The sequence below is a fragment of the Peptococcaceae bacterium 1198_IL3148 genome, assembly GCA_036763105.1.
Taxonomy (GTDB): Bacteria; Bacillota; Desulfotomaculia; order Desulfotomaculales; family Desulfohalotomaculaceae; genus JBAIYS01.
The window spans coordinates 1-57,671 of the sequence record JBAIYS010000015.1 but is presented as its reverse complement, the minus strand read 5'-3'; the positions used below and the strand labels follow the sequence as shown (position 1 = coordinate 57,671).

The window sequence follows — 57,671 nt, the reverse complement described above, 5'->3', positions numbered from 1 at the left end:
TCGTGAGTTGACAGTCAAGGCGATGAATGGAACAAATACTGAGCCGGAGAAGGGAGTGCCAATTTCACTGTCCACTGCTGACACAATTATGATCCAAAATGAAATAGATGAGTTAAAAAAGGGCTTAAATGATTTAGTTAAGCATACCGAATTTAATCAAACTAAATTACTTACCAATGTCCAACCGGATGCGTATATTTATGAGGACAGATCTGTAGCCAAGACAATCCAACTATCACAGTATTCACATACAAATGATATAGAAATAACTGAGAACTTAAGAGATTACAAATTTTTATACCCAGACCCGGTAATAAGTAATCAGAATTTCACCAAGACACCATACATATACACTCATACTGTGTCACTTCAAACCTACACTGGTTCAACAGTTGTGGATTATAAACCACAGTGGTCAGAAGACGGGCAATCTATCGTGTTTAAATCAACTCGGGATGGGGGCACTTACGTCATTCCTGCTGATGGAAGTGCTGCTCCGGCTATCAATGAATCCGTTTCGCCGGTACCTACATTGGATATTTCCGGTAATGGGTTAATGAGACTTACAGTTTCAGACAATTATTTAAACCTAGAGGTAAGGACCAACACATCAAGTGATTGGATTGAGCTTAAAAGGTATAACTACAACGATAAGTATGGGGGATACAGTTTTTCTCCAAAGGTAGATGAGGCAGGAGATACGTCATTTGTATTTTCAGATGAACGAGGAAATTTAACAAAAGTTAATGTTAATATAAATTCTTTAAAAATAATTGGGGAGAAGGAATTAATTAATACTGACGATACCCTTAATATTCCACCTGTTAATAATACTATTATATTAGATTCAGCACCTAATTTATATCGAATGAATACATCCTCTGCATCATTACAAATTGAAAAGATTACCGATAGCGGAGCCCGTATACTAACCTATTGGGATGGAACAGGAACAGCTCCAACCGATGGTTATTATACAGTTTCAGGCAACGAAATTACTTTTCATGGGGAAGCAATTATTGGCCACGAAACCGAAACTGATGATGACGGGCAGGATTATTATAAGTTTTCCCTGGTGTCAGATGACACTCAAAATGGTATTTATACGGCAACAATACCCTCGGGAGCAGAAATTTATAATATGCATGGGGAAAGCGGCCCCCGTTCTTTGGATATCCGAGTGGGTGGTAAGACTGTATCCCGAGAACAGTTGCTTTCTTCTAGACCTGAAGATGTTGAGGGGACCACTGGCGTTTATGTGGATGAAGTAACCGGTAAAATTGAATTTTATGGTGATCTTCGACCTGCTCATAATGAGGATGTTTTTATTGATTATATCAGCGATACAGATGGCCGTAATGAAATCACCACTTATTATATTTCCACTAATATTGATACGTATAATCTCACAGATGCGGATCTTACAAAGAATCGGTCATTGCGTGTTTATGTCGGTGGGTTGGAGATTGCTTATGATGCTACAAAAACCAATGGTTATACATACAATCCCTTAAATGGCCGCATTAGCTTATATGGTGATGCACGACCTGATTTACCAGCAGGTCAAAAAATTGAAGTTAAATATGTTTTGGATGCATCAGGTACTGGCACTACTAAAGATGTATATGGTATTACTTTATCAAGAAAACCTGAAATCTATAATTTAGATAACGATACATCACCACAATCCATTCGTGTTTATAGAAACGAAACAGAAGAGATTAAGTACTCCGCATCAGATGGTTTTCAGTATAATGAATCAACCAACACAATTGAATTATATGGTGCAAGCCGCCCAGATGTTGGGGACACATATAAGGTTGAAATGGTGGTTGGCACCGGTGTTTCAGTAACTGATGGCATAGTGGAAATTTCCTTAGACAAACGTCCGGAAACCTATGGCATTGCTGACCCGGAGATTTCTTCTACATTTCGTGTACTTGTTAACGGAGTACAAGTGAATTATGACCCAAATAAGGTAAACGGTTATTTCTATAATAGCGACACTAATAGGATAGAGATTTATGGGGATGCTCGTCCTGAAGTTAGCAATAATTATAGCCCAGATGTGTCAGTATATTACGTATTTGAAAATTCGGTAGTTACTGTAGGTAATAGTGTTTATGATTTTCAGCTCCCATCCAGTACATTAGATTATGGTGTAGCAACTCGATCGGAGCCCAGGGCAATTCGCGTTTATCAAAATGGAACGGATATTCCGCATGATGCCAGCAATGGATTTACCTATGATGCTGCCACTAAACAATTATCATTACATGGTAACTACAGACCTGCTGCAAATGATTACCAAGGGAAATACAGTGTTTACTCTATTAATGCAGAGGACTTAATAGCCGATATCCCACAAGATCGTTATATCTATCGGGTAGAGCTTAATGGCCAAGAGATAGAGGAAGCACAGGATGCTACAGGTGATGGTTATTTTTATAATGGTCAGTATGTTGAAATCGTTGGCGATGCTCGACCAAACGTTACCAAAGATATGGGGCAAATCCATCTCAATGTGGTGTATTCAGATTCATTTAAAATTTCTTTAGATAATGATGCAGCGAGTTTTTTCTATAATAATTATTGTGATCATGAGAAAAATAATGCTTTGTTAGATGCTGAAATAGATCCCACCAGCCTGTCCGTTTTTTTGGACGGCAAAGAACTCTCTGCAGAGCAATATACCTTAAAGGGTAAAGAAATTATATTAAATAGGGGAAAAATATCCCTTAGTCTTGGTAGTCATAATTTGGCGGTAAATTACAAGGTAAGGCAACCGACTGGTCATCAACCAAATAAATTTACTTTTCAAGTAGGTGCCAATTCCGGACAGACATTAGATGTTGAAATTCAATCCTTTGATAACATGTTAAGGGGTACAAATATTATTTGCGTGCGCACCCATGAAGATGCCCAAAAGGGATTGCAAGTTATTGATAAAGCCTTTGAATTTGTTATGCATCAACGGGCAAATATTGGGGCGGTACAAAATAGGCTGGCAAGCATTGCTACCAACCTATCTGTGACTGGAGAAAACACACTCTCTAGCTTAAGTAGAATTGAAGATGCCGATATGGCAAAGGAAATAATGAACCAAACTAAGAATTCTATTCTTGCCCAAGCAACTCAAGCGTTAATGGTTCACACTAATCAACAGTCCCAAGGCGTGTTACAATTACTTAAATAACCAAGAAGGCTACCCGCAAAGGTAGTCTTTTTGCTATAGAGCATAAACTACTATATGGTTGAACAACTAACAAAATAAGTAAGCTTAAACTATTAAGTTTGGCCACTAAATGACGAGATACTTATTAGGTATGTAATCTTTAGCCTTTATTAAATAAAGGAGTGAAAACTTTGGTAACAAGAATTAGTGGTTTGGCATCAGGTTTAGATACAGAGGAACTAATAAAAAACTTAATGAAAATTGAAAATATGCGGGTGGACAGGTTAAAGCAAAATGTTCAGCGCATGGAATGGACGAGGGATAGTTATCGGGATATTAGCAATCTACTAAGGGGTTTTAAGGATGAATACTTTGATGTATTGAAGCCTGATAGTAATATGCGTTCCTTTTCTGCGTTTAGTGCTTTTGAAGCCTTTTACAACGGTTCAACCACTTCTAGTTATTTAACAGTGAAGGCTGGGGCAGATGCATCGGCAGGTAACTACTCAATTAAAGAAATTATTACTGCCACCACAGCAAAATTAACCGGTGGTACATTAGCTAGTGGCATAAAAGGTACTGATATTTCAAACTTTAATATCAGCGGTGCCCAGGATAATAATAAAGTTACTGTTACCTTTAATGGGACAAGCAAAGTAATTACAATAGATGATGATATTAGTGATATAGACGCATTAGTAGATAATTTGCAAACCAAAATCAATGCTGCCTTTGGTGAAAATAAAGTAACAGTTGGCAAAGATGGAAGTCAACTTACATTTGAAACCGATAATACAAATACTCTTTCCTTTAGCTATGTGTATAATACCGGGTGTGCAGATTTATTGGGAAAAGACCTAAGTGAAGGCATTAAGTTGGACAATGGCAATAATAAATTTAAGCTGACATTAGGCACAGATAAAGATCCTGTAGACATTGTGTTGGACCCAGGGGATTACGAGAATACCGACGCGATTGTAGATGCCATCCAAACTAAAATTGACGAACAACTTGGCGCTGATGCCGGCAAAGTGCGTGTTTATAATTCAGGTGGTAAAGTTGCATTAAAAGCGATAGATGCTGATGCTACCGTTGGCAGTACTGGAAGTATAATTGGTCAAACTATAACCGATAGTAATGAAATAACTCAAGATAATAATGAAATAACGGTTACAATTGGGGAGAACAGTAAAACCATTAATTTAGCAGAAAAAACTTATACGCAACAAGAGCTATTAACAGCAGTGCAAAGGCAATTAGATAAAGAGTTTGGCTCAAATAAGGTACTGGTAACCCTTGATGACAGTAAAAATCTAAGGTTTGACGCTATATCTGAAGAAAAGCTTTCCACTGCCGCCAAGGAAAACGGTGGTATGGAAGCGTTAGGTTTAGATAGTGCTAATAAATCAAATAAAATAGACTTAAAAGCCAGATTAGCAGATATTAAAGATAAGTTTAATACTAAGCTCATTTTTGGTGATTCAGATAGTATTAAATTTACCATAAACGGAGAAGAGTTTCAGTTTGAGTCCACAGACTCCTTAAGTAATATTATCAATCAGGTTAATAATAACGATAAAGCAAATGTAAAAATGAAGTATGATCAGTTAAATGACCGGTTTGTTATTGAATCCAAGCAAACCGGAGTTACTGCAAAAGTTGAAATAAGTGATCAGAGTTCTAATCTAATGGCGGTACTGGGTTTTAGTAGTAGCAATAACAGTGCTGCCGGAACTGATGCCAAAGTAGAAATAGATTTTAATGATGGTAATGGTTATCAAATTGTTGAACGGTCTACCAATAATTTTAGTATCAATGGTTTATCCTTTGATTTAAAACAAAATTTCAACATAACGGGTACTGAGAATGAACTTAAATTAAATATCAACGCAAATCCAGATAAAGCCGTTGAGACCATTACAAGCTTTGTAGAAAAGTATAATGAAGTGTTGGATAAAATTAATGAACAACTGTCACAGAAAAGGTATCGGGATTATCAACCTTTAACAGAAGAACAAAAGAAAGAAATGTCCGAGAAGGATATAGAGTTGTGGGAAGAGAAGGCAAAAAGTGGTTTACTTCGAAGCGACCCCTTATTAGACAGAATAGTTAACAACATGCGCTCTGCTTTGTATACTGAGGTGGAAGGTGTCGGTATTTCTTTATACGATATCGGCATTAAAACCGGCAGTTGGGAGCAAAGGGGTAAGCTAGTAATTGATGAAGAAAAGTTAAAGGCTGCTTTAACTGAAAACCCAAATCAGGTTGCCCAACTTTTTAGCCAAAAATCCGATGTTTCTTATACCGAAGCAATGGACGATTCCAGCAAGGCTAAGACCAGATATGCTCAATCTGGATTGGCAGAGCGGTTGTATGACATTATTCAAGATAACATTAGAACTACCAGAAGTAGCAGTGGACAAAAAGGTTTATTGTTAGAAAAAGCCGGTATCAAGAATGATGGTACAGAATTTGATAATCTAATTAATGACCAAATTGAAAGAGAAAATGATAGAATTGGTCGTTTGTTGGACCAATTGAATAATAAAGAAAACTACTATTACAATATGTTTGCCCAGATGGAAAAGGCCATTCAACAAATGAACTCCCAAAGTATGTGGTTGCTTCAACAATTTGGTGGCGGTGCATAAAGTATGTAAATAAGCCGAAAGGGTGAATATAAATCATGCAAGCAGCAGCGAATCCATATGCCCAGTATCAACAAAATGCAGTTACCAGTGCCGAACCGGGACAGTTGACATTAATGTTATACAACGGTGCGTTAAAGTTCATTAAACAGTCAATAAGTCAACTGGAAGCCAATAATATAGAACAATGCAATTACTACAACCAACGGGTGCAAGACATCATCACCGAATTGATGGTGACGTTAAACCAGGACTTCGAGATCTCTAAAAACCTGTATAATTTGTACGACTACATCAAGCGTCGACTGATTGAAGCCAACATCAAAAAAGATAAAGAAATTTTGTTAGAAGTGCAAGGTTTGATTGAGGAATTAAGGGACACCTGGTCCCTGGCATTAAAAAAGGCTAAGAGCGGTGCCTAAATGAACGACAGCGTGGTTAAAAAACTAATTGAGTATTATCAACAAAAGCTGAAATTAATGCAGGAAATATTGCAGTTGAGCAGGCGCATGACGGTGTCCTCTGAATTTGACCAACTGGAAAAGCACCTAATGGCGCGCCAGGAGTATATGAATAAAGTAGACCAGTGGGATCAGCAAATTCAGCTATTAAAGGATAAGTTGGTGGCTGAAACCGGTGCGGCCCATTGGGCAGATTTTAAAAAGCAACAACCAGAGGTATTGCAGCAATTGGAGCCGATAATCGCTGCCATCGGTGCAGCTGCCAAAGAGGCTAAGGAACTAGCGGATCAAAGTCGGGCCGAGGCTGAACAAAGGCTAAAGGAATTACAGTTGGAAATGAGAAAAATGCAATCGTCAAAGGTAGGAATGAAAGCCTATCACAACAAACCTAAACAACACAGTGGTTATTTTTTAGATAAGAAAAAATAGCGGGTGGTGATTATATGGTTGTTTCCCAATTAGACCCCGCGGTGCGTACCCAGCAAATACAGCAACGTGAACAAAAAACTGTAACTGTTGGTAAAAGAACAGCAACTGGTGAAGAACAACCAGCACAGGATTTTACCGAGTTAGAGACAGCAGCAACATTGGAACAGCTGACCAAGGCCGTGGAGCAAGCCAACAAAACTATGGAAAACTTTCAAACGAATCTGCATTTTGAATTGCACGAAGAGAGCGGCGAGTATTTAGTGAAGGTAGTGAATTCTGAAAATAAAGAAATAGTTAGGGAAATACCACCAGAATGGGTGCTGGACATGGTGGCCTATTTTAGGGAAATAGTGGGCATTATGGTGGATGAAATTGTATAAAAAAGCGGTTATCTTAGAGGGTTGCTCTAAGATAACCGCTTTTTATTATGTCAACTGGCTACCCCTCGGCATTTTTCATCTCGGCCCGAATATCTTGCCAACGGTCCCGGGCCCGGTTGACGATGCCGATAAACACTTGTTTTTGCGGATGGGTAACCACGCGGTTAAACCAATTAATGGCCATTTTGGGGTCACCAATGCGGGCGTAGAGTTCGCCCACCAAGTAAAGAAGCATGATTTCCTGCTTAGGATTAAAATTCTCCCGGGAAAAGGCTATTTCATAATGTTTTATTGCTTGTTCAATAAATTTGTATTCATTAACAGTGTCGCCTTCATAGCGGTGCAACCACGCCAGGCGCAAGTAGAGTTTAGCAATTAAAGATTGCTTACTGCCTGCAGCGGTCTGGCTTTTTATTGCTAAAACAAAGGTTTCTTTGGCTTGGCTGGCATTACGAATTTTGCAGTAATCCTTTTTGGGCAATGAGTCTACTACCCTTTTCACCCCGGTGGCAGCGTTGGCGCCCAATGGCTCGCGAGTTTCATCGGTAAAGGCAAAACTGCACTGGGGACATACCGCCACGTCATAGTAGATGGGGTTGAGGCCTTTATAATAGTTGCAAAAGTCGTCATCACTTTTTTCAATGGTGATATGTTTAGTTAGTACTCTAGGGGTGGTAAATTTTGTTCCGCAATGGGGACACTCCAGTTTACGATCGTAAAACATCTCATTGATATCGGTCGGCAAAGCAGTTGTTTCATCAGTCAGTGCCAGGTCAAGGTCAGTTATTGGCAGGGCAGAATTTGCATCCTGCCTGGCCAGTTGATCATAGGTGGCGTCTAGCCGGGCACTGACATTTTTTAACAGGTTAATGGCCAACGTGCCATTTTGTTGCAGCAAGACCATCAAGACTTCGCCGGGAATGCCGAACAGCAATGATTTTGCCTCTGCCTTGGCAGTAACCGTTCTTTTGCCGGTTTCATTTAAAAGGGCAATTTCACCAAAGTAGTCGCCGGTTTGATGTTTGTACACCGGTACTTCTTTGCTGGTGGCGGTATTTTTATATAAGGTTACACTGCCGGAGCCAATGATGTACAGTAAATCACCGTTATCCCCCTCATTAAACAAAATGGTGTCCTGGGGGAAGGTAATTATTTTGGTGTTTTCAGCGATATTCCTGATGGTATAATCAGGCAGGTTTTTAAATAAAGATGAGCGTTTTAAAATTTCTGTTTGTACGTTTATATCCATTGTCACACCTCAAATATATTAGTTAAGCCATATTATACCAAAGATTATGACAAAAAAGATAAAAGATTATTGTTATTCAAAACAACTAGAGATTATTCTTGAAATCGACTATAAATAATGATAAAATTATTTAGCGTGTAGGGAATATTTAGGCAATTCTATGTTTATATATTCAATTAATTAAATAGATTGCCTTTTATGTTACGAAAACAATATTATAAAAGGAGGAGGAAGGTATTTAGTTATGAGGAGAAAACTGTTATTATTTTTAGTAATGTCCTTATCTGTAATGTTATTGTTGACAGGTTGCGGGTCTGGTAGCGATGCAGAAAAAACCGAGGCGCCGGCGGCAAGCGAAGATAACACCTTTAAAGTGGGTCTAGAATGTGGCTATGCACCTTTCAACTGGACACAAATGGATGATTCCAATGGGGCGGTTAAAATCGACGGCAATGCTGAATATGCCGGCGGTTATGATGTGGAAATCGCCAAAAGAATTGCTGAAGGTTTGGGAAAAGAATTGGTAATTGTTAAAGTTGAGTGGGATGGTCTGGTGCCGGCATTGACATCGGGCAAAATCGATGCTATTATCGCTGGTATGTCACCAACGGCGGAACGCAAAAAGACCATTGACTTTTCAGACAACTATTATAAATCAGATTTAGTGATGGTAGTTAAAAAGGGTGGCGATTATGAAGGAGCCACTTCTATCCAAGATTTCAGTGGTGCCAAAGTAACTGCTCAGTTAAATACCTTCCACTATTCAGTTATTGATCAAATTGAAGGGGTACAAAAACAACCGGCCATGGATAACTTCCCGGCCATGAGGGTTGCGCTGGAATCGGGAGTAATTGATGGTTACGTTTCGGAGCGCCCGGAAGGGGTCAGTGCTTCTGCGGCCAATAAAAACTTCGCCATGGTTGAATTCACCGATGGATTTGTTACCTCTGACGATGACACAGCCATCGCTGTTGGTTTGGCAAAGGGTAGCGAATTACTGGAACCAATTAACGAAATTTTAGCAGGTATCCCATTGGAAGAGCAAACAAAAATTATGGATGCCGCTATTTTGAATCAACCAGCAGCTGAATAACGATAATGAGAAACCGGGTACACTAATGCACCCGGTTTTATACTGTTGTAAAGGAGTAGAACAATGAGTTTTGAGTGGATAGTCAATATTGTTACAAACTACTGGCCCATGTTCCTGCGGGGAGCGGGCATGACATTGCTAATTTCTATTATTGGCACAATTATAGGTTCTATCATCGGTTTAATTATTGGGGTTATCCGTACTATGCCCATGCCGGAGCGAGGACCCAAAAGAATGGTGCAAAAGGTTGTTAATTTTATTCTCACTGCCTACATCGAATTTTTCCGTGGCACCCCGATGATTGTACAAGCAATGGTAATTTTTTATGGTTCTGCTTTGGCCTTTGGCGTAAATATGGATCGCACATATGCCGCAATTTTTATTGTGTCTATTAACACCGGCGCCTACATGTCGGAAATTGTGCGTGGAGGTATCATCTCCATTGATAAAGGCCAATTTGAAGCCGCCCATGCCATTGGCATGAACCACATTCAAACCATGACTAATATTGTATTACCCCAAGTGATTCGCAATATTTTACCGGCCACTGGCAATGAATTTGTCATTAATATTAAAGATACTTCGGTGCTAAACGTAATCTCGGTAACGGAGCTGTTCTTTCAAACCAAATCCATTGCCGGCAACAACTTCCGGTACTTTGAAGCATTCTCAGTGGCCTGTATCATTTACTTTATCATGACCTTTACTGTCACCAGAATTTTACGTTACATTGAAAGAAGACTGGATGGCCCGGACGACTACATCATGGTTAACCAAATGCAAGTGGAAAGACCGGAAGATGCCGTGCGCAAAAAGAACAGGGATGGCAATAGATATTAGAAGAAGGAGGTTGAAATATGGAAAAAATCATTGATATCCAACATTTAAGCAAATCCTTTGGCACCCATGAGGTGTTAAAAGACATTAATTTTTCAGTAAAAAAAGGAGAAGTTGTCTGTATCATTGGTTCATCCGGATCTGGTAAATCAACACTCCTTCGCTGTGTCAATTTACTGGAGAAGCCCAGTGGTGGCCAAATTATTTACAAAGGTGAAAATATTTTAGACGATAAGCACGATATTTACGCCTACCGGACAAAATTAGGTATGGTGTTCCAACAATTCAACTTGTTTAATAACCACAATGTTTTAAACAACTGTGTGGTGGGACAAATTAAAGTGCTCAAGCGCTCCCGGGAAGAGGCCGAAAAGGTGGCGATGAAATATTTGCAAGTGGTGGGCATGGATCAGTATATTAATGCCAAACCCAGACAGTTATCCGGTGGTCAAAAACAACGGGTGGCCATTGCCCGTGCCCTTTCTATGGAGCCGGATGTAATGTTGTTTGATGAACCAACCTCAGCTCTCGATCCGGAAATGGTGGGAGAAGTGCTACGGGTTATGAAGGAACTGGCAGAATTGGGTCTAACCATGTTAATAGTCACCCATGAAATGGGCTTTGCCAAAGAAGTATCGGATCGGGTGGTATTTATGGACAAGGGTGTGATTGCCGAAGAAGGCCCACCGGAGCAAATTTTTAACAATCCGACCCAGGAACGCACCAGAGAATTTTTAAAACGTACCCTCAAACAGATGTAATTTGGATAAAAGAGGTTGTTTTGCAACAGCCTCTTTTTTTGTTTGCAAGTTTTAATGTTGTTTTTGAGATATTCTGTTAGAATAAGTAGAGATATGTAAAATAGGGAGGGTTATCATGCCGAGTAAATTGTTTACTGATGAAGATAAAAATGCTCTATTATCGGTTTTGCAAAGTGAAAAGCTACACCTGGGTGAGCAGGTGAACAAATTTGAGCAAGCCTTTGCAGACTATGTGGGCGTAAAACATGCAGTGGCGGTATCCAGTGCCGCGGCTGGTTTACATATCTCTTTGCTGGCAGCGGCGGTGGGACCGAGCGAAGAAGTAATTGTGTCCCCCATTGCACCGGTAGCCGGACCCAATGCGGTTTTTTATCAAAAGGGTGTCAATACTTTTGCTGATGTTGATCCCTCTACCGGGAATGTTGATGCTAAAGATGTGGTGGCCAGAATAAATGACAAAACTAAAGCGGTGTTGGTACATCACTACGCCGGTAACCCCTGTGACTTACAGCCCGTCCTAGATGGCGTAAAGGATCGAGATATTGCGGTGATTGTTGACGCCAGTCACGGTTTAGGGGCCCAGTATCGCGGGCGGTCGGTGGCCAGTTGGGGTGACATGGTGGTGTTTAGCTTTGGACCGGGAAACCATATTTACACCGGTGATGGTGGGATGATTGCCACCAATTCGGCGGATTTAGCCCAATGGTTGCGCATGTTTCGGGATGAGGGGCTGGTTAAAGACCCACATCTGTTAACTAAAGATATTGGCCTGTGGCACTACGAAATGCAAGATTTGGGCTACGCTTATCGGATGACAGAATTACAGGCGGCTTTGGGTTTAAGCCAACTGGAGCGTATTGATCAAATTATTCAAAGGCGTACCGCCATTGCTTACCAGTATAATGACGCCTTCGGAGCGCTGCCCCAATTACAAATTCCCCAGTGGCAACCAGATACCATACCGGCATGGGGCATGTATCCCTTGCAGTTAAAGAGTGCAGAATTGGTGACTGCCAAAAGAAAAATCTTTGCAGAATTAAAGGCCAGTGGCATTGATGTTGATGTTCAGTACTATCCAGTATTTTCACATCCTTATTATTTATGGGCAGGGCATCCGGACATTTGCACTTTAGAGGGAAGTAGGGCCCCCAAGGCCGAGGAGTTCTATCAGCGGGTGTTGTTACTACCCATTAATCACAGCCTTGCTGACCGAGAAATAAAACCCATTATTGACACAACTTATCAAGTGATTAACAAAATTTTTAATAAGCAAAACAGGCCATAAATCTGGGAAAATAGTCCTAAAAAAGTGAGAGCTTATTGATTTTTTCGACTTGTTCTGTAAAACTTGTAAAGTGGGGTTGTTATATTAGCATTAATCGGGCAACTTTTATGAATATTTACAATTTTTTGCAGGGAAAAGGTTGTTAATGTGGAATATATTTGAAGTACATATCCAAATATGTCGTTAAAGTTGGGAGGTTAACATGCAACTATTTAATAGTCCTACGGTTTTAGCGCTGAAAAAAGACCTAGGTGTGGAAACGCTGAGGCAGCGGGTTATTGCAGACAATGTGGCCAACTTAAATACGCCGGGCTTTAAAAAGTCCTTTGTATCCTTTGAAGAACAACTGCAAACCGCCATGGATAAGAATAGTCTGCCGTTGCGCACCACTCACAGCATGCATATTGGCGGTATTAAGCATCTGGCGGTGGTACAACCAGAGGTGGTACAGGTTACCAACACCAGTTTAAGGCCCGACGGTAACAATGTTAATATGGAGGAAGAAATGGTTAACTTGGCTGCCGCCCTAGTAAAATACAATACATCTGTACAGGCCCTAAGCGGCTATTACTCAACCATTAGTCAAGTAATATCAGGTTCCGGGAGGTAAGTAAATGGGTTTGTTTAATTCCTTTGCCATTAGTGCTTCTGGCATGTCCGCCGAAAGACTGCGTTTGGACATTATTTCCAATAACGTTGCTAACATGAATACGGCGGGAAAGGTGGATGATCCCTTATTAGCACCCTATCGCAGGCAGGTGCCGGTTTTTGCCCAACAACTGCGTCAAGCTATTAAAGGCGATAATGCCACCGCCTTTAGTGGTGCCGGAGTAAAGGTGACTGGTATCGCCCAAGACCCCAATCCCCCGCGGTTGGTCTATGATCCAGCACACCCCTACGCTAACGAAGACGGGTATGTTGCTTATCCCAATGTGAATGTGTTAAATGAAATGACAGACATGATTACTGCAACCAGAGCCTATGAGTCCAATGTGACTGCTTTGAATGCAGCCAAATCAATGGCCATGAAGGCCTTAGAAATTGGCAGGGGTTAGGAGGATGCAAATGCAAATAAACGCTGTGCTGCAACCAATGTTATTAACTGGTCAAACACAACAAATTAATGGTCAGCAACGGGACAACACTGGCTTTGGCGACATTCTAGGCGATGCCCTAGCAAAAGTGAATCAAGCCCAGTTAAATGCTAACCAAATGAAGCTTAAATTTGTCACTGGTGAAGTGGAAGATGTGCACCAAGTGACCATTGCCGCTGAAGAGGCCAAAATTGCCATTAGTTTGGCGGTGGAAGTACGCAATAAAATGGTGGAAGCGTACCAGGAAATTTCACGCATGGCATTATAATATAACTTGCTAGTGGGGAGTGGTTTTTTTTGAACCTACGGGACCTGCCGGCAAGGGGAAAGGAACGGTGGCAGAGTTTTTCGCAAAGACAAAAGATAGCGACGGTGTTAACTACGGTTGCTATTGCTGTCAGTCTGTTTTACATATCAGCTTATTTTTTGCAGACTAAATATGCCCCTCTTCTCTCAGATTTACAAGTAGATGAAGCCGGTGAAATTGCAGAAAAATTAAAATCGTTAAATGTGAAATATAAAATTACCGATCAGGGTAAAACCATTGTGGTGCCTGAGGATCAGGTTTACGAACTGCGCATGCAGCTAGCCAGTGAAGGGGTGCTGCCGGGCAGTGGCCAGGGTTTTGAATTGTTCGATCAAACTAAATTGGCCCAGACCGACTTTGAACAACAGGTGGTTTATCAACGGGCGTTACAGGCGGAGTTAAAGCGCAGTATTGAAGCCATTGATGCGGTGGAACAGGCCCGGGTACATTTAGTTTTGCCAGAAAAAAGTGTGTTTATCGAAGAGGAGGGTGAAGCCTCTGCTTCGGTGGTGGTAAAATTAAAGCCGTTGGCTAAAATGGAGTCTGCCCAGGTTAAAGGGATAAATGACCTGTTGATTGGCAGTGTTGAGGGATTAACGGCAGAAAATATACATATTATCGATACCAATGGTAACACCCTCAATGATTTCCTAAAAACATTGTCTGATCCCACCATGGCAACCAATGGCCAGATTCAACAACAATTGGAAATGCGGGATCAGTATCAACAAAATCTTGAAAAAAGGTTAAAGCAATTTTTAACCCCGGTATTCGGGCCCGGAAAAGCGGTGGCCATGGTATCGGTGGATCTGGATTTTAGCCAAGCCCAAACCACCAGAAAAGAAATTATTCCTGGTGAAGTGGTTAGTGAACAGACCGATAGTGCCAGCGGTAGCGGTGGTAATGTTGCGGGCGGGCCGGCAGGAACCACATCACAAATGCCCGGTACTGACTATCCGGCCGCCAGCGGTGGTGGCTCAGGGGATTATAACAGTGAGAGTACAACCACCAACTATCAGCACGGGGAAGAGATTACTGTAGTTGATCAACCGCCGGGAATGGTTAAGCGCATTTCCACCTCGGTGATTGTCGATAGCAATGTGGAAACTGTTGACCAGCAGGCCATTCAGCAGTTGGTTGCCGCCGCCATTGGCTATGTGCCGGAACGCGGCGATGAAATTACTGTACAAACGATGCCCTTTGACACCAGCGCTGAAATTGATTTTGATGAAGATGCTGAAACACAACCACAAAATCAAATTTACACTTATATCGGCATTGGTTTAGCAACCTTAATAATATTAATGGCAATATTTTTGTTTTTACGCAGAAGACGCAGAAAAAGAGAACTGTTGCAGGCTCAGGAAGCTTTGCCAATGTCAGTGGATCAATTGGTTGGTGAGCCTGAGATTAATTCAGAATTGCCATTGTTAAAAGAGTTACAAGACAAGAAAGATCCTGCTCAGGATTTGAAAGATGTGGCCAAGAAAAAACCCGAAGAGGTGGCCCAAATTATTAAGCTTTGGCTGAAGGAGTAAGTGCAATGTCCGTCCAGTTAACCGGTGAACAAAAAGCAGCAGTGCTGTTAATGAGTTTAGGTGCCGATCTGTCCTCAAAGGTGCTGAAATATGGGTTTAATGACAATGAAATTGAACGTCTCACCGGCGCCATTTCTGACATCGATCGGGTGAAGAGTGATGCGACGGATGCGGTTATCAAGGAATGCTTCGAACTGCTGCGGGCTCGAGAATATGTATTAAGCGGTGGCGTTGATTATGCCAGGGATCTGCTGGAAAAGACGGTGGGTCCAGTTAAAGCGGTGGAGATTTTAGAAAAGGTAAGCCAGAGCATGCGACAAGTGCCGTTCCAAAATCTGCGCAAGGCTGACCCCCGGCAGTTGATTGGCTTTATCCGGGATGAGCATCCCCAGACCATTGCCTTTATTGTGGCGCACCTAAAGACGGATCAAGCGGCTTTAGTGCTGTCAGAATTATCACCAGACATGCAAGCTGATGTGGCGCGGCGGGTGGCAGTTTTAGATCGCACATCTCCAGAGGTGGCCAAAGAAATAGAAAAGGTGTTAGAACGTAAACTGGCCACCGTGGCCTCCACCGAGGAAACAGTGGCGGGTGGCGTTAAGAGCTTGGTGGCTATTCTAAACAAAGTGGATCGAGCCACTGAAAAGGCTATCTTTGAGCACTTAGAAACCACTGATCCAGAATTGGCCGAAGAAATTCGTCGCTTGATGTTTATCTTTGAAGATATTGTTAAACTGCATGACGTCTCTATTCAAAAGGTACTGCGGGAAGTGGACACCAAAGATTTGGCTCTGGCCATGCGTGGTGCCAATAAAGATGTTAATGAGCGCATCTACAAGAATATGTCCAAACGGGCCGGAGAAATGTTGCGAGAGGAAATTGAGTACATGGGTCCGGTGCGTTTGCGGGATGTTGAAGAAGCCCAGCAAAAAATTGTTAATGTCATCCGTAAACTCGAGGAAAGTGGCGAGATTGTCATTTCTCGGGGTGGGGAGGATGCAATAATTGTCTAGAATCATTAAAGGTGCTGCAGTGGATGGTGATCCACTGGAATTAAAGTTCCGTGAGACCTTGGTGACCAAACAAGAAATTGTGGTAGAGCAACCATCGCCGGAAGAACAGGCTAAGACAATGCTTAGCGAAGCCCAGCGGCAGGCTGCCACGATTGTTGCCGACGCCCAGCAAAAGGCAGACCAGTTGACTAAAGCAGCCCGGGCAGAGGCCGAAGAGTTAAAAATACAGGCCCAGGAACAGGGTTACCGAGATGGTTTACAGCAGGCCGAGACCGAGGCAGCGCAAATTCGTTTGCAAGCCCAGCAAGTATTGGAACAAGCAGAAACCGTCAGAAAAGAGACCTTTGCTGCCATGGAGCAAGAGATTGTTAGCTTGGCAGTGGAAATTGCTGAAAAGTTTTTAACCACCCAGTTGCAACTAGACCCCGATCTGGTGGTGGAGGCAGCCAAGGAAGCCTTGCAACAGGTTAAGGATCGAGAACAGGTTACAATTTATGTTAACCCAGAAGATATCGGTGCCTATATCGGGAGAAAGCCTGAATTGACACAAATGCTATCAGACCGGGCTAGGTTAAGTATTATTGCCGATGCCAAGGTTAAACTAGGTGGTTGCTTGGTACAAACCGAGCAGGGCGTTGTGGATGCCACCGCAGATGCGCGCTGGCAAGAGATACTAAAGGCGCTTTTTCCAGCATAATGGGGGGATTTAATGGCACTCACTATAGATCTAAATCCAATCAGACAACGGCTTCAACATGTCCAGCCCATTAAATTACAAGGTCAAGTCACCCAAGTGGTGGGACTGACGGTGGAGGTGCAGGGCATTAACGCTTGCATCGGTGAAGTTTGCAGCATTATTGTGCCGGGCGAACAGCAACCGATCTTTGCTGAAGTGGTGGGCTTTAAAGGGCGCAATTCATTGCTAATGCCGTTGGGCGAGTTGCGGGGTGTTTACCCCGGTTGCTCGGTGTTGCCCACCGGACAAGCCCTAAAGGTAAAGGTGGGTGAACACCTACTGGGCCAAGTGCTGGATGGCCTGGGCCGTCCGATAGAAGATGAGTTGGGCGATGATATTGGCATATCCTTTGCGGTGGATAATCAACCACCCAACCCCCTCAAGCGCAAGCGCATTTCCAGCGTGTTGCCCACCGGAGTGCGGGCGATAGATGCACTGTTGACCTGCGGTTGCGGCCAACGGATCGGCATTTTTGCCGGCAGTGGCGTTGGCAAAAGTACGCTGCTGGGCATGATTGCCAAGCACTGTAGTGCCGACGTCAACGTCATTGGCCTGATCGGTGAACGGGGCCGCGAGGTGCTGGACTTTATTGAGTCCGACCTGGGGCCAGAGGGGTTGGCCAAGTCCATTGTTGTTGCTGCCACCTCTGATCAACCGGCGTTGGTGCGCCTTAAGGGTGCTTATGTGGCCACCGCCATTGCTGAGTACTTTCGGGACCAAGGTAAAGATGTAATGCTGTTGATGGACTCGGTGACCAGATTTGCCATGGCCCAGCGGGAAGTGGGCTTAGCCATCGGTGAACCGCCGGCCACTAGGGGTTATACGCCCTCGGTATTTGCGCTGTTGCCCAAACTGTTAGAGCGTTCCGGCATGGGACAAACCGGCTCCATTACCGCCTTTTATACCGTGCTGGTGGATGGCGATGACATGAATGAGCCGATAGCCGATGCAGTGCGGGGGATTTTAGACGGTCACATTGTTTTGTCCCGCAAACTGGCCGCCAGCAACCATTATCCGGCCATTGATGTGCTAAGCAGTGTCAGTCGGGTGATGCCCGACATTGTGGAAAACCAGCATATCAGCAGTGCTGGTAAAACCAGGGGCCTAATGGCCACCTATAGCGAATCCGAAGATTTGATAAACATTGGCGCCTATGTATCTGGTTCCAATCCCAAGATAGATTTGGCTATCCGCAAGCATGATCAAATCACAGAGTTTTTAACCCAAAGGCCAGAGGAGTACAGTGAATATAGCGAAACTTTGGAAAACCTATACCGAATTACGGAGGGTAGTTGATGAAAAAGTTTCAGTTTTCTTTGGAACCGGTGCTGGAGCAACGCTCTAAAAAGGAACAAGAGGCCTTGCTGTCCCAGAGCCGGGCCGAACAAATTTACCGCGAAAGACTGCAGTTGTTGCAAAGAACCCAAGCCTCACTGGAAAGCTGCATGGAGATGGCTGGCAAAAGCCCACTGGGAGAAATGCACAGACTGATGTACCAGGAAGTGTTGAAATCCCAAATGTTGCAACAGTCCAACCAAACCCAAATGGCCAAGCACAAATTTGATCAAGCTTGTCAAAGAACGACTCGGGCCCGTCAAGATCGATTGATCATTGAAAAATTAAAGGAAAAACAATTGGCCCAGTACCACCAACAAATACGCATGTTGGAAGCCAAGGTAATAGATGAATTGGCCACCACCATGCACGCTAGAAAAATGAGTAAGGGCTAAATCAACTATACTTCTATATACGTTGAAAGGAGGTGATTTTAAGGTGGTAACAGTGAATGGAAATATTTTCCAAGGGGTTAATGGCAAATCGATCAACCAGTCCAAAGGGGTTGTTAAAGAAGGTGATGGGGCTAACGGTGATTTTTTAATGGCACTGTTGGCAGCGGCCACTGGTCAACAAACTGTCGGCACCGATGTTACCGTTCCGCTGTTAAACGGTAACTCTGACCAGCAACAGCCTAGTACCGACACAGAGCAACCAAGCCAGATGGGACAACAGCAATTGATCACTGATATCCAAACACTATTGACAGCACTGCTGGCACAACTGAAGCAACCACAATTGTATGAACCACAACCAGTAGGAACGGTACCGAAACAGGTTGATGCGGCGCTGCTGGATAAATTGGAGAGTTTGCTATCCAGACCGCAGCCACAGCTAACAGTTGAGCTGAAGGATGCGCTGAAGCAACTCCAGATACAGTTACAAAATGCCAGTCCAGAGTCCAAATCACAACCAGCACTGGCGCTTGGGCAAACTGATGGCAATGCTAAACAACCGTCACAGCCTTTGCTAAGACCAATTGAGGGAGAACTACTGGGCAACTTGGAAAAATTGCAGTCCAGCCTGCAAGTACAACCATCGATAGCCACGCCAAAAAGCCAATTAAATCAGCCGTTAGTAGATGGGGACTTTAAACAACAAACAGCAGAACGGGCTGTCAAGGTCGAGCAGATAGCTCCGGAATTGCCCAAAGCAGTTTTAGTACCCCAGCACAAGGGTTCTACCTCGGTGCAAGCTGGGGAACAACAACCGGCTACCAATCAGCCACCGGCAGCAATCAGTCAGTTTGTTAAACCGGCAACGGAACGGCCCGTTGAACAATTAGCGCAACCAGTGGTAAAGGGCAACGAAGAGGCTGTGCAGAGTGCAAACCAACAAACCACCAGTAATCAAAGTACACTGGTAAACAGTAAAGACCAAGTACAGCCAGAGCAAATGGCAGGCAGATTGCTGAATATGGTTAAAGAAATGGCCACTAAACAGCAGCCCAACCAAACCACCATTCATTTAAGATTAAACCCCGAGCATTTGGGGGAAGTAACCATTCGTTTGACCTACAACCGTGGTGAATTAAATGCCCAATTCTATGCCGCCACTGCTCATGGTAAAGAGGCTTTGGAAGCGGTATTGCCGCAAATGCGGGAGGCGCTTTATCAACAGCAGGTAAAATTAAATGATGCCACAGTCTATTTAAATAATGGTAGCAATCAATGGTTAGGGGGGCGTCAGGACAACCAGGGAGATAGCCGCGGTAGAAATGCTGCTGGTTACAACAACAAGAACAGTTACCAACCCCAGGTTAGTGCAGTGTCCACCGATCATAACAGCGTGGTGGTTGATGACGGTTTGAATATTTTGGTTTAATGAAAGGAGGGGGAGTAGTGGAAGTAAAGGCAACCAACAATGACTATTACTTGCCAGATACCAAAACCAAAGAGTTTAAGCAACAACTGGATAAGGATGCCTTTTTGCGGATTATGGTGGAGCAATTAAAAAACCAAGATCCCACATCGCCAATGGACACCAGCCAGTTCATTAGCCAATTGGCCGAGTTTACTACGCTAGAACAGCTGACCAACTTAAATAGTCAGATGACTGATTTGTTGCATAGTCAACAGATTAACCAGGGGGCGGCCTTGATTGGTAATACCGTGACGCTGATTGATGAAGGTAGCATTGTTACCGGCGTGGTGGATAAAGTTAGTGTCACTAGCGATGGAGTAAAGGTTATGGTTAATAACAAAGCCTATGATATCACTAATATCACCATGGTGGAAGGTAAAGCTGTGGTTGAGCAGCAGCCCACACCAGATACTGAGGAGCCTGTGGCCGATGTGGAGGAGGTAGCCACCGGTGGGGGTGATGAAGAAAATGGTCAATAAAATCAACTATATTCCCCAACCACAACCTATTAATCAGCAACTGATTAAAGCCAATAATACCGACAAAAATATGCAAGTGCCCAGTTTTGCTGATTTATTATACAACGAAACCCAAAGGCAACAGCCGGTGAAACTTTCAGCCCATGCCCAAAAAAGACTGCAGCAGCGCAGCATAGTGCTGGGGCCGGAAGTTATGAGTAAGATTAATCACGCAGTGCAGCGGGCCGAGGCCAAAGGGGCCCAGGAATCGCTATTGATCTATGGCGATCTGGCATTAATAGCCAATGTAAGAAATAAAACGGTGGTCACCGCCATAGATGGTCAAAGCCTAAAGGATCACGTTTTTACCAATATTGATAGTGCAGTAATAATCAAATAAGCAGCCGGCCCGTAAGGAGGCTGTCCGTGCCGCTGACCGACTGACGCGGCTCATAATATAAGGAGGGGCAAAAAATGATTCGTTCTTTATATTCAGGTGTATCTGGCATGAAAAACCACCAAATTCGCATGGATGTTACTGGTAACAACATTGCCAACGTAAATACCACCGGTTTTAAAAAGGGCAGAGCCAACTTCCAGGATACTTTGTATCAAACTATAAGCTCAGGTGGTAACAGTAAAAACCCCGCCCAAGTGGGTGCCGGTATGTCTGTGGGTAGTATTAATAACGATTTTGGCCAAGGAGCAACCCAAAATACCGGTAGAACGCTAGATATGGCGATTCAAGGGGATGGCTTCTTTGCCGTTTCCAATGCTAAGAGTGATTTGATTACTGCTGGTAATGTTACTCCCAAAACTGACCCGGCGGATTTAAAGGCAAACTACACTAGAGAAGGTGTATTCTTTGTAGATAAAGATGGTTATATTGTCAACTCCGGTGGTATGAATTTAATTGGCCAAACTGCCGGTGTTAACACACCTAATGATAAAAGCGATGATGCCTATGGTGCCATTAGAGTATTGTTGGAAGATGATACTAGTACACCAGCAGTTCCATTATCTATTGAGGCATTAACCATTTCACCTGACGGTAAAATTACTGGTACCTATACAAATGGAAATCCTGTAAAATTTGATTATGGAAGTGGTAGTTATAATGATTCTACTTCCTTAACAGAAGCCCGCATTGCCATCGTAACCTTTGCCAATAATGAAGGCTTAATCAAAGAAGGGCAAAATGTTTACAAAGAAAATGTTGACACCTCTGGTGCTGCCGTTTTTGGGGTGCCCAACGGTGAATCACAGCAAATCAACTCCGGTTACTTGGAAATGTCCAACGTAGATTTAACCGAGGAATTCACCACCATGATCACCACTCAACGTGGTTACCAAGCCAACGCCAGGGTAATTACCACCTCTGACAGCATGCTGGAGGAATTGATTAACCTAAAGCGTTAATGTATAGTAATTAATATTAAAAAACAAAGGTGAGGGGTAAATGGCTAAAGAATTATCCGCTGAACAAAAGGAAAAAAAGTCACGTTTTTCTGCTAAAACTGTAATTGTGATCCTGTTACTGCTAAACATGCTGGTTGCCGGAGGCATAGCTGGCTATTTCTTCTTGCTAAACCCGGCTGACAGTGCACCCAAACCACCGGAAATGGCCACCAGCGAATTGGGAGAAATGTTGATTAATTTAGCCGATCCCGGTGGCATTCACTACCTGCGGTTCACTGCCGTTATGGAATATCCCAAGGAAGAAAAGGAGTTGGTTGATGAACTGCAACAGAAAAACCATGTCATTAAAGATACTGTGATTAGACTGTTGCGTTCTAAAAAATTAGCCGAAGTACAGCCACCAGAAAGCATTGACAATGTTCAGCGTGAGATGACTGAGGCTATCAATGAAAAATTGGAACACGGTAAACTGAGCAGAATCTACTTTACCGAATACCTCACCCAGTAGGTGATAACGATGATGTCTGAAGAAGAAATTCAATCCTTTATGGCAAAAATGCAGGATCTAAAAAGGGAAGAGGAGAGTGAAGCCGCCGTTAAACCGGTGCGCTTCCCTCCCATTACTTCTTCTCAGCCAGGGCCGTCAATCAAAGCCAGCCTGATGCATTTGGAAGACGTGACCATGGAGATTTATGTTGAGCTGGGCCAAGCAAGAATTAAGATCAAAGACCTACTGAATCTAGAGACTGATTCAGTGCTGGAACTCAACAAGTCCGCCGGCGAGTCTGCAGATATTTACATTAATAGCAAACCCTTTGCCCGGGGCGAAATTTTGGTGATTAATGACCACTTTGCCGTCAGGTTAAACAAAATTACTCGTCATGACAAGTTGGCTGCTTGCAGCCAGCCTAAAGAACAGATAGAAGGTTAATAATAACACCATGAATAATACAGAAATTTTATTTGCCTTTATCAGAGTAATCATTGCGCTGCCGTTGGTGTTGGCACTGGCCTATGTGGCCATTAAATACGGCCTCGCCCGCCGGGGCTTAGTTAAGGGACAACAGGGTGGTCGGCGCATGCGAGTGGTGGAGCAAATGCCCCTGGGACCAAAAGGCCTTTTGAGCCTGGTGGAAGTTGGCGACAAATATTTTCTGTTGGCCCATGCTGAAACTGGGATTACGGTGGTCAAGGAGTACGATACTTTGCCGGAGCCGTTGGCAGATAATACTGTTGCCGAGGGTTTACCTGATTTTCGTCAATTGCTTAAATTTAAGCTTAAGCAGCAACAGCATGTTAGCCATCAAGACACAGCAGAAGGAGAAAATGGCCGTGAAAAATAAACCAATTATCTTTATCGCCCTTACTGCCATTTTTATTTTATTTGGCCCCCCGTTGGCTGGTGCGGCACCGCTACCGGCGGTGGATTTAACTATTCAACCAACTGATGAGCCAGAACGAGTGGTGGATTCAGTAAAATTACTGTTGCTGTTGACGGTACTTTCGCTAGTGCCAGCATTTTTAATGATGCTCACTTCCTTTACCCGCATCGTGGTGGTACTATCATTCTTGCGGTCGGGTTTAGGTACCCAGTCAACCCCGCCTAATCAAATTTTGATTGGTTTGGCTTTGTTTTTAACCATTTTCATCATGAAGCCTGTTTATACCGAAATTAATGAAAATGCGGTGCAACCCTATCTGAATAACGAAATTAGCCAGCAGCAAGCCACTGAATTGGCCACCCAACCGTTAAGGGAATTCATGTCCAAACAAACCAGGGAAAAGGATTTGGCGCTATTTGTTAATCTGGCTGATATGGACAAGCCCCAAAATATTGATGCGGTACCGCTAACGGTGTTGACACCAGCCTTTATTATCAGCGAGCTAAAAACAGCCTTTTTAATTGGTTTTTTAATTTATGTGCCCTTTTTAGTGATCGATATGGTGATAGCCAGCGTTTTGATGTCCATGGGGATGTTTATGTTGCCGCCGATGATGATTGCGTTGCCCTTTAAGGTGCTACTGTTTGTCATGGTGGATGGCTGGTACTTGGTGGTAAAATCCCTGGTAGAAAGTTTTAGGTGATCACAATGAGTCAAACTGAGATTATTCATATTTGCCGAGAGGCTTTAATGATGGTGGTCATTTTATCGGCACCGGGATTGCTAATGGCCATGTTGGTGGGGCTAATCATTGGGATTTTTCAAGCCACCACCCAAATTCAAGAACAAACTTTGGCCTTTGTGCCCAAGATTTTGGCGGTGTTTATCACGGTAATTGTACTTTCTGGTTGGTTAGTTAATGTTATTGTTGGGTTTACCCAACGGTTATATGAGCAGATTCCCAATATTGTTCGTTAAGCATAGCTAGTGGGGTGAACAGGTTGTTGCCGGATTTTTCGATATTGCCAATTTTTATGCTGGTATTTGTGCGTTGCTCCACCTTTTTGTGGGCCAGTCCAATTTTTGCTATTCCCGGCATACCTGGTCAAGTAAAGGCTGGTTTTGCCTTTGTTCTCACCATTATCATTTATCCCATCATCGCCGCCAGTGGCCCTGAGATATTTGACGGAGGCTTAGGGTATATCATGATGCTGGTCAGCGAGGCGGCAGTTGGTTTGGCCATGGGCTTTGTCTGTACTATGGTGTTCAATGCGTTGCGCATGGCAGGTCAATTAATAGATTTAAGCATTGGTTATGCCATGGCCCAAATAATGGACCCGGTGACCAGTTCGATGAACACCCCTTTGGGCAGATTCCTTTATTACGTAACTTTGGCCACTTTTCTCTGTGTGGATGGCCATCATGGACTGATTTGGGGGTTGGTGAAGAGTTATCAAATATTGCCATTAAATGCAGCGGAAATGACTGGCACGGCTGCGATTTTCTTAATCAGGGCCTTTGCCGATACCTTTACACTGGCTCTGAAGGTTGCGGTACCAATAGTGGCGGTTTTATTAATGACGGATATTGCTTTGGGAGTAATGGGAAGAACTGCACCCCAGATGAATATTTTCATGCTGGGTTTTCCCTTTAAAATTATGTTGGGATTGCTGTCGTTAGCAGTGTTGTTGCCGCTAATGGGCAGTATTTTTGCATCAATATTTGATCAGATGCAGAAGGACTTATTATTACTAGTGAAAGGGCTGTCTTAATGGCTAATTCCGGTGGTCAAGAAAAAACAGAACAGGCGACGCCCAAAAAACTGCAGGATGCGCGCAAAAAAGGTCAGGTGCCTAAGAGTGCCGATTTTAATGCCGCCCTGTGTTTGCTGGCCGGGGTGCTGTATTTTTATATGGCCAAGGGAACATTTACTCAGCAGGTGTATGAAGAACTGAGTCATTATTTCCATAATTATATCATTGCCCCACCGGACACCAATCGGTTAGTGGATATATTAATTAGAACACTGATTGGCAGCTTTGGTTTGTTGGCCCCTTTGTTTATCGTACTGGTAATTGTGGCGCTGACAACCAACATTGGTCAATTTGGTTTTTTGTTGGCGCCGGAAGCCATTAAACCAAAGTTGTCAAAACTTAATCCCATTGAAGGTTTTAAAAAGATGTTCAGCAGTCGCACGCTTTTTGAACTGCTAAAGTCCATCCTCAAGATCACTTTAATGGGTGTGTTGGTTTACACCGTGGCCAAAGGACAATACAGCCAAATGCTTAAGTTGTTTTACGGCCCACCGGTATACTTGTTTCATAAAGTGCTGGAAGCAATGCTGGCTATTTTATTATGGGGAGCGTTAACCTACCTGGCCATTGGTTTATTGGACTTGGTATACCAACGCTATGCTTTCAACAAGCAGATGCGCATGTCCAAGCAGGAAGTTAAAGATGAATATAAACAAACCGAAGGAGATCCCCAGATTAAATCCTGGTTAAAACGCCGCCAGCGGGAGATATTGATGAACTTGGTCAGTCAGGAAGTACCTAAGTCCACCGTGGTGGTCACCAACCCAACCCACTTTGCAGTGGCACTGAAATATGATGCCGATGTCAAACCCGCCCCGGTGGTGGTGGCCAAAGGGGCAGACTTCATGGCTCAAAAGATCAAGGAAATCGCGGCCCAACACAATGTGCCCATCCAAGAAAATAAACCAGTGGCCAGGTTTTTATACAACAATGTAGAAATAGGTCAGGAAATTCCACCGGAGCTATACCAAGCGGTGGCGGAGATACTGGCAACGGTTTATCGATTGAACCAAAAACGGTAAATGGAACAGAACAGAATTATGAATTAGGAATTTATAGGTTAGTCTAGCGGGCTCAATGAATTGAGCCCCTACAAAAAGCAGGTTGCATAAAATAAATCAGTCATAAACAGCTAAAATTAAGGAAGGTTAATGCAAAAATGCCCTTACCAAATCTTTACCAAGCTAAAGCAAACTTAAAAGGTAATTCCGATGTTATTATTGCTGCCTTTGTTATAGGCATTATATTAATGATTATTATTCCCCTAAGCCCCAATGTGTTGGACTTTTTGTTGGTGATAAGTATAACTTTGGGTTTGGTGATTTTGCTAATTACCATGTTTACCACGGACCCCTGCAGTTTTCGGTGTTTCCCAGTTTGCTATTGGTAACTACCCTTTACCGATTGGCATTGAACATATCATCAACCCGGTTGATTTTAAGCGAAGCCTCTGCCGGTCAAGTTATTGCAGCCTTTGGAAATTTTGTCACCGGAGGTAGCTATGTGGTTGGTGCGGTGGTGTTTATCATCATCACCATTATTCAATTCATAGTGATCACCAACGGTGCCGGCCGGGTGGCCGAGGTGGCGGCTCGCTTTACGTTGGATGCCATGCCCGGTAAACAAATGAGCATTGATGCTGACCTGAACTCTGGCTTGATCAATGAAGATGAAGCCAGACATCGGCGGGAACAGATTCAACGGGAGGCCGATTTCTTTGGGGCGATGGACGGTGCCAGTAAGTTTGTAAAGGGAGATGCCATTGCCGGGATTATCATTATCTTTATTAACGTTTTGGGTGGTTTTATCATTGGCATTGCCCAGCACGGCATGTCGCTGGCCGATGCGTTGATCACCTATACAACTTTGACCATTGGCGATGGTTTGGTCAGCCAGATTCCGGCACTGCTGATATCCACCGCCACCGGTATTTTAGTTACCCGGTCGGCTTCCGAAAACAGTTTTGGTAAAGATCTTTCCCAACAGTTTTTAAACTTTCCCAAAGTATTGGGTTTGGCTGCAGGGATTCTATTTGTCATCGGCCTAGTGCCGGCGATGCCCAATTTCTTGTTTTTAGCCCTTTCCGGCGCCCTGGCTTATACTGCTTATTTGTTAAATAAAGAAAAAGAACACGAGGTTGTAAAACAGCAAGAATTGGAAGCCACCAAGGCGCAGGAAACTCGACGTCAACCGGAGAATGTATTAAATTATTTCCAAGTTGATACATTAGAAGTGGAAATTGGTTATAATTTGATCTCATTGACGGACGAAAGCCAAGGCGGAGACTTACTGCAGCGGATGGCGGCCATTAGACGTCAGTGTGCGTTAGAACTGGGGATATTAGTTAGGCCCATTCGCATTCGCGACAACATGCAGGTGCACCACAATAATTATGTAATTAAGATCAGAGGGGTGGAGGTGGCCGAGGGCGAACTTATGCCGGGACATTATTTGGCCATGGACCCCTTGGGACAGCAACTGGACATTAAGGGTATTGCCACCACAGAGCCCACCTTTAAACTGCCCGCTTGGTGGATTGATGAAACTGAGCGCGAAAAGGCGGAACTTAACGGTTTAACGGTGGTGGATTGCAGTACTGTGATGGTAACCCATTTGACAGAGATCATCAAGAGCCATGCCGATGAACTGTTGGGCCGTCAAGAAGTGAAGGAATTGCTGGATGTGGTTAGGGAAAGAACTCCGGCAGTGGTGGAGGATTTAGTACCGGACCTGATGTCTTTGGGCGAAATACAAAAGGTGTTACAGAATTTATTGCGGGAACGAGTACCCATCAGGGATTTGGTGACCATTTTAGAAGGGCTGTCTGATGGCGCCCGTTTAAATAAAGACCCAGATTTTCTCACCGAACATGTGCGCCAGTCGTTGGCAAGAACCATTTGCCAGTTGTACGCCACACCGGATGAAGCCGGTTCACGGAAGAAAATTTCGGTAATTACCTTACATCCGAAAGTGGACCAAGCAGTGGCTGATTCGGTGCAGTCAACCCAATTGGGTCAGTATCCGGTAATGGAACCCAACCAAGCCAATGCGCTGTTGGATAAATTGCAACAGCAGGTGGAACGGCTAACTATGCGGGGAATCAGCCCGGTATTGCTGTGTTCACCTCGGGTGAGATTGCCGCTCAGGCGGATGTTGGAGCGTTACTTGCCCAATCTGCCAGCCATATCTATAAATGAAATAATTACCGGTATTGAAGTAGAAGCAGTGGGGACGGTGAATCCTGATTAATGATTATCAAAAAATTTGTGGTGGATGAAATGCCACAGGCGGTACAGCAGATTAAAGCTGAACTAGGTCCGGAAGCGATCATTGTCAGCAGTAAAAAGGTCAGGGGCCAAGGGATTAAAGGCCTTTTTAAAACCAGAATAGAAGTAACGGCAGTATTAGATGAAGTAAAAGAACTGCAGGCACCACCCCAGTACCAACAACTGGAAAAACCAAAGGAACCGGTGGATCAAGCAGTGGCTGCGGTGCATCCCCAGCGAACGGTGTCAAAGGTGGAAAACCTAACGATCTATCAAGCCGCAGACTTAGTACGCACTACGCCGACACCAACCGTCAAGGGGCCGAAACCAGTTATGACTAGTGCTAATAAGTTGCAGTCCACTGAGTTTAAGCCGATATTAGAAGAAACGGTAATGAAATCTTTGGAACCACAGGAAAAGGGGAGGTTGTTGGCGATGTTGGAACAACAAGCAGGACAAAAAGACCTAGCATTAGACAAAGATTTTAACTGTCGCTGGTTGGAAATTCTTACTGATATGGATATAGACCAGGGGATTGCTAAGAAGTTGTTGCATGGCTTAGAACAAGCAATTAAAGATAGTAGTGGTGACAAAAATGATCTGGCTAAAGTGCACATAATCAACAAGGTGACAGATTTGTTGAAACCGGCCTATGAAAACATTGAACCGGCTAAGTTTATGTTTTTTGTGGGGCAACCTGGAGTGGGTAAAACCACCACGCTGGCTAAATTGGCCACTCGGTTTAAGTTGCTGGACAACAAACAGGTGGCATTAATTACTGTCTATACCTATCGTTATGGCGCGGCCGACCAGTTAAAAATTTACGGAGATACCATTGATGTGCCGGTGGAGGTGGTGATGACTCCGGCGGAATTAAAACAGGCAGTGGAGCGACATGCAGAGAAAGACTATATTTTAATTGATACTGTGGGACGTTCATCTAAAAATACCGGTCAGGTGCTGGAGTTAAAAGGGTTTATTGAAGCAGTCAGTGGTAGTAAGCAGATATATTTAGTCAGCAGTGCCAGTACCAAAGACCGCGATTTATTCCGCACCATCAGGGATTTTAAAATAGCCCATTACAACGGTTATATCTTTACTAAGGTGGATGAAACCGAAACTTTGGGTTCCATGCTAAATGTGGTTTTAAAAACTGGAATACCAATACAATATTATTGTGATGGCCAATCCATTCCTGATGATATTGAAGAGGTACAACCGCGTAAATTAGCTCAACTTTTGTTCAGGAGTGTTGACCAGTATGTTGAAGGGTACAATAATCAAGGCAGGTACTAAAAGGACACCGGCTAAAGGTCCCCGGGTAATCGCCATTACCAGCGGCAAAGGTGGCGTAGGCAAAAGCAATGTTACGCTAAATTTAGCCTTGGCTCTGGCGGATAGAGGCCAGCGAGTGGTGGTATTTGACGCCGACCTGGGTCTGGCCAATGTAGAAGTATTACTGGGTAAAAAGCCTCAGTATAATCTTTATGATTTTTTATATCATGGAAAAAGTATAGATGACATTGTCATGGTTGGCCCCAAGGGTATTCGCATTATCTCCGGTGGGTCTGGGGTGATGGAACTGGCTAACTTAAGTGTTGAGGCCCTAAAGCGCTTGCAGGGGGCAATGCAGGTTTTTGATGCTGGTGTCGATCAGGTGCTGGTGGATACCGGCGCCGGCTTAAGTAAAAATACTTTGGCCTTTTTGGCAGCCGCTCATGAGCTGGTGGTGGTGGTCACCCCGGAACCAACATCCATTACTGATGCCTATGGTTTGATCAAGGTGTTATCTAGGTACAACGTGCACCAACAAGTGCAAATAATTGTCAATAAAGCTGTTAACAACCATGAGGCACAGCAGACCATACAAAAATTGCAATTGACAGCGGAGCACTTTTTACCCAATATTAGGATTGAATATTTGGGTAACGTGGCTGAAGATATAAATGTTGTGCAGGCGGTGAAGGAGCAAAAACCCTTTGTGCTATATAATCCTAATTGTTCCGCCAGCAGATCCATCAAGAAGGTGGCCAATCAACTTATTGGTTTGGAACATCAGGAGACTGGGGGATTATCTGGTTTTTTCAGTCGACTGAGCCGATTATTCAGCTAGGGGGATATAACATATGGCGGTAGAAAAATATAAATTGGGACAAAAAATTACAGTAACTAGAGTAAATGACCACAAAGACGAGCACTTTTATTCCACCATTCAGAATGTTACAAATGGTGAAATTTATATAGACATACCATACCAAGGAGATACTCCATTGGTACTAACGCATCACGAGCAGATTAATGTTAAATATGTGTCGCAAAATGGTGCCTTTACCTTTACAGCCAGTTTCTTAGGTGTACATAAAGAAACGGAAGTCCTAAATTTTTATCGCATCGGTGCCCCGGCAGAACAGGACATAAAAAAGATTCAATTGCGGGAGTTTGTGCGGGTACCAATGATGTTGGATGTGGAGTACTACTTACAGGGTGATGAAACAAAATATAAAGGCACCACGGTAGATTTAAGTGCCGGCGGAATGCGGTTAGCGAGCAAAAACGAGTTGCAGAAAAATCAAGTTTTAGATTTATATTTTACCATTAATAAGAAAAACCGAGTAACGGATATATCTTTAAAGGGCCAAGTGGTTCGGTGTGAGTTAATTGATCAACAGATGAATCTTTACCATGCTGGTCTAAAGTTTTTAAACATCACCCGGTGGCTGGAGGAAACATTAGTATCCTTTGTCTTTGAAAAGCAAATTGACCAATTGCGCAAACGCTAATGGATGTGAAAACATGGATAATGATAGCCTTTGGCAAGCATACGTCACCCAGCCCAGTGCTGAGTTGCGGGAAAAGTTAATATTAAACTATTTACCGTTAGTAAGAACCATTGCCGGCCGGCTAGCTGTCAAGATGCCCTATTTTATGCAACAGGCTGACTTGGAAAGTTGTGGCACCATGGGCTTGATAGAGGCGGTGGATAAGTTTGATTTGTCAATGGGGGTGGCCTTTGAAACCTTTGCTTACCACCGCATTCGGGGAGCAATGTTTGATGAATTGCGACGACAAAATTGGGTGCCCCGGACCATTTGGCAACGCCAACAGGCGGTTAAAGCAGCAAAGGAAAAATTGGCCCAAAGTGGTGAGCCGGTGACTGAATTGGCAGTGGCCAACGGAGCAGGCCTCACGTTGGAGGAACTGCGCCAGGTCACCGGGCAATGGAACGCTAGCCAAATGTATTCATTGGATGAGGAAATACACAACGGTGAAGGTGATGCTGTACGCCGGACCGACCTGCTGGCCGATGACGATAGTCCCGATCCGTTGACCATTATAGATGAACTGGAAGATAAAAGAATATTGGCCGATGCCATTGCCACACTAAAGGAACGGGATCGGCTGGTGTTGGCATTATATTACCAAGAAGAGTTAACTCTAAAGGAAATAGGCAGTGTGTTGGAAGTTTCTGAATCTCGAGTGTGTCAATTGCACAGTCGGGCAGTCAAAAACTTAAGAAAAATATTACAACAGATGATGAAGTAAATTTGCCTAAAGGCGGTGAGAGTTTGTTTAGAGGTATATACACCACCCTCAGTGGTATGGGGGTGCAACAGTCTAGGTTGGATTTGATTACCAGTAACTTGGCCAATGTTGAAAGCAAAGGTTATAAAAGTGATCAGATTAGGACCGAAACCTTTGGTGAAGTTTTAATTCACCATCAAAGCCCTAACCAAAAAGGGTTAACCCCGGTGGGGCCATCCAACATGGGCAGCGCGGTGGCTGAGGTTTATATTGACATGACCCAGGGGGATTTGTCCACCAGTGGGGAATATACTGATCTGGCTTTGGATGGCAAAGGCTTTTACGTGTTACAGGCGCAAACTGAACAGGGCCAGCAGGAGTTTTACAGCCGAGACAGTTCCTTTTATGTTGATAAGGATGGTTATTTGGTTAATACCCGCGGCGACAAACTGTTAAGTGAATCTGGACCCATTAAAGTGGGGGACAAAAAGTTTGAAGTTGACCAGAAGGGTCGCTTGACCATTGATGGTGAAACCCGGCCGCGGTATACACTGCGTGTGGTTGAGTTTGCAGACACCAGGGCGTTGAAAAAGGAAGGAGAAAAATACTTCTCCCCCACCGAAGAGGCAGAAATATTGCCCAGCACCGAAACCAAGGTGCTGCAGGGTGTGATAGAATCTTCCAACGTTGACACCACGGTGGAAATGACTAATATGATTCAAGTAATGCGCACTTATCAAGCCGGCCAAAGATTAATGCAAGCCCATGATGAACTGCTAAATAAAGCAGCCAATCAGCTGGGTTCATTAAGATAAAGCGATAATTGGTGAGGTGATTAAATGCTTAAAACTGTACAATCCGGTGCTGCGGCTTTAAAAATACAAGAATTGCAAATGGCCACTGTGGGTAACAATGTGGCCAATATTAACACCGTTGGTTATAAAGCAGACAAGCCCATGACCGATTTTTCTGAAGCAGTGCGTCAAGCCCTTAGCGACAGTGGTACCACCACCAAAGCGGATGCCAAGATTACCCCCGCTGTGGGCAGTGGTATGCGGGTGATTATGATGACTAAAAAGGACTTTGGCCAAGGGACACTGCAAGAAACCGGTAGATCCTTGGATTTAGCCATAGATGGCCACGGTTTTTTCGTTTTGGCCGATCCCTATGATGGCAGTACAGTGTATTCCCGGGCGGGGGATTTTGAGGTGGATAAAGACGGCAAACTAGTGAACCCAGCGGGCTTTTCTATGCCGGATATCACTGTGCCACCGGGCACCCAAGAACTAAAAATAGAAAGGGATGGCAGGGTGATTGCAGTGCCATACCAAGGTGAGAAACAAGAAATTGGCCAAATAAAGTTACAGTATTTTGAAAACCCCAGTTACCTAACACCGCTGGGCAAAAATGTTTATGCAGCCAATGAAAACGTAACGGTTTTGAAAAACCCAGAAGTGCCTGGTATCATCCGGCAGGGCTTTTTGGAGCAATCAAACGTCGACTTTGTAGATGAAATGGCCAGGATGATAACTGCTCAGAAGGCCCACTCCTTTGGTTCACGGTCCATTACCACCGCCGACGAGATGTGGGAAATGTCTAACAATTTAACTAAGTAAAAATTGTGAAGGGAGCCATGAATGGAGCCAGCAAAAGTATTAAAAGAAATCCAAGTTGGCATTGCGGACTATAAAACGGCAGCGGCGCCCAATAAAATTATCACCCTTGGTCTGGGGTCCTGTGTTGGGTTGACACTTTATGATCCTAAATTAAAGATCGGTGGGCTACTGCATATTATGTTACCGGACAGCAGACAGTTTAGTAATGTCAATAAGCCGGCAAAATTTGCTGATTTAGGCATTCCACTAATGTTAAAAGAACTGCAAAGGACTGGAGCTGCGATCAGTAGAATCCAGGCCAAGTTAGCCGGTGGTGCACAAATGTTTTCCGGATTAGATGAAAAATTTGTGTTGAATATTGGTCAAAGGAATGCCGATATGACTCGCAGCATCCTCAAACAACTGGGCATCAGAATTCATGCTGAAGAGGTGGGGGGAAACCGAGGACGGACGATGATTCTGGACTTAGATACCGGTTTGGTAACTATACGTACCATTGGTACGCCGTTGAAGGTGATCTAACGATGGAATTTGCTGAATTTAGAAATCAAGTGCAAAGGTACTTTGGCTTGGACCTTAACAGTTATAAAGAAAATCAACTTAGGCGCCGATTGGATAGTCTGCTTGCCCGCAGAAAAATTGCTAACTATGGTGATTTTTTCAAATTAATGTCCAGCAGTAGGGACGAATATATAAGTTTTTTAGATTATTTGACCATTAACGTGTCAGAATTTTTTCGGGATCCTAAAATGTTTCAGACATTGGAAACCAAGGTGTTGCCTGAGCTGTTGGTTAAAAATGCTAAACTAAATATATGGAGTGCTGCTTGCTCCATTGGGGCAGAACCCTATTCGGTGGCGATAATTTTGGAGGAAATATCCACCAATAAACAACACCGCATCGATGCCACTGATTTAGATCAAAGCATTATTCAAAAGGCTAAAATGGGTGTATATAACGCTGACATAGTAAAAAACGTCAGTCCTCAACGGCTAAACAAATATTTTACCAAGGATAATGATAAATACTTAATTAACCAACAGATTAAAAATAAAGTAACCTACAAACAACACGACCTGTTGAGTAGCCCATATCCTAAAGGTTACGATTTAATACTTTGTCGCAATGTAACGATCTACTTTACCAGAGAGGCCCAAGAAAAACTAAACCGTCAATTTTCTCAGTCCCTTAAACCCGGTGGCTATTTGTTCATTGGCGGTAGCGAAACAATATTTAATTATGCTGAGCTTGGTTTAACGAAAACCGCCCCGTGCTTTTATAAGAAAATGGGTTAATGAAGGAGTTGATGCAATGGGGAACTCCGTTGACAATAATAAATTAACAGATATGCACATGGATGTGTTAAAGGAAATTGGTAATATCGGTTTAGGAAACGCGGCCACTTCATTGGCACAAATGGTCAATAAAAAAATTGATATGGAAGTGCCGCAAACAAAATTTGTGTCGCTGGATGATGCCATGAATCTTGTGGGTGGCCTGGAAGAAATTGTTGCCTGTGCTACGTTGCATGTGGATGGCGATGTGCCTTCACAAATATTATTTGTATTCAACCAAGCCAGTACCCTTTACCTAGTGGACATGCTGATGGGTTTAGAAAAGGGCACTACCCAACAGTTGGATGAAATGGGCGAGTCGGTGGTAAAGGAAATTGCCAACGTGCTTACCGGATCATTTCTAAGTGCCATTGGCAGCATGACCGGATTGAAAATGGTGCCCACCGTACCGATGTTTGCCTACGATATGTTGGGAGCAACCTTAAGTGCATCGCTGGTGGCTGGTGGCTATATCGAAGACCATATATTAATGATTGAAACAGTTTTATTTGAAGAACATCAAGATATTAAAGGACACTTTTTTATGATTACTGAAGATGAGTCTCTGAATAAATTATTTAGTGCCCTTGGACTATCAATCAATTAACTAGGAGGAAAGCTAGTGAGTAAGAAAATTTTAATTGTAGATGACGCTGCATTTATGAGAATGATGATTAAAAATATTGTGGTTAAGGCCGGCTTTGAAGTGGTGGGAGAAGCAGAAAATGGTGCTGTGGCGTTAGAACTGTATAAAGAACATAACCCGGACTTGGTAACCATGGATATAACCATGCCAGATATGGACGGCATTCAGGCGGTGAAGGCAATTCGCGCTGTCAACCCTAATGCCAACATCATTATGTGTAGCGCCATGGGCCAGCAGGCCATGGTAATGGAGGCCATTCAAGCCGGAGCCAAGGACTTTATTGTTAAGCCATTCCAGCAGGACCGCATTTTACAAGCCATTGAGAGGGTATTAAATAGATAGGTGCTATTAGTGCCGTAGGGAAAGGGGGAAGCTCTGTGAAAGATGTGCTATCCCAAGCAGAAATTGATTCATTATTAGATAGTTTATCGTCCGGTAAGGTGACCGCAGAAGAAATTGAAAAGGATGTAGCGCAACAGAAGCTTAAAACCTACGACTTTCGGCGGCCCAACAAGTTTTCTAAGGAACATCTGCGCACATTGCATGTTTTACATGACAGTTATGCTAGGTTATTAACTAACTTTTTATCTGGTTTTCTACACTCTAACATTAATATTGCAGTGGCTTCGGTGGGTCAATTTACCTATGAAGAATTCACTCGCTCAATGGTTAGCCCCACGCTGCTGACAGTTTTTAACTATACTTCCCATAAGGGTAACGCAGTGATGGAGACCAACCCTTATTTCTTGATGCCGTTAATAGACTTACAGTTAGGCGGCGTGGGAGAGGTGCCGGATAAGCTGCGGGAGTTAACGGATATTGAACTTTCTGTGGCTAGAAAACTCTTGGAAAAGATTTTGGACCAGTTAAGCGTAATTTGGAAGGATATTATTAAAGGGAACGCCAATATTGTGTCTTTGGAAAGCAACCCCCACCTGCATCAAATGTTGTCACCCAATGAGATTGTTTTGGTGATTACCTTTGCCACCAACGTGTGTGATGAAAACAGGGGCTTATTAAACCTGTGTTTTCCCTATTCATTCTTAGAACCGGTGTTATCAAAGTTTTCGGTTAACCAGTTTAGTCAAATCTATCAAGAGCGGGAGCCGGAGGATTTGGATGCATTGGAAAATTGGCTTAATTGTTCAGATGTGGATTTAAGTGTGGAAGTGGGTAAAGGCAGTATTAACGTTAAGGAGTTTTTAGAACTGCAGTCGGGGGATGTGTTGATTCTTGACCGCCCGCAGAATCAAGACTTTGACTTGTATGTACAAGATCATTTGAAGTTTAAGGTACAGGCTGGAACCATTGGCAAAAAGCTGGCGGTACAGGTGGTATCATTAACGGAGGAGGCATGTTGTTTTGACAAGTGATAAACTGCTAAACCAAGAAGAAATTGATTTGTTAATGGGCAATCAAATGGCTGGTGGTGCCTCCGCAGAACAAGTGACACAACCCAATGATGTGCTTTCAGATGATGAAAAGGACGCTTTGGGCGAAATTGGTAATATATCCATGGGATCTGCCTCCACCACACTATCAGAATTACTGAGCCAAAAGGTTAACATTACCAGTCCCCGGGTGTGGATATCTAACAAGAAGGATTTGCTGGCCAGTTTTAATATACCATATCTGGTGATCAAGGTTGAGTTTGTGGAAGGGCTCAGTGGTTTTAACGTCTTGGTAATGAAGGTAAGGGATGCACTGGTTATTGCCAACTTAATGATGGGGGGAGACGGCAATCCCCAGCAAACGGAACTGTCCGAAATGGAAATTAGTGCAGCTTCCGAAGCAATGAACATGATGATTGGCACCGCCTCAACTTCATTGGCCCAGATGTTTCAAAAGCCAGTGAACATTTCACCGCCGGTATCGGCGTTATTAAATGACTTAGCTGATACTGAACAAAATGATGTGTTATCCAACCATGCAGATGATGATAACCTGGTGATTGTTTCTTTCCATATGACCATTGGCGATTTGGTGGATACAGAAATCATGCAGGTGCTGAGTGTGGACACCGCCAAAGAAGAGGCCGACTTGTTGCTGTCCAGCTTAAATGACACGGAGTATGAAGAGCCTGCTCCGGCGGAAACCATCAGTGAAGATGTAATGTCCGACGATGAGATTAGCCAACTGATTAATTCATTGGCTGAGAGCGATAATCAACCGGCACCAATGAAGGAGACGGCGCCGGTAAAACCGCCGCCGACACAACCAGTGAAAACAGCACAGAATAGTCAAATGTCTGCATCACCACCACCCCGCAACCTGGACTTGATACTGGACATTCCGTTACAGGTATCGGTGGTGCTGGGCAGAACCAAGCAACCAATTAGAGATGTTTTGGCTATAGGCCCAGGTTCAGTGGTGGAATTACAGTCCTTAGCCGATGAACCGGTGGAGATTTTGGTCAACGGCACTTTGGTTGCCGAAGGTGAAGTGGTGGTAGTAAATGAAAACTTTGGGGTCAAGATAACTAATATCATTAGCCCCGAAGAAAGAATAAAGCGCCTAGCCAAGTAGATAGCTAATTATGAATTAGGAATTTTGAATTTTAAAAGGGCTTTTTGCAAAAGCCCTTTTAAAATTATAGAGCATTAAATTCAGAATCAAAATTGCTTTATAGTTTCTTTAGCAAATCTGCCGGCAACGGAGGGTAGAAATAGGTGCTTTTTGGTGGCATCAGTTCTCCACCGATGGCTACCGCGGTAAATTCGTCGAATACCACTGGGTTGAGGAGAAATGCCAGTTGACATTGCCCACTGTCCACTTTCCTTAGGGCCTCGATTTCTTTTCTGGTGTAGACAACGCTGGCCCTTTTGATATTGGTATCGGCTTTCTGATGTTTTTGTTCTGCGGTTTCGGCTTGGTTTTGCCTGCCAATGCCCAACAGTCGTTGCAAAACGGTGTAGTGGAGTACAAATACATCTATTCCTTGTAACGCCAGCGAGTAGCCTTCTTTGGGCATTAATTGATCCATGGTGGTTTCACTTTCCAAGGTCACCAGATACCCTTGGCCATTGCCGGTGTATAGGCCAAAGGTGCGGCAGTGTTCAATTCCTAAGCCGTAATCAAATCCGCCCCGATGATAAAGTGCTTGCATAAATTCCTCAATGTTTTCTCCGCTTTGATTAACATTAAAGGGTTCAACCACATAATCTTCCCTAAGTTGCTGCATAAATTTATCCACGTCAAGGTCAGGCACGTCTTTAATCAACCGATGTACCGGTAAAATAATTAAATTGGGGTCATACAGGTTCATTAGTGCCATTGTTATGTAGTTGGCCTGGGGATTTTCTTGGGCATAGCGCAAAGCGGCATCATAACTGTGGTGGCCATTGGCAATAAAAATCCGTTGCCGCTCCATTTGTTGTTGCACTTGTTGGATGACTGCGTCGTCATTAATTGCTGTTAAGCTGTGGATTGCGCCATCTGCATCTGTGAACTGCACGTCTACATTGGCGCCAGCAGCCTGTTGAATTAGCTGGTCAATGCTGCCGGCAAAGTCGTTATAAAGTCCCAGCACTGGGCCGATGTTGTCCCCAGAATTTTTTAACAGCGCCAACCGTTCATCACTTATATTTGGCAATATCTCTTGGTGGGGTAGAATAATCCCTTTATCGTAGTGTTCCAGCTTAACTCCACAGATAAATCCGGTGCGACTTTTTCTTTCGCCTTTATAATCAAATTGTTGTTGGTAATAGTAAAACACTGGCTTTCCGCTCAGTTGCTTACCTTTGATGCCAATGATTTTGGCCATTATAAACATCCTTTCATTCTTAGGTATCTTGTTTTTTTGTCCACCGGTTGCTGTCCCGCCGGTAATACTTGTCCATAGTGCCTTTAAAGGCCTCTTCCAGGTCTATGTTGAGAGAATTGGCCAGGCAGGCCACAATAAACATAATATCTCCCAATTCCAACGCTAAGTTGCCTTCCCCTTCGGTGGGCTTTTTCGGTTTTTCCCCGAATTGGTGGTTAATCTCCCGGGCTAACTCTCCCACTTCTTCGGTCATCCGGGCCAACATAGAAAGGGGATGCCAATAGCCTTCCTCAAACTGACTAATCCATTTATCCACATCCGCCTGCATATCCTTAAGTTCCAAACTAAACCCTCCAACTCATAATTCAAAATTCCTAATCCATAATTTAGGGGCTTTGCTTTGTTACCCTATTTTACCACAAAAATAATGGCCACCACTAAAACATTGGGTTTAGCTATGGCGGCACCACTAATGCAAAAAAATTCTATTTGTTTAGTGTTAACCAGCTAAAACTGTCATAAACAGTTTAGGGCATTAGTAATATTTAACTAAAATGTAAACAGGGGGAGTGTAAATGAAGTTTCCGCAGCTAAATTTTTCAATGCCCACCGTAAACAAAAAAATGTTTATGATAATAGCCGCCATATTGGTAATTGCTGTTGCACTGTGGGCGGCAATAAGTTATCACAGTAAACCAGCCGTAGATCCGGATTTATTATTACAACAAAGTTTAAGTAAAACAATGGCCAGTCAAAATTACAGGTTTCATATTGAGTGTAAATTGGGGAATAAACAGGAACCAATTAGCGATGTCACAGGGGAAAGGGCCGGCAGTGATCAAATACATATAGTAGGCAAATTAATTAATTCGCCTGTGGAATTTATTCAATATAAAGATAACACCTATATGAAAGATCCCTTTGCTGGCAAGTGGCTAACTTTGCAAGGTAATCAACTGGCCCAGGCGGAATCCTTTGTTATTGAATTTAATCCGCTGGCCAACTTTAACTTTAAAGACGTGCCCCGGTTGGAATATCTAGGCAGTGAAGAACTGGATGGGCGGGAAACCGAAGTTTTAGAACTGGTGCCCAATATAGATATGCCTTTTTTAGAAAATCAATTCAATGTCTTTAAATATAAGCTGTGGATAGACTCCAGCGATCAACGTATCTATAAAGCAACAATCAACGCCAGCCACTCTGCCAACGCCAACTCGTTAATGGAGATCAACATAAAGCTGTGGGATTACGATCAAGAAATAAATATTCAACCACCGGTATAAAAGGTGCGCGTAGGCGCACCTTTTCGATTTTTTGCGTAAGGGAAGTAGTCATTTAACCACAAACACAGGTGACTTTTGCCACTGCTTCTCAATTAAAGGTTAGTTATAAACCCGGTTCCTGCTGTATAGCGAAACTATCTCAAAAGTGAGCGGGCAGCAGGAACCGGGTCTTACTGAAGCTAACATCTTAACAGACAAACAAATATCAGACCACAGCAAAAGCCACCGGCATTATAAACGGCAAACTTATCTTTGACAAATTTCTGCATAGTTTGGTATAATAAACCGTATTGTCAAGCAATATAGTTATTACAACTGCGGGAGGTCTTATAATGCACCCCGATGTGTTAAAAATCAGCTTAACCGAAGAAGAAATTAAAGCACGGGTTAAAGAATTGGGTCAGCAAATCTCTAAAGATTATGAGGGCGAAAGTGTTCTAACCATTGGAATTTTAAAGGGTGCTATGATTTTCTTAGCCGATTTAGTGCGCAACATTACAGTGCCCACGTCCTTTGACTTTATGGCGGTATCCAGTTACGGTTCTTCCACCCAATCCTCCGGTGCAGTGAGGATTCTTAAGGACTTGGACAAGAGTATTGAAGGCAAGCATGTCATTATAGTCGAAGACATTGTAGATACTGGACTGACCCTCAACTACTTGGTGGATAACCTACGGGCCCGGGGACCCAAGAGTATTAAGATTTGTACTCTGTTAAGTAAGCCCGATCGCCGTACAGTGGGCGTAGATATTGACTACAATGGTTTCACCATTCCGGATGAATTTGTAGTGGGATACGGTTTAGATTATGACGAGCGTTATCGTAATTTACCATATATCGCGGTATTAAAGCCAGAAATTTATCAAGCATAAAAGGAACTACTGGTTGGCCAGAATAATACTGGTCAACTTTGTATTTGGAGGGATTAAAGCATGTCTGTGGGACAAGAAATGGTGGTTGTGCTGGACTTTGGCGGTCAATATACCCAATTGATTGCCCGGCGCATCAGGGAGTGTCAGGTGTTTTGCGAAATTCTGCCTTACAACACTTCCATAGAAGAAATTAAGCAAAAGCAACCCAAGGGTATTGTGTTTTCTGGTGGTCCATCCAGTGTTTATGCAGAAAATGCCCCCGCTGTCAACCCGGCAATTTATGAGCTGGGTATCCCCATTATGGGCATTTGTTATGGTATGCAAATGATGGCTCACCAATTGGGCGGTAAAGTGGGTCGTGGCACCCAACGGGAGTATGGCAAAATAATGTTGGAAGTGCTGGAAAACAGCGGCCTGTTAGCAGGGCTGGAAACCACTGAACAGTGCTGGATGAGCCATTTTGATCGGGTGGAGAATGCACCAGCAGGGTTTGTGGTTAATTCCCGCAGTCCCCATGCTCCAGTGGCCAGCATGTATTGCCCCGACAGAAAGCTTTATGCAGTACAGTTCCATCCCGAGGTGGTGCATACCCCTAAAGGAAAACAAGTACTGCAGAATTTTTTGTATAACATTTGTGGTTGCACCGGCAGTTGGACAATGGGTTCCTTTTTGGAGGATACCATTGCCGAAGTGCGGGCTAAAGTTGGCAATAAGCAGGTGCTATGCGGGTTAAGTGGCGGCGTAGATTCCTCGGTGGCCGCACTACTGGTACACAAAGCAGTGGGTGACAACCTGACCTGTGTTTTTGTGGACCATGGTTTGTTGCGCAAAGGTGAAGCGGAGCAAGTGGTTAGTACCTTCCGGGAAAAGTTTAAAATGAAGCTGGTTCATGTTGATGCCAGTGAGCGGTTTTTAACCAAACTGGCCGGAGTAACTGATCCAGAACGTAAGCGCAAAATTATTGGTGAAGAGTTTATCAGAGTTTTTGAAGCGGAAGCGGCAAAGTTAGGACAAATTGATTTCTTGGTTCAAGGCACCCTTTATCCCGATGTGGTGGAGAGTGGTACTGCCACCGCGGCGGTAATTAAATCGCACCACAACGTCGGCGGATTGCCGGAAGATATGCAGTTTGAACTGATTGAACCACTTAAGTGGTTGTTTAAGGATGAAGTGCGTCAGTTGGGCGAGGAAATGGACATGCCGGCAGAGGTGGTATGGCGGCAACCATTCCCTGGCCCTGGATTAGCGGTGCGCATTTTGGGTGAGATCACCAAGGACAAGCTGGCGATATTGCGAGAAGCTGACGCCATTGTCACCGACGAGATTAAAAAGGCTGGCCTGGACAGAGAAATCTGGCAATACTTTGCGGTGCTGCCCAACCTAAAGAGCGTTGGTGTCATGGGTGACGAGCGCACTTATGCTCACACCATTGGGGTGCGGGCCATTCACAGTAACGACGGCATGACCGCCGACTGGGCGCGCTTACCCTACGAAGTGCTGGAAACCATCTCTTTACGGATTTGCAATGAGATGGATCAGGTGAACAGAGTGGTATATGATATTACCTCTAAGCCACCCAGCACCATTGAGTGGGAGTAGTATGAAGGCAATTATGAATTATGAATTCTTAATGCAAGTGTTTTTGTAGGGGTTCGATTTATCGATCCCGTAAACGTAGCATTTGCTCATGGTGATAAAGTTGTTTCTAAAGGCAAAGGTTGCTTTACTGGGCGCGATAAATCGGCCCCTACATGTTCGTGTATAACAATCATTACATTTAAATTTTCATCCTACTTTGTGAACTATGCTAGTACCTGGCTCTACTAAGCAACAGTTGCAAGAACACAAAAAACCGTTGACAGGCTGGGGGCAACCTGTTAATATGAAGGTGTCGAAAAAAGCATATGGCACGTATATACTTGGGAATATGGCTCGAGAGTTTCTACCAAGCAACCGTAAATTGCTTGACTACGTGGGAAAGTGTACCTAGGGTTCCACACCTATTGCTTTAATAGGTGGTTTGGTCCAAGCGGTACAGACTGGCTAACTATTTAACCAGTTACACCTAAGGGATAAAAGCCCAGGCGGTTAGGTTTCACACGAAATATTTTTGTGGAACCTAACCGCTTGGGTTTTTTTGTTTTTTCCTGAGGTTAGTGGCTAAAATAGTTGGTTACCATAAAAAAATAAGCAATGGTTTTGACACAAGGAGGAAAACAGCATTGTTTGAAAAACTATTTCAACTAAAGAAGTACAACACAGACGTAAAAACAGAAGTGATTGCAGGTCTAACAACGTTTATGGCCATGGCTTATATTCTTTTTCTGAACCCCACCATTCTTAGTGGTACTGGTATGGACAGGGATGCAGTGTTTTTTGCCACAGCGGTGGCTGCCGGCATAGTTACCATTGCCATGGGTTTGTTTGTTAACTTTCCCATTGCGTTGGCTCCTGGTATGGGCTTAAATGCTTACTTTGCCGCCGTGGCTGCCCAAGGGATGGGTATGACTTGGCAAGTGGCGCTGGGTGCAGTATTTATTTCTGGTGTTGTTTTTATTATTTTAACGGTAACCCAAATTCGTCAATTGTTGGTGGTGGCAGTACCTAACTCATTAAAACGAGCCATTACCGTCGGTCTCGGTCTCTTTATTACTGTGGTTGGCTTAAAAATGGCTGAAATTATGGCGGTTACGGCAGTACCCATTGAGTCAACTATTGAAACCCTGGCCAAAGAAGGGCAAGCTGCTTTTATGTCCTTTGAATGGAACCTGGGCATGGGCAGTTTTGCTAATCCCAACACCATGCTGGCTTTAATTGGCTTGGCCATTACTGCCATTTTGATGGCTAAAAGGGTTAAGGGTGCTTTATTAATTGGTATTTTAGTTTCCACCTTGGTGGGTATTCCTTTGGGCGTTACTGTGATCCCCGAGAACTTTTCTCTGTTTGCGCTACCTAATCTGAGCAACTTAAACATTGGTGCGCTGGATATTAAAGGTGCTTTAGATATGGGCATTTGGGCCGTTGTATTTACCTTTACCTTTGTGGAATTATTTGATACCTTTGGTACTTTGGTTGGTACTGCCGGCAAAGCCGGTTTGTTGGATAAAGACGGCAACAGCCCCAGATTGGGTAAAGCCATGATGGTAGACGCCTTTGGTATTTCCTTTGGTGCATTAATGGGTACCAGTACCCTTACTGCCTACGCCGAAAGTAGTGCCGGTGTTGGTGAAGGTGGCCGTACTGGTCTGACTGCCGTTACCACCGGTGTGATGTTTTTACTGGCTTTGGTGCTGGCACCATTGGCTGGTTTAATCCCCAGTGCTGCCACCTCTCCGGCGTTGATTATTGTAGGTGTGTTGATGGCTTCTGCGGTAAGAGAAATAGATTTTGATGATTTTACCGAAGCCTTCCCGGCATTTTTAACCTTAACTTTAATGCCCTTTACCTATAACATTGCCAATGGTATTGCAGCTGGTATTGTTTCTTATACCGTGCTCAAGGCGGTGGCTGGTCGCGCTAAGGAAATCCACTGGATGATGTGGCTATTGACAGTAGTGATTGTTATCCGCTATGCCTTTTTAGCCGGATAATAAACGACATTTAACATAACATTGACAGATGCCCCTACACACTAGAAAACTTTCTTCACGGTAGGGGTATTATTTTTAATTTTCTTTTTACCACAAATAATCTTGAATAGAATATTTTTCTAGTTAAAATGGTTAAGGAGGCCTGATCAAATGGTTGAACCTTTAGTCGGCATTGTAATGGGCAGTGATTCTGATTTGCCAATTATGAAGGGGGCAGCAGATATTTTAACCAAATTTGGGATACCCTATGAAGTGATTATTTCATCTGCCCACCGGGTACCCGAACAAACCGCTACCTATGCCCGTACCGCCCATCAGCGGGGCTTGCAAGCGATAATTGCCGGGGCCGGTATGGCAGCTCACTTGCCTGGGGTGATTGCCGCTTTCACACCGCTACCGGTAATTGGAGTGCCCATTAAATCCGGTGCCCTGGAGGGTGTGGATGCACTCTATGCAATTGTGCAAATGCCTTCGGGAATACCAGTGGCCACCGTGGCCATTAATGGTGCCAAAAATGCGGGCATTTTAGCGGCTCAGATTGTGGCCACCGCAGACCCAGCTGTCCAGCAAAGGATTATCCAGTACAAAGAAGAAATGGCCGGGGAAGTACAAAGAAAGGCTGACAAATTAACAGAACTTGGCATTGATGGCTATCTGGCTACCAAGTAATAGGAGGAGAAAAAATTATGATTGAACGTTACACATTACCTGAAATGAAGCAAATCTGGTCCGAAGAGAACAAGTTTCAAAAGTGGCTGGATGTAGAAATATATGCTTGTGAGGCGATGGTTGAACTGGGACAAGTGCCCGCCGAGGCGTTGGCGGTAATTAAAGAAAAGGCCCGGTTTGACGTAGATCGCATTTTGGAAATTGAATCGGTGGTGCATCACGATGTCATTGCCTTTACCACCTGTGTGGCTGAATACGTTGGTGAAGAAAGTAAATATATCCACATGGGTTTGACATCTTCAGATGTGGTGGACACCGCCCAATGTGTTCGCATGAAGGAGGCTGGGGAGCAAATTCTTACCCGCCTGCACAAATTTCACGATGTATTAATAGAAAAGGCCAAGGAACATCGCTTTACCATCATGATTGGTCGCACCCACGGCATTCATGCCGAACCCATGACCTTTGGTTTAAAAATGTTGTTGTGGGCCGCAGAAATTGAGCGGGATATCGAAAGAATGCAACATGCCGTTAAAACCATCAGTGTAGGCAAAATTTCTGGCGCCGTTGGCACCTACGCCAACATTGACCCCAGGGTAGAGGCCCATGTCTGTAAAAGATTGGGTTTAACCCCTTCACCACTGTCCACCCAGGTGTTACAACGGGATCGTCATGCTGAGTTCATGAATACGTTGGCAATAATTGGTTGCACACTGGAGAAAATAGCCACTGAAGTGAGGGCGTTACAACGCACCGACATCAGAGAGGTAGAGGAATTCTTTGCCAAGGGGCAAAAGGGTTCATCGGCGATGCCCCACAAGCGCAACCCCATCATCACTGAACGCATCACTGGTATGGCCCGTCTGTTGCGGGGTAACGCCTTGGTGGCCATGGAAAACGTGGCTTTATGGCATGAGCGGGATATTTCCCACTCTTCAGTGGAAAGGGTAATTATTCCTGACAGCACCACCATTGTGGATTACACCTTGAAAAAAATGACTGATATCATTGCTAACCTGCTGGTTTACCCAGAGAAAATGAAACATAACATGGAAAGAACCAAAGGCTTAGTATTTTCCCAGCGCACGCTGCTGGCATTGGTGGATAAAGGTCTCATTAGGGAAAAGGCTTACGAACTGGTACAGCGCAATGCCATGGAATGCTGGAAAACCGGAAAAGAGTTCAAGGAACTGTTGGCGGCTGATCCAGAGGTGGCAAAGCTACTGTCCAGAGAAGACTTGGATAACATTTTTGAATACAGTCACTACCTGAAACATATAGATGAAATTTATGCTCGCTTTGGGCTATAGATAATATATAAAAAATAGGGAGGGGACACCCCATGAAAAAGCTAGAACAATTATATGAAGGAAAGGCCAAAAAGGTTTATAAAACCGATAGTCCAGATCATTTTTGGGTGGAATACAAAGATGATGCCACCGCCTATAACGGCACTAAAAAAGGCATCATTGTCGGTAAAGGAGTTTTAAACAACCTGATCAGTGCTCACTTCTTTAAACTGCTGGCATCAAAAGGTGTACCCAACCATTTTGTGGAACTGGTTAACGAGCGGGAACAAATTGTAAAGGCATTACAAATTATTCCGGTGGAGGTTGTGGTGCGCAACCTCTCCGCCGGCAGTATGGCCAAGCGCCTGGGCATTGAAGAGGGGTTAGATTTGGGTGGCCCGGTGGTGGACTATTGCTATAAGAGCGACGAATTAGGAGACCCACTAATTACCGATGACCACATCCGGGCGTTGCAGTTGGCCACCACAGAGCAAATGCAACAGATTCGGGAGACAGCACTTAAAGTTAATGATATTCTCACTAACTATATGGCTGAAAGAAATGTAATTTTGGTGGACTACAAGCTTGAATTTGGTATCCATAAAGGTGAGATATTGCTGGGTGATGAAATTTCCCCAGACACTTGTCGCTTTTGGGATAGCCAAACTAGAGAAAAGCTGGACAAAGACCGCTTCCGTCGGGACTTAGGCAATGTGGAAGAGGCCTACAAAGAAATCTACCGCCGTCTAACAGGAGAAGAAGTGGAGATATAATTTTAATTTTGAATTTTGGAAGACAAGGGACCTGTCCCCCTGTCTTCCCTCAAAATTCAAAATTCCTAATTCATAGTTGCCTTTAAAAAATATTAACTGGAGGTAATGATTATGTTCCAGGCAAAAATTTATATTACTTTACGCAAGAGTGTCCTTGACCCCCAGGGGTCGGTGGTGACCAAGTCACTGCATGCCATGGGTTATGAAAATGTTGCCGAAGTGCGGGTGGGCCGTTACTTGGTGGTGGACATTAATGCTGCAGATCCAAATGATGCTGAAACACAGGTACATGAAATGTGCAAAAAACTATTGGCTAACCCGGTGATTGAAGATTACACATTCACTTTGACGGAGGTGTAGGCATGAAATTTGGCGTAGTTGTGTTTCCGGGCTCCAATTGTGATGCCGATTGTTTTCATGCAGTTAAAGCGGTACTGGATCAACCGGTGGAATACATTTGGCATAAGTCTGACAGCGTGGCCGGGTTTGATTGTATCATTTTGCCCGGGGGGTTTTCCTATGGTGATTACCTGCGTTCCGGGGCCATTGCTCGGTTTTCGCCGATAATGGAGGCAGTGGTTGACTTTGCCAGCAAGGGAGGCTTAGTGCTAGGTATCTGCAACGGCTTTCAAGTGCTGCTGGAATCTGGATTATTGCCAGGGGCCATGAGACGCAATGATTGCTTGCAGTTCCGCTGTCACGATGCCTACTTAAAAGTGGAAAACAACACCACTCCCTTCACCCAGTTGTGTGGTGTGGGCGATGTGCTAAAAATACCGGTGGCCCACGGCGAAGGTAATTATTATTGTGATCCGGAAACTTTACAAGAACTGTATCGCAACAACCAAGTGGTGTTTAAATACTGTGATCAACATGGTGAAGTTACACCAGCGGCTAACCCCAACGGTTCGGTGGATAATATTGCCGGCATTTGTAACCAAGAAGGCAATGTTTTAGGCATGATGCCGCACCCAGAGCGCTGTGCCGAAGCTATCTTAGGTAACGACCACGGTGCAATATTATTTAAGTCCATTTTGTCAGCGTGGCAAAGGAGGGGTAAGTAATGGCGTTATGGAGAGAAATGGGCCTGACCGATGCTGAATATGACAAGATTAAAGGCATTTTGGGTCGGGAACCTAATTATGTGGAACTGGGTATCTTTGCGGTGATGTGGTCCGAGCACTGCAGTTATAAAACTTCCCGTCTAATGTTAAAAACGCTTCCCACCACTGGAGATCACATTTTGCAGGGACCCGGTGAAAATGCCGGTATTGTGGACATTGGTGATGGCCAAGCAGTGGCCTTTAAAATAGAAAGTCATAATCATCCCTCTGCCATTGAACCCTACCAAGGGGCAGCCACCGGTGTTGGTGGGATTTTACGCGACGTATTCACCATGGGCGCCCGCCCCATCGCAGTATTAGATTCGCTACGTTTTGGCACTTTAGATGACGCCCGCACTCGCTATCTGTTTAGCGGTGTGGTGGCTGGGGTTGCCGGCTATGGCAACTGTATTGGTGTGCCCACCGTTGGTGGCGAAGTTTATTTTTCACCCAGTTATGAAGAAAATCCATTGGTTAACGTAATGTGTGTTGGCTTGATAGATCATCAAGATATTAAAAAAGGAATCGCTTCTGGCATTGGCAACCCGGTGATGGTGGTTGGTGCCCGCACCGGTCGGGACGGTATTCACGGGGCCACCTTTGCCTCGGAAGAACTGTCCGAGGAATCGGCCGAACGTCGTCCCGCAGTGCAGGTGGGTGACCCCTTTATGGAAAAATTGTTGTTAGAAGCCTGCTTAGAGGTAATTAAGAGTGGCTATGTGGTAGGTATTCAGGACATGGGGGCAGCGGGTTTAACCAGTTCCTCCTGTGAAATGGCCTCCCGGGCTGGCACCGGAATTGAAATGGATTTGTTAAAGGTGCCCCGCCGTGAAGAGGGCATGACCGCCTATGAACTGATGCTGTCGGAATCCCAGGAGCGGATGTTGGTGGTGGTTAAACAAGGCACCACTGAAAAGGTAAAAGAAATTTTTGCCAAGTGGGATTTAGAGGCAGTGGTGGTTGGCCGGGTTACCGATGACGGCATGTTGCGCTTGACCGAAGGGGAGCAAGTGGTGGCGGAAATGCCAGCCAAAGCGCTGACCGATGAAGCGCCTGTTTATGAACGCCCCTATGCCCAGCCGGAATATTTGGCAGCAGCCCAACAACTGGATATCACCAATATTCCACAACCCAAGGATTATAACCAAGCTTTATTGGCTTTGCTGGCGTCGCCGAACATTGCCAGTAAGGAATGGGTTTACAGTCAGTATGACCACATGGTGGGTATCAACACTGTGGTACGTCCCGGCTCCGATGCAGCGGTGTTGCGGATTAAGGGCACCTCCAAAGGCATTGCCATGACCACCGATTGTAACGGACGCTATTGTTATTTGGACCCATATCAAGGGGCGATGATGGCGGTGGCCGAGGCCGCCCGCAACTTGGTGTGTTCCGGGGCTAAACCGCTGGCCATTACCAACTGTTTAAACTTTGGCAATCCGGAAAAGCCCGGCGTAATGTGGCAGTTTCGGCAAGCGGTGGCGGGTATGGCCGAGGCCTGTGGGCGACTGAATACCCCGGTTACCGGTGGTAATGTTAGTTTCTACAATGAAACCAGAGGTACTGCAGTTTACCCTACCCCCACAGTGGGCATGGTGGGGTTGATTGAAGATTTGGATTATAAATGCACCCAAGGCTTTAAAGACCGGGGAGATATCATTATTATGGTGGGCGAGAATTTAGAAGAATTGGGTGCCAGTGAATATTTAAAGGTTGTCCACGATATTGAGGCTGCTGGCCCAGTGCCCAAGCTGGATATCGAACTGGAACAGCGGGTACAGCAAGCGGTGCTTGCGTCCATCAAAAAGGGTTGGATCAAGTCTGCCCACGACTGTTCCGAAGGTGGATTGGCGGTGGCGCTGGCAGAGAGTTGCATTTCTGGCAAGATTGGTGCCGAAATTTTCATGGTTGAACAATTCCGAGCCGATGCCCTGCTGTTTGGTGAGACCCAATCTCGCATCATCATCACCGTCAGCGAAGACAACGTGGATGAATTATTGCGTTATCTTTCTGTGATTGGTGTGCCCTTTGGCCGATTGGGCACCGTTGGTGGCACAGAATTAAAGATTAATTTAATTAAACCGGGATGTGCCGGAGCGCACCCCAATGACATCATTAATATTCCCGTGGCTGAATTAGAAACTAAGTGGCGGGGGTCTATAGCATGTTTGATGGCGTAAGAAATAGTTCTGCCTGGTGGCAGCATGACAAGATGCAAGAGGAGTGCGGCGTGTTTGGTATCTTTGCCCCAGGGATGGATGTGGCTGAAACCACTTACTTTGGTTTGTACGCCCTGCAACATCGGGGTCAAGAGAGTGCTGGCATTGCGGTGACCGATGGCAATGGTATTAAACTGCATAAAGGCATGGGGTTGGTGCCAGAGGTTTTTTCCGGTGACAATCTTAAACATCTAAAGGGTTATGCCGCCATTGGCCATGTGCGCTATTCCACCACCGGAGCCAGTGAACCGGCCAACGCCCAACCATTGGTGTTTCGTCAACGCAATGGCATGGTGGGTTTGGCCCACAACGGCAATTTAACTAATGTGGGGACACTGCGGGAAATGCTTTATAACAACGGGGCGGTGTTTCAAACCACCACCGACAGCGAAGTAATTGTCAATCTAATTGCCCGCTATAGTCAGCAGAGTTTAGAAGGGGCACTGATGAAGTCAATGATTGACATTGAGGGTGCCTACTCATTGGTGGTGCTGACCAAAGATGCGCTCTATGCGGTGCGTGACCCCTACGGTTTTCGCCCCCTGTGCCTAGGCAAAATCGGCCAGGCCTGGGTGGTGGCTTCGGAAAGTTGTGCCTTAGATACTGTGGGCGCCAAGCTGGTGCGGGATGTCAGTCCTGGGGAGATTGTGCGGTTGGATAAGGATGGCCTTACCTCACTGCAGACCATGGCAGCGCCCCAAAGGGCCCACTGTGTTTTTGAATACATCTATTTTGCCCGCCCCGACAGTACCATAGATGGGTTCCACGTTAACCGGGTGCGACGGGAAATGGGACGGCAGTTGGCCCGGGAATATAAAATAGAGGCGGACATTGTCATTCCGGTGCCGGACAGTGGCACCGCTGCAGCCCGGGGCTATGCCGCTGAATCCGGTATTCCCTTTGAAGAGGGGTTAATGAAAAACCGTTATATTGGCCGTACCTTTATTCAGCCCAGCCAGCAATTGCGGGATATGGGTGTCAGAATAAAGCTTAACCCCATGCAGGAAGTGTTGGCGGGCAAAAGAGTGGTTATGGTGGATGATTCGCTGGTGCGGGGTACCACCAGTAAAAAACTGGTGCATATGTTACGACAAGCAGGGGTAAAGGAAGTTCATTTATGTTTAAGTTCACCTCCGGTGGTGGCCGGTTGTCACTATGGCATGGATACCAGTAACCGCAAGGAGTTAATTGCCGCCACTAAAACGCTGGCGGAAATTCGTAAAAAAGTAGGTGCCGATGGCTTGTACTACCTCAGTCAAGAGGGCTTAATGAAGGTTTTTGGTGAGCAGGGCAACGGTTTCTGTTATGCTTGTTTTGATAGCAATTATCCAGTTAAAATTCCTGCCGATGCAGGCAAATTTAGTTTGGAATAACGGGGGTTCGTGATGAGTAAAAATAACAAACCACTGACCTATGCCGATTCCGGGGTTAACATTGATGCCGGCAACCGAGCGGTGCAGTTGATTAAAAACGCAGTTAAAAGTACCCATCGGCCGGGTGTGTTGGCTGATATCGGCGGTTTTGGCGGTCTGTTTGCGTTGGATACTGCTAAATATCAGCAACCGGTGTTGGTTTCCGGCACCGATGGTGTGGGCACCAAATTGCAAGTGGCCAATTTAATGGGCAAGCACGATACAATCGGCATTGATGCGGTGGCCATGTGCGTTAACGATATTTTGGTGCAAGGAGCAGAACCGCTCTTCTTTTTAGATTACTTGGCGGTGGGTAGACTGCAACCTGAGCGGGTGGCAGAGATTGTCAGCGGTGTGGCCGCAGGCTGTCGTCAGGCAAAGTGTGCTTTAATCGGCGGTGAAACCGCCGAGATGCCTGGCTTTTATGGCGAAGATGAGTATGATATAGCCGGCTTTGCCGTTGGCGTGGCTGACAGGTCTCGGCTCTTGGATGGATCGCGGATTACTGCCGGGGATGTCCTAATTGGTTTGCCCTCTTCCGGGTTGCATTCCAATGGCTATTCACTGGCCCGCAAGGCGTTGTTTGAGGTGGCCGGTTGCGATGTGAGCACTTATCTGCCGGAATTAAGTGCCACTGTGGGCGAAGAATTACTAACTCCCACCCGCATTTATGTAAAGGCAGTGTTGCCACTGTTAGAGAAGTTTGAGATTAAGGGATTGGCCCATATCACCGGCGGTGGCATCACCGAGAACTTGCCCCGTATTTTACCCCCGGGGCTGGCAGCCACCGTAAATTTCGGCAGTTGGCCAGTATTGGAAATATTCAAGCTGTTGCAGCGGGTGGGCAATATTGAATGGCAAGAAATGTTACGTACCTTCAACATGGGTATCGGTATGATTATAGTGGTTTCAGCCACTGAGGTTGATCAGTTGCTCAATGATCTGCAACAACGGGGAGAAAAGGCCTATGTAATTGGTGCCGTTAGCGCAGGCCAAAGGCAAGTAAATTATCAGGGCGGGGAAGTGTGATGATGAAAAAACTTGCCCTGGGAGTGCTGGCCTCCGGTCGGGGTTCTAACCTCCAGTCCATTATTGATGCCTGTGAACAGGGCGATCTCGGGGCTGAGGTTAAAGTGGTGATTAGTGACAAACAGGCTGCCTATGCCTTGGAAAGGGCCAAGCAACACGGTATTGACGCCTATTATATCAATGTTAAAGATTATCCGGATAAAACCAGTTATGAGCAGCGGATTGTGGAACTTTTGCAGCAGTACCAAGTGCAGTTAGTATGCCTAGCTGGCTATATGCGCCTGGTGGGTACAACTATGCTGGCTGCTTACCCCCAGCGCATTATGAATATCCACCCATCACTGTTGCCCAATTTTCCTGGGTTACATGCTCACCAACAGGCCTTAGATTACGGTGTCAAAGTATCTGGCTGTACAGTGCATTTTGTGGATGCCGGCATGGACAGTGGCCCCATCATATTACAAGCCTGTGTACCGGTGTTAGATAATGATAATGAAGAAACTTTATCGGAACGAATTTTGGAACAAGAACACCGAATTTATCCCGAAGCAATTCGGCTGTTTAGTGAAGGGAAATTGGTGGTTAAGGATAGAAAGGTAATGGTAAAGCAATTTTGAATTATGAATTTTGAATGGAGGGGAAGGAATGGTTAAGCGAGCCCTGGTGAGTGTTTCCAACAAGGATGGTTTGGTGGAATTTGGCCGTGGGTTGGTGGAACTGGGGGTGGAGATTGTTTCCACCGGTGGTACCGCTAAAACTTTGCGCGAGGCTGGGGTGCCAGTTACTTATATTTCCGATGTCACTGGTTTCCCAGAAATCCTCGATGGGCGGGTAAAAACCTTGCATCCCAAAGTACACGGCGGTATATTGGCGTTGCGTACCGAAGAACATTTAAGCCAACTGCAGGAGTTAGACATCACTCCCATTGATTTAGTGGTGGTTAACCTTTATCCCTTTAAAGAGACCATTGCTAAGTCAGAGGTCACGCTGGCCGATGCCATAGAGAATATTGATATCGGCGGCCCCACCATGGTGCGGGCGGCGGCGAAAAATTATCAAAACGTATTGATTGTAGTCAATCCGGAACGATATCCGGAGGTGTTGGCTGCATTGCAGCAGGACCAAGTTTCTGGCAATTTGCGCCTGTCACTGGCTCGGGAGGCCTTTGCCCACACCGCATGCTATGACAGCGCAATCTCTGGCTATTTATCTGCAGTGGCTGGTGAAACTTTCCCCGCAGAAGTGACCGTTTCTGCCCAACTGGTGCAGCCGTTACGCTATGGTGAAAACCCCCATCAACAGGCAGCCTTTTATCGCAACCCGGCAGTAAAGGGAGCCTGCATTGCTAACGCTGAGCAACTACATGGCAAAGAACTGTCCTATAATAACATCTTAGATGCCAATGCCGCTCTGGAACTGGTGCGTGAATTCAGGCAACCATCAGCGGTGATCGTAAAACATAACAACCCCTGTGGTTGTGCCAGTGCTGAGGAAATTAGCACAGCCTATGAAAGGGCGCTGGAGGGAGATCCAGTATCTGCCTACGGTGGCATTGTGGCGGTCAATCAAACTGTTGATGGGATGGCTGCAGAAAAGATGAGTGAAATCTTTTTAGAAGCGGTTATTGCCCCGGATTTTACTGATGAAGCATTGGAGATTTTAACGCAAAAGAAAAACCTGCGTTTATTAAAAACTGGGGATTTAACTGAACAAACCAATGACACCATGGAATTGCGCAAAGTTAACGGCGGTTTACTAATGCAACAATTTGATCGGCAATTATTGAACCCAGAGGCATTGAAGGTGGCCACAGAAAAGCAACCAACCCAAGAGGAATTGGACGAGATGATTTTTGCCATGACTATAGTTAAGCACGTTAAATCCAACGCCATTGTGGTTACTAAAGATAGACAGTTAATCGGTGTCGGTGCCGGCCAAATGAATCGAGTGGGTTCGGCCAATATTGCCTTTAAACAAGCGGGGGACAAAGTAAAGGGTGCAGTGTTGGCTTCCGATGCCTTCTTCCCCTTTAGAGACACAGTGGATGCAGCAGCAGAGTACGGCATTACGTCCATTATCCAGCCGGGAGGTTCCATCCGCGATGAGGATTCCATCGCCGCTTGTAATGAGCATGGTATCTCGATGGTGTTCACCGGCATGAGGCACTTTAAGCATTAATTTAATGCAATTATGAATTTTTTTAAGAAAACACACTCATTACTGCATGCAAATGCCTTTTGTAGGGGTTCGATTTATCGATCCCGTAAAAGGTAACATTTGCGCATCGCGATAGAGTTGCACTCTAAAGACAAACGTTGCTTTGGGGGCGCGATGAATCGGGCCCCTACAATGTTCGTATAACTTCATGGACGTTTGAATGATGGGCGGTGCCTGCTTATAAGTAACTTTTGTAATATTAATGTTGTTATGCGGGAGGTTTCTTAATGAAGGTTTTAGTGGTAGGTAGCGGCGGGCGTGAACATGCTTTGGTTTGGAAAATAGCCCAAAGCGACAGGGTAGATCAAATCTACTGTGCTCCGGGCAACGCTGGCATTGATCAATTGGCCACCTGTGTTGGCATCAAGGCTGATGATATTGACGGTTTACTGCAATTTGCTAAAGAACAAGCCATTGACTTAACGGTGGTTGGTCCGGAGGTGCCGCTTACTGCTGGTATTGTAGATGTTTTTACTGCAGCGGGTTTGCGGGTTTTTGGGCCCAGTAAAGATGCTGCTCAACTGGAAGGTAGCAAAGCATTGGCTAAACATTTTATGGCTAAATATAATATACCGACAGCCAAGTATGCCGCCTTTACTGACGAGCGAGAAGCATTGCAACATGTTCGGGATAAAAACTGTCCGTTGGTAGTTAAAGCCTCGGGCTTAGCGGCCGGAAAGGGAGTCATTATTTGTCAGCATATTGCCGACGCTTTGGATGCGGTCAGAAGAGTACTGGTGGATAAAGAATTTGGTGAGGAAGCGGGCAAACAAGTGGTCATCGAAGAGCTGCTGGAGGGCGAAGAGGTCAGTGTGTTGGCATTTACCGATGGTAAAACGATAGTGCCAATGGTGCCATCCCAAGACCACAAACGAATTTTTGATGGCGATGAGGGACCCAATACTGGCGGTATGGGTGCCTATGCACCGGCACCAGTGTACACCCCTGAGCTCCATGAAATTGTAGTTAAAGACATTTTAGAACCAACATTAAAAGGCTTGAATAAACACGGCTGGCAGTTTAAAGGAGTAATTTATGCTGGTTTGATGATCACCCAGCATGGTCCCAAGGTATTGGAGTACAATGTTCGTTTTGGTGATCCCGAAACCCAACCAGTGTTGTCACTGTTGGAAACTGATCTGGTGGAGATTATGGAAGCAATTATTGATCAGCGGTTGGATGAAATTGAGATCAAATGGAAAAAGGGTGCGGCGGTCTGTGTAGTAATGGCGGCCCAAGGCTATCCGGGTAATTACAAAAAAGGTGAAGTTATTACCGGGTTAGATGATGTAGAAGCAGATGTGGTGGTGTTCCATGCTGGTACCGAGCTACTGGACGGTAAAGTAGCGACCAGTGGGGGCCGAGTACTGGGAGTGACAGCGGTGGGCAATGACCTGCCCGAAGCCATTGCTAAAGCATACAATAGTGTAGATAAGATTAACTTTACCAGTGCCCAATATCGCAAAGATATTGGTACTAAAGGTTTAAAGAATTAGTATAATAGCAATCCAAGAGCTGCAAATGCAGTTCTTATTTTTTTCTAAAAATTAACTGTTGTAATATTAACTAAACCATGCTAATATAAAATTCCACGCTGGGGCAGAATAAAACTTGGCGGAGTAAGTAACCAAAGTTGCCAAAAATTGTTGCTTGCAACAAAGATGCAAAAGTAATAAAATAAAATTCCGCCGCCGATGAGGCGGACGGAAACAGCAACATGGAAAGCGAAAACAAAAGTAAAAAATACCAGTTGACATAAAGTTGGCTCAGTGTTAAACTAATAAACGTCGC

At 44.5% G+C, this 57,671-nt stretch carries 59 protein-coding genes, 1 pseudogene and 1 riboswitch (1 of these 61 running past the window's edge); of the genes and pseudogenes, 56 read left to right on the top strand and 4 right to left on the bottom strand.

The window, feature by feature from the left end; translation table 11 throughout:
* From V6C27_13100 to V6C27_13080, 5 genes are all read left to right on the top strand, one after another.
* Nucleotides 1-3,196, top strand: the 3' portion of a protein-coding gene (locus V6C27_13100) for a flagellin (protein MEG6617343.1). Its footprint begins 266 nt before the window's first position; 3,196 of the gene's 3,462 nt are visible here — the last part of the coding sequence; its start codon lies beyond the left edge, outside the window; the stop codon is at nucleotides 3,194-3,196.
* Nucleotides 3,197-3,366: 170 nt separating this feature from the next.
* Nucleotides 3,367-5,826, top strand: a complete 2,460-nt coding sequence (gene fliD / locus V6C27_13095) for a flagellar filament capping protein FliD (GenBank protein ID MEG6617342.1) — start codon at nucleotides 3,367-3,369, stop codon at nucleotides 5,824-5,826.
* A 35-nt stretch (nucleotides 5,827-5,861) separates the two neighbouring features.
* Complete coding sequence (fliS, locus tag V6C27_13090) at nucleotides 5,862-6,245, top strand: flagellar export chaperone FliS (protein ID MEG6617341.1); 384 nt, start codon at nucleotides 5,862-5,864, stop codon at nucleotides 6,243-6,245.
* On the top strand, nucleotides 6,246-6,713 hold the full coding sequence (locus V6C27_13085; protein MEG6617340.1) for a hypothetical protein: 468 nt from the start codon (nucleotides 6,246-6,248) through the stop codon (nucleotides 6,711-6,713).
* A gap of 14 nt (nucleotides 6,714-6,727) precedes the next feature.
* Complete coding sequence (locus tag V6C27_13080) at nucleotides 6,728-7,093, top strand: flagellar protein FlaG (protein MEG6617339.1); 366 nt, start codon at nucleotides 6,728-6,730, stop codon at nucleotides 7,091-7,093.
* Nucleotides 7,094-7,151: 58 nt separating this feature from the next.
* Here V6C27_13080 and V6C27_13075 read toward each other — a convergent pair whose 3' ends face one another.
* Complete coding sequence (locus tag V6C27_13075; protein MEG6617338.1) at nucleotides 7,152-8,342, bottom strand: DUF2225 domain-containing protein; 1,191 nt, start codon at nucleotides 8,340-8,342, stop codon at nucleotides 7,152-7,154.
* 244 nt (nucleotides 8,343-8,586) lie between these two features.
* Here V6C27_13075 and V6C27_13070 point away from each other — a divergent pair, with 244 nt between their 5' ends.
* From V6C27_13070 to fliY, 36 genes and pseudogenes are all read left to right on the top strand, one after another.
* On the top strand, nucleotides 8,587-9,435 hold the full coding sequence (locus V6C27_13070; protein MEG6617337.1) for a transporter substrate-binding domain-containing protein: 849 nt from the start codon (nucleotides 8,587-8,589) through the stop codon (nucleotides 9,433-9,435).
* Between the two features lie 63 nt (nucleotides 9,436-9,498).
* Nucleotides 9,499-10,275 carry an amino acid ABC transporter permease gene (locus V6C27_13065; protein MEG6617336.1) on the top strand — a complete coding sequence of 259 codons (777 nt, stop codon included), beginning with the start codon at nucleotides 9,499-9,501 and terminating at the stop codon, nucleotides 10,273-10,275.
* Between the two features lie 17 nt (nucleotides 10,276-10,292).
* On the top strand, nucleotides 10,293-11,033 hold the full coding sequence (locus V6C27_13060; GenBank protein MEG6617335.1) for an amino acid ABC transporter ATP-binding protein: 741 nt from the start codon (nucleotides 10,293-10,295) through the stop codon (nucleotides 11,031-11,033).
* 115 nt (nucleotides 11,034-11,148) lie between these two features.
* Nucleotides 11,149-12,318 carry a DegT/DnrJ/EryC1/StrS aminotransferase family protein gene (locus V6C27_13055; GenBank protein MEG6617334.1) on the top strand — a complete coding sequence of 390 codons (1,170 nt, stop codon included), beginning with the start codon at nucleotides 11,149-11,151 and terminating at the stop codon, nucleotides 12,316-12,318.
* Nucleotides 12,319-12,520: 202 nt separating this feature from the next.
* Nucleotides 12,521-12,928: a flagellar basal body rod protein FlgB gene (gene flgB / locus V6C27_13050; protein ID MEG6617333.1), complete on the top strand. Its 408-nt coding sequence runs from the start codon at nucleotides 12,521-12,523 to the stop codon at nucleotides 12,926-12,928.
* Between the two features lie 4 nt (nucleotides 12,929-12,932).
* Nucleotides 12,933-13,373 (top strand): flagellar basal body rod protein FlgC, encoded by a 441-nt coding sequence (flgC, locus tag V6C27_13045; GenBank protein ID MEG6617332.1) that lies wholly within the window; start codon nucleotides 12,933-12,935, stop codon nucleotides 13,371-13,373.
* Between the two features lie 10 nt (nucleotides 13,374-13,383).
* Nucleotides 13,384-13,680 carry a flagellar hook-basal body complex protein FliE gene (fliE, locus tag V6C27_13040; GenBank protein ID MEG6617331.1) on the top strand — a complete coding sequence of 99 codons (297 nt, stop codon included), beginning with the start codon at nucleotides 13,384-13,386 and terminating at the stop codon, nucleotides 13,678-13,680.
* 29 nt (nucleotides 13,681-13,709) lie between these two features.
* Complete coding sequence (fliF, locus tag V6C27_13035; GenBank protein MEG6617330.1) at nucleotides 13,710-15,257, top strand: flagellar basal-body MS-ring/collar protein FliF; 1,548 nt, start codon at nucleotides 13,710-13,712, stop codon at nucleotides 15,255-15,257.
* 5 nt (nucleotides 15,258-15,262) lie between these two features.
* A complete protein-coding gene (gene fliG, locus V6C27_13030; protein ID MEG6617329.1) occupies nucleotides 15,263-16,270 on the top strand; it encodes a flagellar motor switch protein FliG in 1,008 nt (335 codons plus the stop codon).
* Nucleotides 16,263-16,967, top strand: a complete 705-nt coding sequence (locus V6C27_13025) for a FliH/SctL family protein (GenBank protein ID MEG6617328.1) — start codon at nucleotides 16,263-16,265, stop codon at nucleotides 16,965-16,967. The genes fliG and V6C27_13025 overlap by 8 nt, the downstream gene beginning before the upstream one ends.
* Nucleotides 16,968-16,979: 12 nt before the next feature.
* The gene (gene fliI / locus V6C27_13020) at nucleotides 16,980-18,302 is read left to right on the top strand and encodes a flagellar protein export ATPase FliI (GenBank protein MEG6617327.1); all 1,323 of its coding nucleotides are present in this window, start codon (nucleotides 16,980-16,982) and stop codon (nucleotides 18,300-18,302) included.
* Nucleotides 18,302-18,736 (top strand): flagellar export protein FliJ, encoded by a 435-nt coding sequence (locus tag V6C27_13015; protein MEG6617326.1) that lies wholly within the window; start codon nucleotides 18,302-18,304, stop codon nucleotides 18,734-18,736. Before fliI ends, V6C27_13015 begins: the two co-directional genes overlap by 1 nt.
* A gap of 43 nt (nucleotides 18,737-18,779) precedes the next feature.
* Nucleotides 18,780-20,165, top strand: a complete 1,386-nt coding sequence (locus V6C27_13010; protein MEG6617325.1) for a flagellar hook-length control protein FliK — start codon at nucleotides 18,780-18,782, stop codon at nucleotides 20,163-20,165.
* Nucleotides 20,166-20,182: 17 nt separating this feature from the next.
* Complete coding sequence (locus V6C27_13005) at nucleotides 20,183-20,683, top strand: flagellar hook capping FlgD N-terminal domain-containing protein (protein ID MEG6617324.1); 501 nt, start codon at nucleotides 20,183-20,185, stop codon at nucleotides 20,681-20,683.
* Nucleotides 20,673-21,062, top strand: coding sequence for a TIGR02530 family flagellar biosynthesis protein (locus V6C27_13000; GenBank protein MEG6617323.1), 390 nt, complete (start codon nucleotides 20,673-20,675; stop codon nucleotides 21,060-21,062). Before V6C27_13005 ends, V6C27_13000 begins: the two co-directional genes overlap by 11 nt.
* Nucleotides 21,063-21,136: 74 nt before the next feature.
* Nucleotides 21,137-22,081: a flagellar hook-basal body complex protein gene (locus V6C27_12995; GenBank protein ID MEG6617322.1), complete on the top strand. Its 945-nt coding sequence runs from the start codon at nucleotides 21,137-21,139 to the stop codon at nucleotides 22,079-22,081.
* A 40-nt stretch (nucleotides 22,082-22,121) separates the two neighbouring features.
* Nucleotides 22,122-22,589, top strand: a complete 468-nt coding sequence (locus tag V6C27_12990; protein MEG6617321.1) for a flagellar basal body-associated FliL family protein — start codon at nucleotides 22,122-22,124, stop codon at nucleotides 22,587-22,589.
* Nucleotides 22,590-22,601: 12 nt separating this feature from the next.
* The gene (locus V6C27_12985) at nucleotides 22,602-23,012 is read left to right on the top strand and encodes a FliM/FliN family flagellar motor switch protein (protein MEG6617320.1); all 411 of its coding nucleotides are present in this window, start codon (nucleotides 22,602-22,604) and stop codon (nucleotides 23,010-23,012) included.
* A 10-nt stretch (nucleotides 23,013-23,022) separates the two neighbouring features.
* Nucleotides 23,023-23,424 carry a flagellar biosynthetic protein FliO gene (gene fliO / locus V6C27_12980; protein ID MEG6617319.1) on the top strand — a complete coding sequence of 134 codons (402 nt, stop codon included), beginning with the start codon at nucleotides 23,023-23,025 and terminating at the stop codon, nucleotides 23,422-23,424.
* Nucleotides 23,408-24,166, top strand: a complete 759-nt coding sequence (gene fliP, locus V6C27_12975) for a flagellar type III secretion system pore protein FliP (protein MEG6617318.1) — start codon at nucleotides 23,408-23,410, stop codon at nucleotides 24,164-24,166. The genes fliO and fliP overlap by 17 nt, the downstream gene beginning before the upstream one ends.
* A gap of 5 nt (nucleotides 24,167-24,171) precedes the next feature.
* A complete protein-coding gene (gene fliQ / locus V6C27_12970; GenBank protein MEG6617317.1) occupies nucleotides 24,172-24,441 on the top strand; it encodes a flagellar biosynthesis protein FliQ in 270 nt (89 codons plus the stop codon).
* A 56-nt stretch (nucleotides 24,442-24,497) separates the two neighbouring features.
* The gene (fliR, locus tag V6C27_12965; GenBank protein MEG6617316.1) at nucleotides 24,498-25,235 is read left to right on the top strand and encodes a flagellar biosynthetic protein FliR; all 738 of its coding nucleotides are present in this window, start codon (nucleotides 24,498-24,500) and stop codon (nucleotides 25,233-25,235) included.
* Entirely contained in the window at nucleotides 25,235-26,299 is a 1,065-nt protein-coding gene (gene flhB, locus V6C27_12960) for a flagellar biosynthesis protein FlhB (protein MEG6617315.1), read from the top strand. Before fliR ends, flhB begins: the two co-directional genes overlap by 1 nt.
* Before the next feature lie 137 nt (nucleotides 26,300-26,436).
* Nucleotides 26,437-28,526, top strand: a pseudogene (gene flhA / locus V6C27_12955) (flagellar biosynthesis protein FlhA).
* On the top strand, nucleotides 28,526-29,839 hold the full coding sequence (flhF, locus tag V6C27_12950; GenBank protein MEG6617314.1) for a flagellar biosynthesis protein FlhF: 1,314 nt from the start codon (nucleotides 28,526-28,528) through the stop codon (nucleotides 29,837-29,839). The pseudogene flhA and the gene flhF overlap by 1 nt, the downstream one beginning before the upstream one ends.
* Complete coding sequence (locus V6C27_12945; protein ID MEG6617313.1) at nucleotides 29,805-30,656, top strand: MinD/ParA family protein; 852 nt, start codon at nucleotides 29,805-29,807, stop codon at nucleotides 30,654-30,656. The genes flhF and V6C27_12945 overlap by 35 nt, the downstream gene beginning before the upstream one ends.
* Nucleotides 30,657-30,669: 13 nt before the next feature.
* Nucleotides 30,670-31,323, top strand: coding sequence for a PilZ domain-containing protein (locus tag V6C27_12940; protein ID MEG6617312.1), 654 nt, complete (start codon nucleotides 30,670-30,672; stop codon nucleotides 31,321-31,323).
* Nucleotides 31,324-31,336: 13 nt separating this feature from the next.
* Nucleotides 31,337-32,086 (top strand): FliA/WhiG family RNA polymerase sigma factor, encoded by a 750-nt coding sequence (locus V6C27_12935; protein MEG6617311.1) that lies wholly within the window; start codon nucleotides 31,337-31,339, stop codon nucleotides 32,084-32,086.
* Complete coding sequence (locus V6C27_12930) at nucleotides 32,023-32,880, top strand: flagellar hook-basal body complex protein (protein ID MEG6617310.1); 858 nt, start codon at nucleotides 32,023-32,025, stop codon at nucleotides 32,878-32,880. Before V6C27_12935 ends, V6C27_12930 begins: the two co-directional genes overlap by 64 nt.
* Nucleotides 32,881-32,904: 24 nt before the next feature.
* Nucleotides 32,905-33,681, top strand: a complete 777-nt coding sequence (locus tag V6C27_12925) for a flagellar hook-basal body protein (GenBank protein ID MEG6617309.1) — start codon at nucleotides 32,905-32,907, stop codon at nucleotides 33,679-33,681.
* Nucleotides 33,682-33,702: 21 nt separating this feature from the next.
* Nucleotides 33,703-34,203, top strand: a complete 501-nt coding sequence (locus tag V6C27_12920) for a chemotaxis protein CheD (GenBank protein MEG6617308.1) — start codon at nucleotides 33,703-33,705, stop codon at nucleotides 34,201-34,203.
* Between the two features lie 2 nt (nucleotides 34,204-34,205).
* Nucleotides 34,206-34,976 carry a protein-glutamate O-methyltransferase CheR gene (locus V6C27_12915; GenBank protein MEG6617307.1) on the top strand — a complete coding sequence of 257 codons (771 nt, stop codon included), beginning with the start codon at nucleotides 34,206-34,208 and terminating at the stop codon, nucleotides 34,974-34,976.
* 16 nt (nucleotides 34,977-34,992) lie between these two features.
* On the top strand, nucleotides 34,993-35,622 hold the full coding sequence (locus V6C27_12910) for a chemotaxis protein CheC (GenBank protein MEG6617306.1): 630 nt from the start codon (nucleotides 34,993-34,995) through the stop codon (nucleotides 35,620-35,622).
* Between the two features lie 15 nt (nucleotides 35,623-35,637).
* Nucleotides 35,638-36,003, top strand: a complete 366-nt coding sequence (locus V6C27_12905; GenBank protein ID MEG6617305.1) for a response regulator — start codon at nucleotides 35,638-35,640, stop codon at nucleotides 36,001-36,003.
* 35 nt (nucleotides 36,004-36,038) lie between these two features.
* Nucleotides 36,039-37,034: a flagellar motor switch protein FliM gene (gene fliM / locus V6C27_12900; GenBank protein ID MEG6617304.1), complete on the top strand. Its 996-nt coding sequence runs from the start codon at nucleotides 36,039-36,041 to the stop codon at nucleotides 37,032-37,034.
* On the top strand, nucleotides 37,024-38,187 hold the full coding sequence (gene fliY, locus V6C27_12895) for a flagellar motor switch phosphatase FliY (GenBank protein ID MEG6617303.1): 1,164 nt from the start codon (nucleotides 37,024-37,026) through the stop codon (nucleotides 38,185-38,187). Before fliM ends, fliY begins: the two co-directional genes overlap by 11 nt.
* A 97-nt stretch (nucleotides 38,188-38,284) precedes the next feature.
* On the opposite strand, the gene V6C27_12890 is transcribed toward fliY, so the two are convergent.
* Both V6C27_12890 and V6C27_12885 read right to left on the bottom strand, forming a co-directional pair.
* Complete coding sequence (locus V6C27_12890; protein MEG6617302.1) at nucleotides 38,285-39,424, bottom strand: DUF1015 domain-containing protein; 1,140 nt, start codon at nucleotides 39,422-39,424, stop codon at nucleotides 38,285-38,287.
* A gap of 19 nt (nucleotides 39,425-39,443) precedes the next feature.
* Nucleotides 39,444-39,767 carry a nucleotide pyrophosphohydrolase gene (locus tag V6C27_12885; GenBank protein ID MEG6617301.1) on the bottom strand — a complete coding sequence of 108 codons (324 nt, stop codon included), beginning with the start codon at nucleotides 39,765-39,767 and terminating at the stop codon, nucleotides 39,444-39,446.
* 232 nt (nucleotides 39,768-39,999) lie between these two features.
* Here V6C27_12885 and V6C27_12880 point away from each other — a divergent pair, with 232 nt between their 5' ends.
* The 15 genes from V6C27_12880 (at nucleotide 40,000) to purD (ending at nucleotide 57,376) form a co-directional block, all read left to right on the top strand.
* Nucleotides 40,000-40,707: a hypothetical protein gene (locus tag V6C27_12880; protein ID MEG6617300.1), complete on the top strand. Its 708-nt coding sequence runs from the start codon at nucleotides 40,000-40,002 to the stop codon at nucleotides 40,705-40,707.
* Between the two features lie 332 nt (nucleotides 40,708-41,039).
* A complete protein-coding gene (hpt, locus tag V6C27_12875; GenBank protein ID MEG6617299.1) occupies nucleotides 41,040-41,579 on the top strand; it encodes a hypoxanthine phosphoribosyltransferase in 540 nt (179 codons plus the stop codon).
* Nucleotides 41,580-41,639: 60 nt separating this feature from the next.
* On the top strand, nucleotides 41,640-43,178 hold the full coding sequence (gene guaA / locus V6C27_12870) for a glutamine-hydrolyzing GMP synthase (GenBank protein ID MEG6617298.1): 1,539 nt from the start codon (nucleotides 41,640-41,642) through the stop codon (nucleotides 43,176-43,178).
* Nucleotides 43,179-43,468: 290 nt separating this feature from the next.
* Nucleotides 43,469-43,570: riboswitch (purine riboswitch) on the top strand.
* A 231-nt stretch (nucleotides 43,571-43,801) separates the two neighbouring features.
* A complete protein-coding gene (locus tag V6C27_12865; GenBank protein MEG6617297.1) occupies nucleotides 43,802-45,169 on the top strand; it encodes an NCS2 family permease in 1,368 nt (455 codons plus the stop codon).
* Nucleotides 45,170-45,319: 150 nt separating this feature from the next.
* Complete coding sequence (gene purE, locus V6C27_12860) at nucleotides 45,320-45,838, top strand: 5-(carboxyamino)imidazole ribonucleotide mutase (GenBank protein MEG6617296.1); 519 nt, start codon at nucleotides 45,320-45,322, stop codon at nucleotides 45,836-45,838.
* 17 nt (nucleotides 45,839-45,855) lie between these two features.
* Entirely contained in the window at nucleotides 45,856-47,148 is a 1,293-nt protein-coding gene (gene purB, locus V6C27_12855; protein MEG6617295.1) for an adenylosuccinate lyase, read from the top strand.
* A 32-nt stretch (nucleotides 47,149-47,180) separates the two neighbouring features.
* A complete protein-coding gene (purC, locus tag V6C27_12850; GenBank protein ID MEG6617294.1) occupies nucleotides 47,181-47,900 on the top strand; it encodes a phosphoribosylaminoimidazolesuccinocarboxamide synthase in 720 nt (239 codons plus the stop codon).
* 111 nt (nucleotides 47,901-48,011) lie between these two features.
* Nucleotides 48,012-48,260: a phosphoribosylformylglycinamidine synthase subunit PurS gene (gene purS, locus V6C27_12845; protein MEG6617293.1), complete on the top strand. Its 249-nt coding sequence runs from the start codon at nucleotides 48,012-48,014 to the stop codon at nucleotides 48,258-48,260.
* Nucleotides 48,261-48,262: 2 nt separating this feature from the next.
* Nucleotides 48,263-48,964 carry a phosphoribosylformylglycinamidine synthase subunit PurQ gene (purQ, locus tag V6C27_12840; GenBank protein ID MEG6617292.1) on the top strand — a complete coding sequence of 234 codons (702 nt, stop codon included), beginning with the start codon at nucleotides 48,263-48,265 and terminating at the stop codon, nucleotides 48,962-48,964.
* Nucleotides 48,964-51,183, top strand: a complete 2,220-nt coding sequence (gene purL / locus V6C27_12835) for a phosphoribosylformylglycinamidine synthase subunit PurL (protein MEG6617291.1) — start codon at nucleotides 48,964-48,966, stop codon at nucleotides 51,181-51,183. The genes purQ and purL overlap by 1 nt, the downstream gene beginning before the upstream one ends.
* On the top strand, nucleotides 51,168-52,595 hold the full coding sequence (gene purF, locus V6C27_12830) for an amidophosphoribosyltransferase (GenBank protein MEG6617290.1): 1,428 nt from the start codon (nucleotides 51,168-51,170) through the stop codon (nucleotides 52,593-52,595). The genes purL and purF overlap by 16 nt, the downstream gene beginning before the upstream one ends.
* A gap of 12 nt (nucleotides 52,596-52,607) precedes the next feature.
* Nucleotides 52,608-53,663: a phosphoribosylformylglycinamidine cyclo-ligase gene (gene purM / locus V6C27_12825; protein MEG6617289.1), complete on the top strand. Its 1,056-nt coding sequence runs from the start codon at nucleotides 52,608-52,610 to the stop codon at nucleotides 53,661-53,663.
* 2 nt (nucleotides 53,664-53,665) lie between these two features.
* On the top strand, nucleotides 53,666-54,280 hold the full coding sequence (purN, locus tag V6C27_12820) for a phosphoribosylglycinamide formyltransferase (protein ID MEG6617288.1): 615 nt from the start codon (nucleotides 53,666-53,668) through the stop codon (nucleotides 54,278-54,280).
* Nucleotides 54,281-54,308: 28 nt separating this feature from the next.
* The gene (gene purH, locus V6C27_12815) at nucleotides 54,309-55,841 is read left to right on the top strand and encodes a bifunctional phosphoribosylaminoimidazolecarboxamide formyltransferase/IMP cyclohydrolase (protein MEG6617287.1); all 1,533 of its coding nucleotides are present in this window, start codon (nucleotides 54,309-54,311) and stop codon (nucleotides 55,839-55,841) included.
* 266 nt (nucleotides 55,842-56,107) lie between these two features.
* Nucleotides 56,108-57,376 (top strand): phosphoribosylamine--glycine ligase, encoded by a 1,269-nt coding sequence (gene purD / locus V6C27_12810; protein MEG6617286.1) that lies wholly within the window; start codon nucleotides 56,108-56,110, stop codon nucleotides 57,374-57,376.
* A gap of 70 nt (nucleotides 57,377-57,446) precedes the next feature.
* On the opposite strand, the gene V6C27_12805 is transcribed toward purD, so the two are convergent.
* On the bottom strand, nucleotides 57,447-57,671 hold a 225-nt coding region (locus V6C27_12805; protein MEG6617285.1), incomplete at its 5' end, for a hypothetical protein.

What these genes read in the sequence shown, in the direction of transcription:
- fliS (MEG6617341.1), top strand. Translation starts at nt 5,862, where the DNA reads ATGCAAGCAGCAGCGAATCCATATGCCCAGTATCAACAAAATGCAGTT.
- V6C27_13085 (MEG6617340.1), top strand. Translation starts at nt 6,246, where the DNA reads ATGAACGACAGCGTGGTTAAAAAACTAATTGAGTATTATCAACAAAAG.
- V6C27_13080 (MEG6617339.1), top strand. Translation starts at nt 6,728, where the DNA reads ATGGTTGTTTCCCAATTAGACCCCGCGGTGCGTACCCAGCAAATACAG.
- V6C27_13075 (MEG6617338.1), bottom strand. Translation starts at nt 8,342, where the DNA reads ATGGATATAAACGTACAAACAGAAATTTTAAAACGCTCATCTTTATTT.
- V6C27_13070 (MEG6617337.1), top strand. Translation starts at nt 8,587, where the DNA reads ATGAGGAGAAAACTGTTATTATTTTTAGTAATGTCCTTATCTGTAATG.
- V6C27_13065 (MEG6617336.1), top strand. Translation starts at nt 9,499, where the DNA reads ATGAGTTTTGAGTGGATAGTCAATATTGTTACAAACTACTGGCCCATG.
- V6C27_13060 (MEG6617335.1), top strand. Translation starts at nt 10,293, where the DNA reads ATGGAAAAAATCATTGATATCCAACATTTAAGCAAATCCTTTGGCACC.
- V6C27_13055 (MEG6617334.1), top strand. Translation starts at nt 11,149, where the DNA reads ATGCCGAGTAAATTGTTTACTGATGAAGATAAAAATGCTCTATTATCG.
- flgB (MEG6617333.1), top strand. Translation starts at nt 12,521, where the DNA reads ATGCAACTATTTAATAGTCCTACGGTTTTAGCGCTGAAAAAAGACCTA.
- flgC (MEG6617332.1), top strand. Translation starts at nt 12,933, where the DNA reads ATGGGTTTGTTTAATTCCTTTGCCATTAGTGCTTCTGGCATGTCCGCC.
- fliE (MEG6617331.1), top strand. Translation starts at nt 13,384, where the DNA reads ATGCAAATAAACGCTGTGCTGCAACCAATGTTATTAACTGGTCAAACA.
- fliG (MEG6617329.1), top strand. Translation starts at nt 15,263, where the DNA reads ATGTCCGTCCAGTTAACCGGTGAACAAAAAGCAGCAGTGCTGTTAATG.
- fliI (MEG6617327.1), top strand. Translation starts at nt 16,980, where the DNA reads ATGGCACTCACTATAGATCTAAATCCAATCAGACAACGGCTTCAACAT.
- V6C27_13015 (MEG6617326.1), top strand. Translation starts at nt 18,302, where the DNA reads ATGAAAAAGTTTCAGTTTTCTTTGGAACCGGTGCTGGAGCAACGCTCT.
- V6C27_13000 (MEG6617323.1), top strand. Translation starts at nt 20,673, where the DNA reads ATGGTCAATAAAATCAACTATATTCCCCAACCACAACCTATTAATCAG.
- V6C27_12995 (MEG6617322.1), top strand. Translation starts at nt 21,137, where the DNA reads ATGATTCGTTCTTTATATTCAGGTGTATCTGGCATGAAAAACCACCAA.
- V6C27_12990 (MEG6617321.1), top strand. Translation starts at nt 22,122, where the DNA reads ATGGCTAAAGAATTATCCGCTGAACAAAAGGAAAAAAAGTCACGTTTT.
- V6C27_12985 (MEG6617320.1), top strand. Translation starts at nt 22,602, where the DNA reads ATGTCTGAAGAAGAAATTCAATCCTTTATGGCAAAAATGCAGGATCTA.
- fliO (MEG6617319.1), top strand. Translation starts at nt 23,023, where the DNA reads ATGAATAATACAGAAATTTTATTTGCCTTTATCAGAGTAATCATTGCG.
- fliP (MEG6617318.1), top strand. Translation starts at nt 23,408, where the DNA reads ATGGCCGTGAAAAATAAACCAATTATCTTTATCGCCCTTACTGCCATT.
- fliQ (MEG6617317.1), top strand. Translation starts at nt 24,172, where the DNA reads ATGAGTCAAACTGAGATTATTCATATTTGCCGAGAGGCTTTAATGATG.
- fliR (MEG6617316.1), top strand. Translation starts at nt 24,498, where the DNA reads ATGCTGGTATTTGTGCGTTGCTCCACCTTTTTGTGGGCCAGTCCAATT.
- flhB (MEG6617315.1), top strand. Translation starts at nt 25,235, where the DNA reads ATGGCTAATTCCGGTGGTCAAGAAAAAACAGAACAGGCGACGCCCAAA.
- flhF (MEG6617314.1), top strand. Translation starts at nt 28,526, where the DNA reads ATGATTATCAAAAAATTTGTGGTGGATGAAATGCCACAGGCGGTACAG.
- V6C27_12945 (MEG6617313.1), top strand. Translation starts at nt 29,805, where the DNA reads ATGTTGAAGGGTACAATAATCAAGGCAGGTACTAAAAGGACACCGGCT.
- V6C27_12940 (MEG6617312.1), top strand. Translation starts at nt 30,670, where the DNA reads ATGGCGGTAGAAAAATATAAATTGGGACAAAAAATTACAGTAACTAGA.
- V6C27_12935 (MEG6617311.1), top strand. Translation starts at nt 31,337, where the DNA reads ATGGATAATGATAGCCTTTGGCAAGCATACGTCACCCAGCCCAGTGCT.
- V6C27_12925 (MEG6617309.1), top strand. Translation starts at nt 32,905, where the DNA reads ATGCTTAAAACTGTACAATCCGGTGCTGCGGCTTTAAAAATACAAGAA.
- V6C27_12920 (MEG6617308.1), top strand. Translation starts at nt 33,703, where the DNA reads ATGGAGCCAGCAAAAGTATTAAAAGAAATCCAAGTTGGCATTGCGGAC.
- V6C27_12915 (MEG6617307.1), top strand. Translation starts at nt 34,206, where the DNA reads ATGGAATTTGCTGAATTTAGAAATCAAGTGCAAAGGTACTTTGGCTTG.
- V6C27_12910 (MEG6617306.1), top strand. Translation starts at nt 34,993, where the DNA reads ATGGGGAACTCCGTTGACAATAATAAATTAACAGATATGCACATGGAT.
- V6C27_12890 (MEG6617302.1), bottom strand. Translation starts at nt 39,424, where the DNA reads ATGGCCAAAATCATTGGCATCAAAGGTAAGCAACTGAGCGGAAAGCCA.
- V6C27_12880 (MEG6617300.1), top strand. Translation starts at nt 40,000, where the DNA reads ATGAAGTTTCCGCAGCTAAATTTTTCAATGCCCACCGTAAACAAAAAA.
- hpt (MEG6617299.1), top strand. Translation starts at nt 41,040, where the DNA reads ATGCACCCCGATGTGTTAAAAATCAGCTTAACCGAAGAAGAAATTAAA.
- guaA (MEG6617298.1), top strand. Translation starts at nt 41,640, where the DNA reads ATGTCTGTGGGACAAGAAATGGTGGTTGTGCTGGACTTTGGCGGTCAA.
- purE (MEG6617296.1), top strand. Translation starts at nt 45,320, where the DNA reads ATGGTTGAACCTTTAGTCGGCATTGTAATGGGCAGTGATTCTGATTTG.
- purB (MEG6617295.1), top strand. Translation starts at nt 45,856, where the DNA reads ATGATTGAACGTTACACATTACCTGAAATGAAGCAAATCTGGTCCGAA.
- purC (MEG6617294.1), top strand. Translation starts at nt 47,181, where the DNA reads ATGAAAAAGCTAGAACAATTATATGAAGGAAAGGCCAAAAAGGTTTAT.
- purS (MEG6617293.1), top strand. Translation starts at nt 48,012, where the DNA reads ATGTTCCAGGCAAAAATTTATATTACTTTACGCAAGAGTGTCCTTGAC.
- purQ (MEG6617292.1), top strand. Translation starts at nt 48,263, where the DNA reads ATGAAATTTGGCGTAGTTGTGTTTCCGGGCTCCAATTGTGATGCCGAT.
- purL (MEG6617291.1), top strand. Translation starts at nt 48,964, where the DNA reads ATGGCGTTATGGAGAGAAATGGGCCTGACCGATGCTGAATATGACAAG.
- purF (MEG6617290.1), top strand. Translation starts at nt 51,168, where the DNA reads ATGTTTGATGGCGTAAGAAATAGTTCTGCCTGGTGGCAGCATGACAAG.
- purM (MEG6617289.1), top strand. Translation starts at nt 52,608, where the DNA reads ATGAGTAAAAATAACAAACCACTGACCTATGCCGATTCCGGGGTTAAC.
- purN (MEG6617288.1), top strand. Translation starts at nt 53,666, where the DNA reads ATGAAAAAACTTGCCCTGGGAGTGCTGGCCTCCGGTCGGGGTTCTAAC.
- purH (MEG6617287.1), top strand. Translation starts at nt 54,309, where the DNA reads ATGGTTAAGCGAGCCCTGGTGAGTGTTTCCAACAAGGATGGTTTGGTG.
- purD (MEG6617286.1), top strand. Translation starts at nt 56,108, where the DNA reads ATGAAGGTTTTAGTGGTAGGTAGCGGCGGGCGTGAACATGCTTTGGTT.